We start from the raw sequence: 57,671 nt of genomic DNA on the forward strand, positions 1-57,671 counted from the left end.
CGCGAGCTGGGTTCAGAACGTCGTGAGACAGTTCGGTCCCTATCCGGCGCGGGCGGAGGATATTTGAGAGGAGCTGTCCTTAGTACGAGAGGACCGGGATGGACGGACCGCTGGTGTACCAGTTGCATTACCAAGTGCAGAGCTGGGTAGCCAAGTCCGGAAAGGATAAACGCTGAAGGCATCTAAGCGTGAAGCCAACCTCAAGATAAGATATCCCACTCCCCTGAGGAGTTAAGACCCCTTGAAGACTACGAGGTTGATAGGCACCGAGTGTAAGTGTGGTAACACATTCAGCTGAGGTGTACTAATAGGTCGAGGGCTTATTCAAGAGAGATGAAAAGGTTGCTTTTTGAGCATCTTAAGTATGATACTTGTAGATGTAAATGTTTGTATGAGGTTTTGAGGGTACATAGTAACTTCATAAGTAGGGGCTTGGTCAAATGGTATGATAGGGGTCTCCAAAACCTTTGGTGGGAGTTCGATTCTCTCAGCCCCTGTTTTTAATAGTAATGCTTAAGTAACAATTTGTTATTTAAAGCATTTTTTTTTGCTATAAAATATTTTTTTTTTTGAATAAAAATGAACCTTTTATATTTTTATGAAAATATTATAGTGAATGCATTTATAAAATGTCCTAGGGTATAAGTTAATGAACAATATTGAATACTATATAAGTGAATATGGTAAAGATATTTTTTCTTTTTGTGTTTATTTGACCAGAAATAAGGATGAAGCAGAAGATCTGTATCAGCAGACATTTCTGGTAGCAATTGAAAAGAATGATATTGATGATGGAAATAATCCTAAATCATATCTTATAACAATTGCAGCAAATATATGGAATAACAAGAAAAGAAAGAGATTATGGCGAAAGAATAAAGCTGACATAGTTCTTTTTAATGATGATGATTTAACTAATCTTCAAAGTGATAAAGAATCTTTAGAACAGTTAGTGGAAAGGAATGATGAGATTCAACATTTACGAAAGGCTGTATATGATCTACCCGATAAAATGAGGATAGTAGTATTAATGCATTACATGGAAAATATGTCTTTAGAACAAATATCTAATTCATTGGATATACCTATAGGGACAGTTAAAAGTAGGTTGCATCATGCAAAAAATGAAATTAGAGAAAGGATGACATATGAAGGATATTAAAAAAATCACTGACAATGAATTTGACGAGTTTATGCATATGTCATTAGCTCCACATCTTAAACCGGATGACAAACTGAATTCACAGATCATAGAACAGGCAAACAAAAAGAAAGATAATAAATCAAAAGTAAAAAAAAGTAATATAAATTTCTTTTTAAGAGCCGCGATTGTATTTATAGCATTTATGGTTATTGGATCAACCGGTGTTTACGCTGCCAAAAAGCTTGGTAAAAATAAAGAAACAGTGGTTAAAGACAATCATATTATTTCCGGAAATAATGTAAATGATTACGATAGAACCGATTTGCCTGATAATGACCATGAGACTTTAGTTTCAAAAAATTATGACAGAGTTTACGGTGGAGAAAATGATAATTGGATCTTTATGGATGAAACATTACTGAATAATGTATATAGAACAAAGACATATACTTATGATGATTATCTAAAAGCTCTTTATGACTCTGGATTTGAAAATTGGTTTAATTTCGATATTAAACCGATTGAAAATTATTGTTGCTACAGTATTACCGTGGATGAAAAGTTTGATACTGAAGAAAGGATGTTGGATGTAAGCTTTTATTATCATGATGGAGTAGTTTCATTTAATCAGAATTTGAGACCGGCAACACATGATCCGGATGGATTATTTATGGTTCAGGTAGATAATCCGGAAAATACGAGGGTATATAATACCGAAAATGAAACATTTACATTAGTTGACAGTGTCAATTCGAAAGATGGATTAAAAGATACATATGTAAATATCAACTATGAAGATTATTATGGCTATATAATTTTTTACAATCTCAGTGAAGATGAAATCCATGAAGTTTTAGATAATGTAGAACTAAAAAGTAAAACGGAAGACAAAAAGTAAGATAACAGATAAAAATTCAGATGGAAAAAATATAGATGGAAAACAAAAATTCAGACTGAAGATATATTGTTATAATAAAAAAGTGATTTGATTAAGTAAAAGTATTTAAGGGGAAAAGATAATGACAAAATTCAAAAGTAAAAAGTTATTTATAATCTGTCTATCGGCACTTTTATCACTAACTTCTTGTGGCAAAAAAGAAGATAGCAGTGATAAGGCTAATTCAAACGATAAAGGTGTTGTAAGTGAAGTGGCAGACAATAATCATGATTCTTCATTTGAAAGTGCTAATAAGGATGAAGATAAGAAAAATGATAAGTCTGAAAAGGATGTAAATTATAATAAAAAAGCTATAAATACAAAAAAGAATAATAATAGTAATCAGAATAATCAGAATAATAAGAATAATAAGAGCATTCAGGATACTAAGAATTATCAGGATAACAAGAATAATCAGGATACTAAGAATAATCAGGATAACAAGAATAATCAGGGTATCAAGGATAATTCTCGTGTTGATTCCGGTAATAAGTACACTGTCTCAGGTAGTGATAATTACTCAAATTATGCAAAGAATGATCGTGTAAATAGTAACGATGGCATTGGCAACACTAACAATAATGATAGTGAAAAATTAAATAATAATGATACGAGTTCTGTTAATAATAGAAATAATAATGCTAATAATTCCGGAAATGATAATAGAAAATATAACGGAAATGAAAACGCTAATGGTAATGCTGTTGAAGATAATAAAGTAAAAAATAAAGATAATAAGAATACACAGAATAGCCAGAGTAATAAGAGCGACAAGAACGACAAGAACGGTAAGAGTGCCAAGAGCGGTAAGAATGACAAGAACGGTAAGAACGACAAGAATGGCAAGAATGGCCAGAATAAATCCGGAGATAAGAGTGGAGGTTTTGAAAAGGCGGTAGAATACGAGAAAATCGAATTGAGTGGAGATCCGTCAGATGTATTTGTGGTAGATAAGCACTCGTATTATGAAGATGATAAATTTTATATTATTTATCAGAAGGGTACGACTGTTTACGGGGATTCTGCTGAAAAAGTCCGTAAAGTAATGGCTACTAACGAGAGTAATTATGGTATGAAATATGAAAAAACTCCATTTACCTGTGGGCTTGATTGGAGTTATACAGACTTTGATGGAGCATTTGATGATTTTAATACAAATAATGACAAATTTGAAATAGTTGTAACAAAGGATGTTGATGATACTGTTCAGAGTGGATTTGAGAATGGCGTAATGATTTATGACTACGATCTTGGTGACAATTTAGCTACACTTGTACATGAACTGGGACATACACTAAGATTATCTCATAGTAATCAGTTAAGCAGCGTTTTAGAAGAAGGTTTTGCAGTTGATTGTGAATATACATACATGGAGAAGACAGGTGAATTTGATCCGACCATAATATGTTTTCTTGATATTCCCGATTTTGAAGTACTATATGATGATTCTGTAATAGAAGAAGATCCGATAAAGGCTTTCAAAGATGCAGCAAATTGTGAAGCAGTTGATCAATTTAATTATCAATATGGTTTCAGATTGTCGGTATTCCTGAGAACTGAGTATGGAAATGATATTTTTAAGAAAATTTCCAATGTAGCAGCAGATTATGTAAGTATTTCTCCGAAAGAAGATGTGACTATAGAAATAATAAAGAAAGCAGCCGGTAGTGATGTGTTTGATAAGTTCGCAAAGTGGATGAAAGATGGAGGCTGGACGGCGTTTTCCAATGAACTTCTAACTCATTTTAGTGAGGAAGAGATATATGGAGAAGGTGGCAAAAGCGGCAAAAGCGGATATACTTCGCCGACTCATGTTGGTACTGAATATTTATCGCCAAGTGAAGGAGATAAATGGAGCAGTGCTGTAGTCAAAACGTATAGCGATGATTCAAAACAAATAAACAAATACTATGATGATTACAATTCGGGAATTTTGGATTTTGGAATCGAAGATATTTTCAGTCGCGATTATGAAGACGTAAGTAATATTTGTATATGTGAATTACAAACTAAAAGCGCTGAATCATTTACAGATGAAGAGGAAGAAAAAAATGATGTTTACAGGTGGCTTAGTTTTGATGTTCAGCATGGTAATGGATCTTTCTTTGTACAAATTTATTCAGAGAAGGACATAGATATTGAGGATTTCAAGTATTACGATGAAGAAGCTGAAATTACCGAACGAGATTATTCAAATGGAAATATAAACTTTACTGTAGTAACAGAGAAGAAAATCCTGGAGGATAATGAGGAGAGCGTAAATACTTGGGTTGTATTTGAAAATCAAAATTGTGTCGTGAAAATAAATATGTATTATCTTTCTGATGATGAAATAAATGAATTGCTCGACAATATCGTCGCAAAATAGAAGTCAGCAGTACCGGTATGGAGATAAAACAGTCTAGTCAAAACTGCCGTCAGATAGTATTCAGTAGTGTTGTTGCATAATGACAAGTGGTGGTATGATGGTAGAACAGTCTAGTCAAAACTACCGTCAGACAGTATTCAGTAGTGTTGTTGCATAATGACAATTGGTGGTATGATGGTAAAATAGTCTGGGAATAACTGTTGTAGAGCAGTAGTCGGCAGTATCAATATACGACGATGGAAGGCGGATGGCGGCATAAAAGGAGATTTGTGTGGCTGTCAAGAGTGTGTCATTTTAAGCAAATGATTTATATTTTATACCGGATAAAGAAAAGAATAATACCGGAGAAAGTCCCAAATAACATGATAAAGTGAGAATAATAATCACGTTTTTGCTATAATAAGTGGTCAGCTGTTATATTTTTTAATATATTGCGTGCTGACCACTTTGATTTTTATAGAGGATGATAATATGATCAATAACAATAAAGAAGTAAATGGTTCTGTAAAAAATAAAAAGATTAAAGCCGTTATTTCCGATATGGATGGAACTCTGCTTGATACAGAGAGAATATATCAGAAATACTGGAAGATGGCTGCAGATGATCTTGGATATAATATTTCTGCTGAACAGCTTCTGGATATTAGAAGTCTCGGACATAGTTTTTCGAAGGAAAAATTCTTCGAATTCACAGGTGATCCTGAAGCTTCTGAAAAGATAAGGACAAGACGAAGAGAATTGATGGATCCTTATATGAAGACCATTGATGTTCCTTTAAAACCACATGTAAAGGAAGCATTAGCAAAGCTTAAAGAAGAAGGATTCTATCTTGCTATAGCTACTGCAACAACTAATCTTGAAATCCTTGAGTATTATCTTGAATCAACAGGAATTAAATGTTATTTTGATGAGATCATTTCTGCGGTAATGGTAAAAGAAGGAAAGCCTTCGCCTGACATTTATCTTTATGCATGTGAGCAGTTAGGTATCGATCCTAAAGACGGTTTTGCGGTTGAAGATTCGCCAAATGGTGTTATTTCTGCATCAAGAGCAGGACTTAGGGTTATTATGGTTCCGGACATTACTGAGCCGGATGAAAGTCTCAAAAAATACTATGAATATAGGGCTGATGATCTTTATAAAGCAGCTGAGTATATCATCAAAGCATCGGAGTAAAATTCTGTAATTATTAACATTTATACGGAATATTTAGTAAATGTTATAAATTTCGTATTGCATTTTTTCAAAAAAAAGATTATTTTATATTATGTTTGCTGATGCAAACCAATTAAATAGGGTTTTCAGTGCCCATGGACAGACAAATGAAGATGGTATTTTTGTTTGATCAAATGTTGTTGCATGGGTTAAAAGGGAAACAGGTGTGAATCCTGTACGATCTCGTCACTGTATTGGAGGAGTGTGAGATATAGCGGTCGTTGAATCGCAGTTACTAAATTATGGTTACTGAATCAGAGATACTGAATTGCAAACATTGAAATGTAATCAATAGTGGTTACTGAATCAGAGGTAATGAATTATAGTAGCTGAATCGAAATCATTGAATCGCAGTCACTGATAAGGATAGGGTCCGGTATTGATCGGATATATTCTGTTGGGAAGATTATCTTACGTGATGATAACTAAGCCAGGAAACCTGCTGATAACTTGGTACAGAAGATAGTATAATCTTCAGATCACGAGGAATTGGTCGTACTGTTTATTTCTTCCGAAATTTCATAGTTCGGAGGTTGTTTTTTTGCGGACTTCTTGTCTGCTTCTATTAATAAGCATTTTTCCAATCCTTTATCTGAAATTATATATATACCTCAAAAAGAGGATTTTTAGGAGGAATTTAAAAATGAGAAAGAAGATTCTTATGGCTGCATTATCTGTTTTAACAGTATGTGCATTAGCTTCATGTGGTAAGAAGGACGATGAGAAGAAAACAGACGCTCCTACAACTACTGCTGCAACAACAGAGGCTGTAACAACAGAAGCTGTTACAACAACAGCTCTTACAACAGCTACAGCTACTGAAGCAACAACAGAAGAGGCCGAAGAAGAGAACTACAATACAGGTGATGCTTCTCTCGATAATCCAAGAAATGCAGATGAAATCGGTGAGAAGGAAATTCTCGTAGTAAGTTTTGGTACAAGCTACAATGATTCAAGACGTTTAACAATCGGTGCTATCGAAGAATCAATCGAAAAGGCATATCCTGATTACAGCGTAAGACGTGCATTTACAAGTGATATCATCATTGAGCATGTTAAGAAGCGTGACAATGAAGTAATCGATAGCCTTGATGAAGCACTTGAGAGAGCTGTAAAGAATGGCGTTAAGGAACTTATCATTCAGCCTACACACCTTATGTATGGTTTTGAGTATGATGAAATCGAGAAGAAGATTGCTAACTACAGCGACAAGTTCGATAAGGTAACAATTGGTGCTACTCTTCTTGGAGAAGATGAGAACTTTGAGAAGGTTGCTCAGATCCTTGTTGATGAAATGTCTAAGTATGATGATGGTGAGACAGCTATCTGCTTCATGGGTCATGGTACTGAGCATGAATCAAATGCTGTATATACAAAGATGCAGGAAACATTCAAGAATCTTGGTTATGAGAACTACTATGTAGGTACAGTTGAAGCTACACCTTCATTCCAGGATGTTATTGATACAGTTAAGGCTACAGGTAAGTATAAGAAGGTTGTTCTTAGACCACTTATGGTTGTTGCCGGTGATCATGCAAATAATGACATGGCAGGTGAAGAAGAGGATTCATGGAAATCACTCTTCGTTAAAGAAGGATTTGAAGTTGAAACAGTTATCTCAGGACTTGGCGAGATTCCTGCAATCCAGGATATCTATGTTGGTGCTGTTCAGGATAGCATAGAGAAATAATTGAGTATTTGCTGAATATTTATAGAATATAAAACCTGTAAATTGACCAATCGGATTATTTTGTCCGGTTGGTCAAATAATATATACAGAAAAATATGAAATTTAAAATGTTTGTTTTTATAATTTTATATTAAAAACACATGGGAAATAGCTGAAAATGATAATTTATAAAATCAGACAATAAATTCAATTTATGAATTTAAATATTTTGGAAGTTAGGAATATAGTTATGACAAAATTTAAGAAGTTATCAAGTAGAATATTAATCTCAGCATTTGCATTAATGATGCTTACCGGATGTGGCAAGAAGAAGGATGAGAAGACAACTGCTGAGGCTACTACAGCAGCAACAACAGCAGTTGTAACAGAAGCGACTACAGAAGTTGCAACAGTTGCTTCAACTACAGAGGCAGCTAAAGCAAGCAAGAATGATGCAGATGGTAAAGTTGCTGATAAGTCAGAGATGACTGAAGTTGAAGAAGTTATCGATAATAACATGACTCCGATCAAGGCAGATGCGCTTAATGATGGTGAGTATGATATCAATGCTCTTTCAAGTTCATCAATGTTCAAAATTGAAGAAGCTAAACTTGTTGTAGCTGATGGAAAGCTCACAGTTACTATGGTTATGGGTGGAAAGGGATATCTCTATATTTATCCGGGAACACCTGAAGAAGCAGCTGCAGCAAATGAAAGTGATTATATTTCATTTGAAGAAAATGAAGATGGAAAGCATACTTTTACATTTGAAATCGATGCTTTAGACAGCGAAGTAAAATGCGCTGCATATAGTAAGAAGAAAGAAAAATGGTATGACAGAAGCCTTTGCTTTACTGCAGGTAATCTTCCTGTAAGTGCATTTAAGGAAGGAACAATCAATACAGCAGAAAAGCTTGGTCTTGCTGATGGAGAGTATACAGCTGAAGTTTCATTTGCAGGCGGAAGCGGAAAAGCTAAGGTTGATTCTCCTGTTAAGTTAAAGGTTGAAAATGGCGTAGTAACAGCTACTCTCGTTTGGAGCAGCAGCAATTACGACTATATGATCGTAGACGGAGAGAAGATCGATACAGAGATAGTAGATGATAGATCAACATTTGTAATCCCTGTAGCAGCATTTGATCATAGAATTGCAGTTAAGGCTGATACAACAGCTATGAGCAAGCCATATGAAATTGATTACTCTCTTAAATTTGACTCATCATCTATTGAAGAAGTAAAATAGAGTTGAATCGGAGAAACAGTCATATAGTATTTTATAGAACATATTTTAGAATATAATAGTGAGGTGCGGATATGAAATCAGTAAGGAGATATCGGATAGGTATATTATTTATAATGATTTTCATGTCCGTATCTTTTTTTGGATGTGGAAAGAAGAAAAGTGCCCCGAAGAGCGGCACAGATGTAACAAGCGAAAAAGAGAAGGTAAGTTCTCTGTATGGTCATGATTTTATTGCGCATAAAGAATTAAAGTATGCGGAAGAATATAAGATTGATTATTATGACAACGGTTTGACTTATATTCAAATCGGTGAAGATAAAATATTATTGTTCGATGAAGGCGTTGAAATGCCAAAGGAAGATATGTCCGGATATATCATTTTGCAAAAGCCGCTAAATAATATATATATGGCATCCTCATCGTCTATGGATTACTTTTTATACCTGAATGAGATTGATAAAATTTCTATGACAAGTACCAAAGAGGAAGACTGGTCTGTTGAGGAGATAAAGGATCTTGTCAAAAATGAAGAAATAGCCTATGTCGGCAAATACAGTGCGCCGGATTATGAATATCTTCTGGATGACGGATGTTCACTGGCGGTTGAAAATACAATGATAAATCATGCGCCTGCTGCAAAGGAGAAGATTGAGCAGCTGGGAATTCCTGTAATAGTGGACAGGTCCAGTCTTGAAAATGAACCGATGGGACGTTTGGAATGGATCAAGCTTTACGGAATCCTTATGGATAAAGAGGATGAGGCGGACAGCTTCTTTGATGAACAGGTAGCAAAACTTAATGAAATAGATAATAAGATTAAAAATGATTTAGAAAATAACAGCGAATTTGCGGATAAGAAAATATCTGCTGCATGTTTTTATATAAATGCATCGGGAATTCCGGCGGTAAGAAATCCGGAGGATTATATGACGAAACTTGTGAAGACTGCAGGATTTGATTATTCATTTGAAAGTCTTACTGACAACTCGAATAAAACATTTACGAACCTTCAGATGGAAGAGTTTTATGCCGGCGCTATTGATACGGATGTACTTATTTACAGTGCGAGCTTCGCGACACCGCCAAAGGATATGAATGAATTGATCGGGATGGATAAACTCCTGGCAGATCTTAACGCGGTTAAAAATAAAAATGTATGGTGTTATAATATAGATATATTTCAACGACCTACAAAAATGGCTGAAATCGTGGAAGAATTTTATGAGATCTATAAGTATACAGCATTCGGAACTGAAGAGCCGAAGACAAAGTATTTTTATAGATTGAAGTAGATGATTATATTTGGAAATATACTAGTCACATAGATAAATAATAGTGAAACAATATTGATCACAGATATGATCGATGTATGGAAATATACTAGTCACATAGATAAATAATAGTGAAACAACATTGATCACAGAGATGATCGATGTATGGAAATATACTAGTCACATAGATAAATGATTGTGAAACAGTATTGATAATAATATTGTATTAGGAAACGATAGGGAAGAAATAATGCATAACGAAAAGGTGGATCAGTTTGAAGTAAATAAAAAGATGAAGCTGAGATCGGCAGTATGCTTTATTAGTATGCTTGTTTTATTTGTTGTGCTTTTTATGATTTCTATCAAGGCAGGAAGCATAAAGATAAGCTGGAATGATATTATAAATGCATTTAGCGATTCAAAGACAGTTAAGGGCAAAATCGTAATGGATATAAGATTTCCGAGAGTGCTTGCAGCTACTCTGCTTGGTGGCGCTTTGGGAATTTCAGGTTTCATGCTTCAGAATTTTTTCAATAATCCGATAGCCGGACCATTTGTTCTCGGAATATCTTCCGGAGCAAAACTTGCTGTAGCGATTGTGATGATTATATTTATCGGAAATGGTAGTTCGGTTAATTCTTATTATATGATCGGAGCGGCATTTATCGGAGCGCTGCTTTCGATGTTCTTTATACTGCTTGTGTCAAGAAAGACCAGAAACTCAGCAATACTTATAGTGTGCGGAGTTATGATCGGATATATTTGTTCGGCGATAACAGAGCTTCTTATTAATTTTGCAGCGGATTCGGACATCGTAAATCTGCACAGCTGGTCTATGGGAAGTTTTTCCGGAATTAGCTGGGATAATATAAAAATTATTTCAATAGTTGTAATTCTTGGATTTGTTGCAGGATTTCTTATGACTAAACCAATGGAGGCATATACATTTGGAGAAGATTATGCCAGAAGTATGGGAGTAAATATAAAGCATTTCAGAATGATGATGATCATTATTTCAAGTGTTTTGTCAGCATCAGTAACGGCTTTTGCAGGACCTATTTCATTTTTAGGTGTTGCTGTTCCTCATTTGATGAGAGGCGTTTTCAAGACTGCAAAACCACGCGTGATGATACCGGCATGTTTCTTGGGGGGAGCGCTTTTCTGTTTATTTTCGGATCTGATGGCCAGGATGCTTTTTGCACCGACTGAAATATCGGTAAGTACCATAACTTCGATACTTGGTGCTCCGGTGGTCATTATAATTATGATAACAAGGAAGAGGAGGGCATAAAATGGAAAATGTACTTACAACGAATATGCTCTCTGTAGGATATAAACATAAAGAGATAGTCAGCAAGATAAATATAGAAGTTAAAAAGGGCGAGATAGTAACGATGATAGGGCCTAACGGAACCGGTAAATCCACTATTTTACGGACCCTTGCCGGACTTCAAAAGTCACTTTCCGGAACTGTAAATATATGCGGTAAAGACATAAATGATTATAGGGAGACGGAGCTTGCACAGCACGTTTCTATCCTTATGACTGATAGGGTCGAACCTGAACTTATGACGGGATATGATATAGTATGCAGTGGAAGATATCCATATACGGGCAGGCTCGGAATACTTTCCGACAAAGACAGGCAGGTAGTTGAAGAGGTTATGGAACTCGTTAATATTTCGAATCTTAAGGATAGCTTCTTCAGAGAACTCTCGGATGGGCAAAAACAAAGGTTTATGCTTGCAAGAGCTATTTGCCAGGAACCGGATATTCTTATAATGGATGAGCCGATGACATTCCTTGATATTAAATATAAAAGGGAACTTGCAGAAATCATTTTAAGACTGAAGGAAGAAAAGAAAATATCTATCATAATGTCGCTTCACGAATTGCATCTTATCAAGAAATTCACTGATAAGGTTGTGTGTATTAAGGATGGTGGAGTAGATAAGATAGGTGCCATCAATGAGATTCTAAATGATGAATATATCGATTATCTTTTTGATATAGAAAAGTAATTTATAATCCGGATAAATAATTGGAATGAGAGATATATTTGTACCGACCACAAAAGTTAGAACTGAAATCTAACATTTGGAGGTCGGTTTTTTATTGGGGATAATGTATGAAATTGATAAGTAGATTAGTAACAGTTATGGGAAATAGATAATGGAGTGATTTGAAAGAATGACAGGGGGAGTGATAATGAAAAAAGTAAAATATTCGAAAATAAGCGAAAATAATTGCGCGTAATACCGCGAAATGTGTTGACAAAAGTCTTGTGTTGGTTTATTTTAACTTTATGAACGAAAGTATACGAAACATTTTGAGCGCAATAGCATATAAAATAACATTTAAAAGTATATGTAAAAAACAAAAAACATAAAACATAAAACATAAAACATAAAAGTCTAATTGATAAGATAATTTATATAATCGGAGGATATTTATGGATATCGAAAAGAAACTTGTGGATGAACTTGGTAAAAATATTATTGAAGCAACTAATGAAGAGATTTACAGAGCTCTTGTAAGTGTTGTGAATAAAGCGGCAATTGATAAAGAAGAACGTAACGGCAAAAAGAAGTTGTATTATATATCTGCGGAATTCCTTATCGGTAAGCTTCTGTCCAATAATCTTATAAATCTTGGTTTATTTGATGAGGTGCATGAGTTACTTGAAAAGAACGGAAAGAACCTTGGGGATATTGAAGAACTTGATGCTGAGCCAAGTCTCGGAAATGGAGGACTCGGAAGACTTGCATCATGTTTCCTCGACAGTATCGCAACACTTGGGCTTAATGGTGATGGAGTAGGACTTAATTATCATATGGGTCTTTTCAAGCAGACATTTAAAGATCGTCTCCAGTCAGAGATTCCTGATAAGTGGATAGATAAGGATACATTTCTTATCAAAACAGATGTTAGTTATCCGGTATCGATGGGCGGGAAGATGTACAATTCTGTTATGTATGACCTTCTTGTTACAGGTTATGAGAATAGAACTAACAGACTCCATCTTTTTGATCTTGAAACAATAGACAGCAGCATCATAAAGAATGGTATTGATTTCGATAAGGAAGCAGTTGATAAGAATCTTACTTTATTTTTATATCCGGACGACTCTGATGAGGCAGGAAGAAAACTGAGGATTTATCAGCAGTATTTCATGGTTTGTAATGCTGCACATCTTATACTTGATGAGGCGGTTTCGAAGGGGTCGGATTTATATAACCTGGACGAATATGTTGTTATTCAGATAAATGATACGCATCCGACTATGGTAATTCCTGAGCTCATAAGACAGCTTATGGAGAGAGGTCTTAGCATCGATGATGCTATTGAGATTACAAATAAATGCTGTGCATATACAAATCATACTATTCTCGCTGAGGCACTTGAGAAGTGGCCGATTGGATATCTTAAGTCCATAGTTCCTCAGATTGTACCTATCATTGAAGTCCTCGATGATAGAATCAGAAGAAAATATGAGGATGAGTCCATTGCAATCATAGATAGAAATGATTTTGTTTCTATGGCAGCAATTGATATCAATTATGGTTATTCAGTAAATGGTGTTGCAGGGCTCCATACAGAGATACTTAAAAATACAGAGTTAAATAATTTTTATAAGATCTATCCTGAAAAGTTCAATAATAAGACAAATGGAATCACTTTTAGAAGATGGCTCATGTCATGCAATCCATCTCTTACTAAGTATCTGGAAGAGCTTATCGGTGAGGGATTTATCAAAGATTCATTTTTACTGAAAAAACTTGAAGAATACAAAGATGATAAGAATGTGCTTAATAAGTTAAGTGAGATTAAAATGCAGAATAAACAGGCATTTTGTGATTATATTGAAAAGACAAGGGGAATCATTCTTGATAAGGATACAATATTTGACGTTCAGAGTAAGAGACTTCATGAGTATAAAAGGCAGCAGCTCAACCTTTTATGGGCTATAAGAAGATATCTTGATATTAAAGCAGGAATCATTCCTGAGGAACGAGTAACGGTTATATTTGGCGCAAAAGCAGCGCCTGCCTATACTATCGCAAAAGATATAATTCATGCGATTCTTTCTCTTATGCAGCTTATTGAAAATGATGAGGACGTCAAGAAGTATCTGAGAGTTATCATGCTTGATAATTATAATGTTGATGTTGCTGAGAAGCTTATTCCGGCATGCGATATTTCTGAACAAATATCTCTTGCAAGTAAAGAAGCAAGTGGAACCGGAAATATGAAATACATGCTCAACGGTGCAGTTACACTTGGAACTATGGATGGTGCAAATGTAGAGATTTTTGAAAATGTAGGCGAAGAAAATATTTACATTTTTGGATTGTCAAGTGATGAAGTTATTGCTAAATATAAAAACGGCAGCTATGATCCAAAATATTACTATGACAATAATGCCGAGATAAAACGTGCAGTTGATTTCCTTGTAAGTAAAGAAATGATCGGATTATCAGGTAAGGATCATGATGAGTCATTGGAGAGATTATATAATGAATTTCTGAACAAAGATTACTTTATGACCTTCCCGGATTTTGATGAATATTGTAAAGTAAGAAATAAAGCTCATAGTGATTATAAAAATCAGGATGAGTGGAGCAGAAAATGTCTTCTTAATATTGCAAATGCAGGATATTTTTCATCAGATAGAACTATTGAGGAATACAATAGAGATATATGGAAACTTCAGTAAAATAAAAAATGATCAAAGCATATTATCACCTTCCGGGGTTATTTGAATTTTATAATCTTTATAGTGATTTTTTGCCAATTTATAGGGAACATAGAGAGTATTTCTATGACTGGTGCGAGATTGGTTCTATTTATGGTGCTCCTGCCGATTGTATATGGGGCGGAGGACGAATAGGATTTGGCGATGAAGACTATAGTAAAGTAATAAAACTTATGGAACAATATGATATATCCGCAAGACTTACTTTCAGTAACTCATTGATAGAAGAGGAACATCTTTCTGACAGAAAATGTAATGAATTATGCAGAGCATTTGAAAGCAGCGGTAAAGTTCAAAATGGAATTATCATCCATTCGGATATATTGCTCGATTACATTAAAAAGAGTTATCCCAAGTATTATTTTGTATCATCTACAACGAAGGTTATTACTGATACGGAAGAACTTGATGAAGAGTTGGAGAGAGATGATTTTAGATTTGTTGTTCCGGATTTTAGAATGAATAAAAGATTTGATTGGCTTGATAATCTTTCTGATGAGAAGAAGGACAAAGTGGAATTCTTATGCAATGAATGCTGCTGGTTTGACTGCTATGACAGAAAAAATTGCTATATAAATGTCAGCAGAAAAAGTCTTGAAGCAGAATGCGAGGATCATGTATGCGTTTCTCCGAATGCGAAGGAAGGTTACAGATTCTCAAAGGCTATGAAAAATCCGGGATTTATAGGAAACAACGATATACTCTCTACATACATTCCGAAAGGGTTCAGCCAGTTCAAGATAGAAGGACGTAGTCTGGGCAGTGCCGTGATCCTTGAAATGCTGTTATATTATATGACAAAACCTGAATATTATCTTACTGTAAGAGAAGAAATTTATCTCGACAGTATGCTGGATTTATTTTAAAGAATCAAAACCGTACGAAATGAAAAATCGTGCGGTTTTTTATAAATATATACTTTGAATAAATTGATTATATGTGCTAAATTATTTATATGGGGATATAGGAATACTATCATTTTGGAGAGGATGATAGTGCTGTTATTTTAAGCGGGGTGGCAATATGGATTATAAGAAATTTGCTGATACTGTATCGGCTATGACGTGTATCATCTCTATAGAAAAAAAGCCTAATGGTAAGTATGGTGAGATACGTATAGTTGATGGGAATAAGGCATATATTGATTCTATCGAGAATAAATCGGATGATACACCGGATATGCTTACAGATAAGTTCATTCCGAATAGTTTATATGAAAGATATTTGCCAAAAGATTTGAACTTTGAATTTGCTGTTTATAAAGCAGCGGTTCTTAAAGAGCCTGTTCATACATATATTCATCCGGAAAGATATGAATTCTGGTTAAATATTTTTTTTATGCCACTGGAGTCGGAAGATGAGAATATAGGTTACTGCTCATATACAATGACACTCAGTAAAGAAGCTGACTCCATGAATATGACGGATCTTTCTCAGGATACTTTGGCGACAGTCCTTAATACATGCATAAAGCTTAGAAATAACGACGAATTCAAGCCTTCTATGGATGAGGTTATTAAGGATATACGTAAGGTATGTGAGGCGAATCATTGTATAATCCTTCTTCTCGATCATACAGAAAGAAAATGTTCTGTTCTTTGTGAAGATATGGTAGAAGATGTTGGCTTGAAATTAATGACTCATTGGTTGGAGAACTCCGACTTCTATGATATAGCATCAACATGGGAAAATGTTATCAATGGTAGTACCGGTCTTATAATTCAAAGTGAAGCAGACATGGATCTTGTTCGAGAAAAAAGCCCTGTATGGTATGATTCATTGAAAGAGGCAGGCGTTGAAAGCCTGGTTATCTTCCCACTCAGATATAATGATGAGCTCATGGGATATATATGGGCAACGAACTTTAATACGGTAAATACATCTAAGATAAAAGATGTTCTTGAACTGACTACATTTTTCATAGCTTCTGAGATTGCTAATTTCAAGCTTTTGAAAAAACTTAAAGTTCTCAGTTCGAAGGATATGCTTACAGGCGTGTATAACAGAAATGAGATGAATAACCGCGTAATGGCGCTTTATTCTGAAGAGACAGACAATCCTAAGCCGATAGGAGTTGTATTTGCAGATCTAAATGGATTGAAAAGGGTCAATGATCAAGCCGGGCATAGAGCTGGCGACCTCATGCTGAAAAATGCAGCAATGGTACTTCAAAATGCATTCGTGGATAATGAAGTATATCGTGCAGGTGGTGATGAGTTCCTGATTCTGATACCTGACGGCAACATCGAAGAGATAAAAAGCAGAGTAAGTCTCATGAAAAAACTGGCGAATAATTACGATAATGTCAGTTTTGCTGTTGGATATTGTGTTGATGAAGACAGTAGAAATGTTCGTCAGGCGATGAAGTTAGCCGATGAATTGATGTATAAAGATAAAGAAGAATTTTATAAATTACATCCTGAAAAGAGAAGAGTGTAATTTATAGAAGAAGGCTAATTGATAAATTTGTATGATATTTCGAAGCTGATGTGGGCATGTTATTATTACATCAGCTTCAAAGTATGTTTGGATATAAAGATAAGGGGTATAAAAATGTCCAGAGAAGATAGTTTAGATAATACACTCAATATCGATACATCATTACTTATGGATGAGATAAAGGAAAATGAAAGATATTTTTTCGGCAGTACGGATTATGTTACACAGGATATAATCTTAGATATGCTTGATATAAGTGAAAATGATGTGTTCGTCGATATTGGATGCGGCCTTGGTAAAGTAATCTATTATGTGAATCATAAAGTCGGATGTAAGACAATAGGCGTTGAAGGAGATGATAGAATCTTCCGAAAGCTTAAGGAGAATCATTCCGGATATAAGAAAAAGAACTCCGGTAAATCCGGCGGGAATGTTCTAGTACTCGGAAGTACCGGTGCAGAGGTCAATATCCTCAATAGGAAGATTGAAGATATTGATAGCATATATGATGAGATACTGAAGAATCATGTGTTTGAGGATAAGGATTCGCTGTATTTCTATTTCTTTAATCCGTTTTCAGTTGAGGTGCTTAAGTCATTTGTGGCGAAACTGGTAGAGGAAGCAGGAATGAACAGATTTGGAAGTAAGAAGATAGAACTGGTCTTTTATTATCTGACTCCTGAGTATCAGATGGCTCTCAGAGAATTTCCTTTGAAGCTTGAACAGATTTCAAAGCTGAATGATTACTATAAAGATGAATTTGAGAAATGCTGTATTTACAGTTTGAGATAGGACTATGAGGATAATAAAGAGAATTATTGTTTATTTGATCATATTAATAATTATGGGTGGGGTGATCCTTCTGAGTGGATCCGATCTTTTCGGAAAGAAGGAAAAGCCGGAAAAGCCACATACCACGGAAGTTAATGTGACTGAAGCTACGACTGTAGTAGATAAGGCGGTTGTTACAGAAACCCCGTCAACGGAAAGTCAGGATATAGTTGCATCAGGATCGGATGCGGAAAATACTCCTGACGGAATCAGTAAAATGATGGAGATGGGTACGGAAGAAACGACTGAAGAGATAGCGGTCTTTGATTATAAAGAAGTTCCTGCTTATTCAGGTATGCCTTATGTTACTGTAAATGATAATGAGCCATTTTTCACTGAAGAAGAGATGAAGACAGAAAATACATTTCTTGAATTCAGTGAACTTGATTCTCTCGGAAGAGTCGGCGTGGCCTCAAGTTGTCTCAATAAAACTATGATGCCTACAGAACCACGAGGCGAGATTGGAGATATTAAACCGAGTGGCTGGCATACCATTAAGTATGAAGGATATATAGCAGACAGATATCTTTATAACCGCTGTCATCTTATCGGATATCAGCTTTGTGGAGATAATTCCGATATAAGAAACTTTATGACAGGAACCAGATCTTTCAATGTCGATGGTATGGAGCCTTTTGAAAATCAGGTTGCGGAATTCATCAAGAATACAAATTATAATGTTCTATACAGAGTCACACCTGTTTTCGAAGATAATAATCTTGTTGCTTCCGGAGTTTTGTTGGAAGCCGTATCTCTTGAGAGTGGTATCAAACCAAAGAAGGAAAGAGAACTTTGCTTCTCGGTTTTTGTATATAATGTTCAGGAGAATATTGAGATTGATTATGCAACAGGTGACAGTAAGGTTATCAATTCGCATATCAGTAAGACAAATCATGACTGTGACTATATAGTTAATAAAAAATCCAAGAAATTCCATAAGCCGGATTGTGATAGTGTAAAGGATATGGAAGATAGAAATAAAACATATTTTACAGGAGACAGAGAGAAGCTTATAGAAGAAGGATATAAGCCGTGCAAAAGATGTGATCCGTAAGTATGTGCAAAAAAGAAGGATGATACCGAGTAGGATCGGAATCATCCTTTTTAAATGCGATAAAATTTATTTCATTAATTCGAGTATTTCTTTACAGATATCGTCAATTGATCTGTTATCGACAGTTACTGTAAAATCTGCAGCGGCTGTATATCTGGGACGTCTGTCATCCATAAGTTTTGTTATGTATGGAATATTCATATTTCCGTTGAGAAGTGGTCTGTCTGTGCAGTTCTTTACTCTGTTGTAGATTGTTTCCGGAGTGGCAGAGAGAAGAATTATCTTGCCGCTTTCTTTCATCAGATCAACATTTTTCTGACGAAGAATTGCACCGCCTCCGCATGATACAGCTTTATTTGATTCTTCGGAAATGAGATAAAGAAGTTCTGATTCTACATCACGGAAATATTCCTCACCCTTTGTTGCGAAGATATCATTGATGGACATTCCTTCTTTATCTACTATTGAAGCATCCATTTCTATAACTTCCATTCCTGTAAGTTCATGGAGTCTTGAGCATACAGCGCTTTTTCCTGAACCCATGAATCCTATAAGATAAATATTTTTCATAATGAACCTGCCTTTATTTAGAAATATAATTCTTTGATAGTATCTGTCGGCATTTCTTTGCCTGTCCAGAGTCTAAAGCTTTCAGCTCCCTGATAAAGCAACATATACATGCCGTTGAATGTAGAACATCCGGCTTCTTTAGCAAGACGGAGAAGTTTTGTTTCAGCCGGCTCATATATTACATCTGATACTACTAAAGATGGCTTAATGATTGATGAATCTTTGAAATATTCATCCTTAATGATGCAGGCATCAACTTTAGGTGACATTCCGACAGATGTACCGTTTACAAGGATGTCAGCTTCAGAAAGAGCTGTCTTAAATAATGACTCATCATCGAAATCATAAAGAGAAACCTTGCAAGATGTTTTATTGTTGATCTGGTCAACTATTCCCTCGGCACGAGAGAAGAACTGATCTCTGATACTGAAAACTTTGATCTCAGCAACTTTATCAAGTGCAGCCTGAACGAGGATAGCACTGGCAACGCCGCCTGCTCCGAGAAGAACCATTTTCTTTCCCGTGAGATCATGACCTGCATCTTTTGCAGCGCGCATGAATCCAACACCGTCAGTAGTATATCCTGTGAATACACCATTATCATTAACTACTGTATTTACGGCTCCTGATATTTCAGAACCAATATCGAGCTTATCGCAAAGTTCGCACATGAGATTTTTATTTGGCATTGTAAGATTAAAACCGCGTACACCGAGTGTTCTCAGTCCTTCTATTGCAGTCTTAAGTCCGTCTGTATCAACCTCGAAACAAAGGTATCTATAATCTAAATCCAAAAGCTCGAAAGCTTTATTGTGCATAAGTGGTGATTTGCTGTGTTTAACAGGTTTTCCGAGGAGACCTGTAAGAAGTGTTGTACCGGTTAATTCTTTCATAATGTTGCCTTTCTTATAAAAATAATATATATTTTCTGTATGAATTTTAACAATTAATCATTTCATTTACAATAAAAAAATACATTGGTTTTATATTATAAAATATGATTCGTAGAGAGGATAAAGATATGTCGTTAAGAGTTATACTCGCGTCGCAGTCACCCAGAAGACAGGAACTTTTAAAGAAGATATTTCAGTATTTCGAGGTGATGCCATCTAATGCGGATGAGAATATAGAAGTGCTTCCGCCGGCGGAATATGTTGAAAAGCTATCAAAGATAAAAGCTTTGGAAGTATATGAAAGACTTATGGATGAAGATGAAATGGTTCCTGAAGTTACAGGGATGAAAAGGCTTTCAAAATTATTTAAAGGAAGCGGTTATGCAAGTACCGAAGATATGCTTGTTATCGGAGCGGATACGATAGTTGTGAGAGACGGCGAGATACTCGGTAAACCAAAGGATGAGGAAGATGCATTTGCCATCCTTAAAACTCTTCAGGGAAGAGGTCATGAAGTATATACGGGAGTTACACTTATTCATAATGAAGAAACAATAAGTTTCAGTGTTAAGACTGATGTACATATTGTGCCGATGTCTGATGAAGAGATAAATGAATATATTAAGACGAAGGACCCTATGGATAAGGCTGGAGCATATGGGATACAGACTGTATTTACCAAGTTTGTATCGGGGATTGAAGGGGATTACAATAATGTTGTCGGACTACCCGTATCAGCAATCTACAGTAGGTTAAAAGACATGAAAATAGTATGATATAGACGGGTTACAGTATTCTTAATTTTTTAAATATAGCTTTACAAATTATGTTAATTATTATAAAGTGAAATTTATCTGTTTTGGGAGTGGAGTTTATGAAGAAGGATTTAGTTCTTATAACAGGGGCCACCAGTGGTATAGGTCTTGAGTTGACTAAGATATTTGCAAAGAAAAGATGCAATCTTATTCTTGTTGCGAGAGACCGGAAAAAACTCGATCATTTGAGAAGAAAGCTCAGAAGTTTCTATGATATAGAAGTTGATTTTATTGTCAAAGACTTGACAGATGACGATTCAGCGGAGTATATATATCAGAAAGTAAAAAACAGTGGTAAAACTGTGGATGTTCTGGTTAACAATGCCGGATTCGGTGATTACGGAAAGTTCCTTGATGCATCTCTTGAAAAGCAGAACAAGATGATCAAGTGTAATATCCTTGCTTTAACTGAGCTTACTTATTATTTTGCGAAAGACATGAAGAATAAAGGCAGAGGAAGGATTCTCAATACTGCCTCAATCGGTTCATTTATGCCGGGACCGCTTATGTCTGTTTATTATGCAACTAAGGCATATGTTTTATCATTTACGGAAGCTCTTGCAGAAGAGTTTAAAGGAACAGGTATTAAAGTATCTGCTTTATGCCCGGGACCAACTGATACAGGATTCTGGAAGGTTGCTAACGGCGAAGCGGTAACTACTATCAATAAATTAAAGAACAAAAGCCCGAAGGATGTTGCCAAATACGGTTACAGGAAGATGAAGCAAGGAAGAGTCATTATCCTTCCGGGATTTTTCACAAGAATGGCACCGCTTTTCATCAGATTGGCGCCACGTAAGGTAGTAAGAAAGATAGTTTATAAAGTTCAAAAAATGAAATAAGAGGTATAGGAGAAAATGCAAAAAATACTTATTGTTATTGACATGCAAAATGACTTTATCAAAGGTACACTTGGATCTCCTGATGCAGTAGCTATTGTACCTAATGTAAAGAAGAGAATAGAAAAAGCACTTTTAAAGGGAGAAAGAGTTCTTTTTACAAGAGATACTCATCATGAGGAATATCTTGAGACACAAGAAGGAAAGAATCTTCCAATCACACATTGTATAGAAGGAACTTATGGATGGCAGATATCAGACGAGCTCCAGGAATTTGTTGAGCCGGGAGATGTTAATGTCATCAATAAACCTACATTTGGTAGTAGAACACTTGCAGAATATCTTGCATCTAAGAATGAATTTGAGAGGTTTGAAGAGATAACTCTTATAGGACTTTGTACAGATATCTGTGTTATTTCAAATGCAATGACTATCAAGTCATTCCTTACAGAAGTTCCGGTTAAGGTTGAAGCTGATTGCTGCGCAGGTGCAACACGTGAAGGGCATGAAACAGCGCTTAAGGCAATGGCAGCCTGTCAGATAGAAATTCTGTAAATATATATTTTTTCAAAGGGGATTTTTTTAAATGAGAAAGAAACTTTTAGTCGTAGGACTCGCAGTATCAATGTTAGCTGCAATGACAGCATGTGGAAAGGATAAAGAAACTTCAAGTAAGCCTGTTGCATCAGGTGATTCTTCAGAAGCGACCATAAGTCTTTTCGGAGATAAGACTGAGGAAGCTTCATCTTCAGAGGCAACTTCAGCTAGCACTGCAGAAGCAACAACAGAAAATAAAGATGCTTCTAGCGAAACAGGAAGTACAGAAGCAACTACACAGGCCGGAGATAGCGGAAATACAGCAGAAGCATCCGGATTTGATATCGGTGCAGTTGATGGACAGAAGTATGTAAATAAGGCATTTGGTTTTGCAGCAGAGTTTCCTGATGACTGGACATTATATGACAAAGAAAGAATTGCTAAAGAAAATAGCATAACAGCAGAAGAAGTTACAAATGAGAAATTCCTTGAGAAGATGAAATCATTTGGTCAGCCTAAGATGTTTGGTGCTGATAACTCACTCTCAGGAAAGTTCAATACAGTACTTATGCTTTCAGCTGAACGTAAGGCTTATTTTGGAAATTTCGATGGACCATCTAAAGAGTTCTATGAGCCACAGGTAACTCAGTTTGAGCAGACATATAAAAATATGGGATATACTGATGTTGCAGTTAATATCAAGGATGCAAAGTTTATCGGACAGGATGTTATTGCTATTGATATCGATTGTACTTATGCAGGTCAGACAATGTTCCAGAGAATATTCACTTACGGTGACGGAGATTATGTTCTTATGATTGCTGTTGCAGGTAAGGACGAAGCAGAAGTTAACGATATTCTTGGATATTTCTCAGCATATCAGGGACAGTAACATGGTTTTCAGAAAATGGGAAAACCTTCCTTCATGGATGAAAACTCCTGAAGTAAAGGTGTATTATGACAAGTTAAAAAAGAAAAAGAAAGCATTATATATTAAAAGAGCTTTCGATATATTCTTATCAGCTATGTTAATTCTTATTACTTTTCCTGTTTTCATAGTTATCTCTTTGATGATCTTCTTGGATTCAGGAGGTAAGATCATTTTTCGACAGAAGAGAGTTACTGCTTATGGTAAAGTCTTCAGAATCCATAAATTCAGAACTATGAAAAGAGGTTCTGAGTCGGAAGGAAGCATCATAGCTAAGGAGGAAGATGAGAGGATTACAAGAGTCGGAAAGAAGCTTCGCAAATACAGATTGGATGAGCTTCCACAGCTCTTTGATGTATTTCTTGGAGATATGTCATTTGTGGGACCAAGACCTCAATCAGTTGAATTTGTAAAGCATTTTGATAAAGCCAGCAGAGCGGTATTCCTTATGCCGGCCGGAATTACTTCAGAAACTACTCTTAATTTCCTGAATGAAAGTGAGATGCTTAAAGGCGCTGAAGATATTGATGATGCATACATAAAGGAAATCCTTCCTGTTAAAATGAATATGCAGCTTGAAGAAATCAGTAAGTTCAGTATGATAAATGATCTTAAAACAATGATTCATACTTTAAAGAGATAAAGTTCGTAAAAGAATATAATTGCTCCCGGGTTAATTCCCGGGAGTAATTTTATGCCTGAATATCATTTAGTAAATATTAATATTTTCCGGTAAATACTAATGAATTTTCGGTGTATATATAACGTTTTAAAGTATATAATATATTTATCATTTTTATTCTGAGAGAAGATAAAGGAATGGCTATGAAAGATAATTCGAAGATTATAAAGAATCCAATACTTGATATGGATTATCCGGATCCGGATGTTATCCGTGTAGATGATACATATTACATGGTTACAACAACTATGCATTTTATGCCCGGATGCGATATACTTAGATCATATGACCTTATAAACTGGGAGCATTTGACATATGTTTATGACAGGCTCGACAGCACGGAGGCAGAGAGGCTTGAAGGCGATAAAAATGCATTTGGAAAAGGCATGTGGGCAGCGAGCATCAGATATCATGAAGGATTATTTTATATAGTATTTGTAGCGAATGATACACAGAAAACATATTTATACAGATCAGGCAGTATTGAAGGACCATGGCAGAAGAGTAATATAGAAGGATTTTACCATGATGCATCCCTTCTTTTTGATGAAGGCAGAACTTATATTGTTTACGGAAATACAGATGTCTATTTGACTGAATTAAATGACGAGCTCACCGCACCTAAAAAGGGAGGTCTCCATAGACTAATTGTCAGTGATAAAGGCAATCCGAATCTTGGCTACGAAGGATCACATTTATATAAAATAGATGGGCGTTATTATCTGTTCCTTATCCATTCTGCAAGAGACAGATGGATGAGAAATGAAGCCTGCTTTATCAGTGACTCCTTAACGGGAGAGTTTACCGGAGGAGATGTGCTTTCGGATGATATGGGATTTCTTCAGAGCGGAGCGGCTCAGGGTGGAATCGTTGATGACGGAAATGGAAAATACTATTCAATTGTATTCCAGGACAGCGGCGCCATAGGAAGAGTTCCGGTGGTGGTACCTGTAGAGATTAAAGACGGAAATGTCAAATTTGGTATAGACGGAAAGGTTCCGAAGGATTTATCTGTTTGTGAACCTTTAAATATCAAAAATAAGAATAATGATTCTTGTGAAAAGGAATGCTCAGAGCTTTACGGCAGCGATGATTTTAAAGAATGTTATCTGGATGAATACAAGAAAATTAATCTCTGCGCAATAAATGAAACTATTGAGAGTTCCGGAGTGATTAAAGAAAATGAGAAGAATTCCGGCGTAATATGTGGAACGAATGGTGAAGCCGGCGTGACTACAGCGTATAATAAAAGAAAATTCGGAACATTTGGATTTAAGAGCTTTTGGCAGTTTAGTCATGAACCGGATCTCAGCTTTGTTGATGTAGATACTGATAATGGGATTCTCAGTATTGAAACAGGCAAAACGTCTTCCAATATATTTGAAGCGAAGAATGTTCTTACTCAGAGGATGAAAAGACCTCACTGCGAAGCGGAAGTAACCATTGACGGTTCTGATCTTAAGAATGGGGACTCAGCAGGACTTACTGTTTATCAGGGAGATTTCGCCTGGGTTGGAATAACCAAAAAAGAAGGAAAATTATATGCTGTGATGAGAAATATGTGCAGTGATGAAGATACCTGGATACTTACAAAGAATCCGGGAGAAGAGCATTTCTCTGAAATGATCGAAGGGAATACTCTTAGAGTTAAACTGTGCGCTGATTTTCCTTATCCATTTAGTTCTGAAGCTAATAATGACAAAGCTGATAATGACAAAGCTGATATTGCAACCTGTAGCATATTTAGAAACGGCAAGTGGGAGAAGGTTGGTATTTCACATCAGATGAAATTCAGACTCGACCACTTTACAGGAGCAAGATTCGGACTCTTTGTATATTCTTCAAAGGAAGCAGGAGGAAGAGCAGGATTCAGTGATTTTAAATATGTGACCGATGATCATAATTCATAGATTTTACTTATGATTTCTATATAAAATGATGAAGGAAAATCGTCACTTATTAATTGATAAAAATCGGATGTTATGATAAAATGGAAACTAGATAATAAAATCAAGTTTCCATTTTTTATATGTATTATTTTGAAAGGTTTGGTGATCCGTTTGGGTAGTAAGGATAATAAAGATCACAGCGATATTTATAAGACAGTTCTTAAGCTTTTTTCTGAGAAAGGTATCAAGTTTACGATGGATGATATAGCCAGAGAGCTGAGGATCAGTAAGAAAACTATTTATGTAAGTTTCAAGGATAAGGAGACATTATTTATAGCAACTGTTGATCATCTTTTTGATTCGATCAAAGAAGAAGAGAAAAAAATAGTTGAAGATGACAGTCTCAGTACGATAGAGAAACTTGAGAAGGTTCTGGGTGTTCTTCCGGACAATTACAAGGATATTAATCTTGAATGGTTATATGTTCTCAAAGATAAATATCCAAGTATTTATAAAAGAGTTGAGAAGAGACTTGAGAATGGTTGGGAGATAACCATAAGTCTTATTGAGAAAGCTATGGAAGAGGGAGTTATAAGACAGGTTCCGATACCTTTATTTAAAACGATGTTTGAATCAACCCTCGAGAGATTTTTCCAGGAAGATATACTTATCAAAAATAAGATAACTTATACAAAAGCACTTACAAATGTAATAGAAATACTTCTTTATGGTGTAGTCAGAGAACAGGCTTAAGAAGAGGAGGGAATGAAATGGCAAGAATCTACATTAATGATGAGTGGGGATTTACCGAAGAATTTTCGGACGAGTTGAATTTCAGTAATTGTAATAAGTCTTTAAAGGCAGTAAGGATTCCGCATACAGTTAAGGAACTTCCGTTTAATTATTTGGATGAGAAAACTTATCAGATGGTAAGCGGTTACAGAAGAGTTATAGAAGCTCCGAAGGATTGGGAAGGAAAGACGGTTCTTCTTACTTTTGAAGCGGTAGGACATGTTGCAGAAGTTTTCCTGAACGGCAAGAAGCTTGCAATCCATAGATGCGGTTATACTGCATTTACCGTTGATATTTCTGATGAGATAGTTATCGGTGTTAAGAATATTCTCGTTGTTAAATGCGACAGCAGGGAAAGCGTAAATGTTCCACCGTTTGGATTTGTTATCGATTATCTTACATACGGCGGTATCTACAGAGATGTATATATCGAAGTGAAAGATAAGACATATATAAATGATATTTTCGCAAAGCCATTCATTCCTGAAGATGTTGTGCTTCCGGGTGAAAGTGGCGGAAAAGTTAAAATGAATACGAAGCTCAGAGACTTTAGTTTTGATGGTAAGGTTCAGGCAGATATTAATTTATCCCGGTTTGTTGAAGGTGATAAATTAAAGCTTTCACTTTATGACGAGGGAACTTTGGTTTCTGAAGGTACAGTAGACATTACAAGCGAAAATCAGAAGACAGAATTGGAAGCTAAAGGCATTAAACTTTGGGACGTGACAATGCCGAAACTTTATACATTTAAAGCTTCTATTCAAAGAGGGGAAGATACGATCGATGAAAAGGAAGTAAGGATAGGCTTCAGAAAATCTGAATTCAGAAAAGAGGGTTACTTCCTTAACGGTCGTAAGCTTAAGATAAGAGGACTTAATCGTCATCAGTCATTTCCTTATGTTGGTTATGCGGCGCCAAAGTCAATGCAGGAAAATGATGCAAATATTATGAAGTACGAGCTGGGACTTAATGCAGTCAGAACATCACATTATCCGCAGTCACAGTATTTCATAGATAAATGCGATGAGATAGGACTCATGGTATTTACGGAGATTCCGGGATGGCAGCATATCGGTGACGACGACTGGAAGGCTCAGGCAGTTATGAATGTAGAGGAAATGGTTTCTCAGTACAGAAATCATCCGTCAATAATTCTCTGGGGTGTCAGAATCAATGAATCTCAGGATAATGACGAGCTTTATATCAAGACAAATGAAGTAGCCAGAAGACTTGATCCGACAAGACCTACAGGCGGTGTAAGAAATTTCAAGAAGAGTCATCTTTTCGAGGACGTATATACATACAATGATTTCAGTCATATAGGTACAAATGACGGAGTTGATAAGAAGAGTAACATTACTTCAGAACCTGATAAGCCTTACATGGTCTCAGAATATAATGGACACATGTTCCCAACTAAGTGTTTCGACAATGAAGAGCTTCGTCTTGAACATGCCATGAGACATGCGAGAGTGCTTGAAAAGGTAAGTGAATATAGCGATATTTGCGGAAGCTTCGGATGGTGTATGTTTGATTACAATACTCATAAAGATTTCGGAAGCGGCGATAGGATCTGCTATCACGGTGTAATGGATATGTTCAGAAATCCTAAGATGGCAGCGGCTGTTTACAGCATGCATCAGAAGAAGATTCCTGTACTTGAAGTTGCATCGTCAATGGATATCGGTGAGCATCCGGGAGGAAGAAGAGGGGACGTCTATATCTTCACAAATGCCGACAGCGTAAAGATGTATAAGAATGATATTTTCATCAAAGAGTACACACATGATGATCAAGTATTTTCTCATATGAAGATAACACCGATCCTTATTGATGATTACGTGGGAGATCAGCTTATTGAAAATGAAGGCTTCACGAAGAAACAGGCAGATGATGTTAAGAAGCTTCTGAATTACATCGGTCGTTACGGACTTGAAGAACTTTCGGTTGGTATGAAGGCTAAAATGGCTAAGATTATGGCCTTATATCATATGAAATACGATGATGCTGTTCAGCTCTTCGGGAAATATATAGGGAACTGGGGCGGAGAAGGAGCGATATTTAAGTTCGAAGCTATTTCCGGAGGAAAGGTTGTAAAGACTGTAGTTAAGAGTATTGTTGAGAGCATCCATATAGAAGCAGTTGTAGATCATACAGAACTTAAAGAAGAGAATTCTTATGATATGGCAGCTGTAAGGATTAGAGTAGTTGATCAGAATGATAACACTGTTCCTATCTTCATGCAGGGACTTCCGATGACGGTGGAAGGACCTATAGAGATAGTTGGGCCGAAGACAGCATATATGGCAGGCGGTCTTGGAGGAACATATATCAGAACAACAGGTAAGAAGGGAAAAGCTTCATTGACCATAAAGATGCCTGAAGGATATGAAGGAGAATATAAGATAGATTTCACGATTTAATATAAATAAAAAGTAAACTTGGGGAAATAATGTATTGACGGATATTATATCCGGGGAGGTGTGATATGAATCTTAATGTAAAAGAAAAGTTCGCCTATGCCCTCGGAGCTGTAGGAAAAGATATGGTCTACATGCTTTCGGCAAGTTACGTACTGTATTATTTTCAGGATATTCTGGGCGTAAATGCAATAGCGATGGGAGTGATACTTCTTGTTGCAAGAATATTTGATGCTTTCAATGATCCTATTATGGGAATCATTGTAGCCAAGACACATACAAAATGGGGAAAGTTCAGACCATGGCTTATGATAGGAACTCTTACCAATGCCGTGATACTTTTCCTGATGTTTGCGGCGCCGCCAAGCCTTGACGGAAAAGGGCTTGTGGCATATGCTGCAATAACATACATTTTATGGGGAGTGACATATACCATGATGGATATTCCGTACTGGTCTATGATCCCTGCATTTACCAAGACAGGTAAGGAAAGAGAAGGACTTACGACTCTCGCGCGTTCGGCAGCGGGAGTAGGTTCGGCTCTTGTAACAATCCTTACAATGGTGATCGTTCATGCCCTTGGAGGAGAAGGAAATGCCGGCGAGAGAACCGGTTTCAAATATTTCTCCCTGATCGTGGCAGTTATTTTCATAGTATTTATCATTATTACCTGTGTCAGCATAAAAGAAAAATCGACTATAGATATGGAGTCTCCGTCGGTGGGACAGATGTTCAAGGCGTTGATCCAGAATGATCAGGCCATGACTATAGTTATCGTGATCGTTCTCATAAACTGCGCAGTATATACAACATCAAATCTGGTTCTTTATTTCTTCAAATATGATTTTGGTGGTGAAGGCTGGTACAATAGCTATACGTTATTCAATACATTCGGCGGGGCAATTCAGATACTTTCGATGATGGTATTATATCCGCTTTTCAGAAATGGTTTTAAATTCTCAAACATAAAGATTTTTTATATGTGCGTCATCAGCGCAATAATAGGATACGCAGTACTTCTTGGAATCACATTTACATCTATGTCAAATGTTGTGATCCTTTTCATTCCGGGATTCTTTATATTCGCAGCAAATGGAGTGCTTCAGGTTCTCACAACCGTCTTCCTTGCAAATACAGTTGACTACGGTGAAATGAAGAACAACCGACGTGATGAGTCGGTTATATTCTCAATGCAGACATTTGTTGTAAAGCTTGCATCAGGTATAGCTGCATTTATCGCTTCAATCTCGCTTTCAATCTTCAGTCTCAGCAGCAAGTCGGTTGAAGAAGCTGACAAGGCTATAGACTTTTCGCTTGATGTTGCAAAATCATCCCAAAACGGACTTCGTATGGTAATGACACTTATACCGATAGTCGGACTTTTCATAAGTATATTCTGGTTCAAGAAAAAGTTTATCCTTGATGAGGATGAACTTGATAAGATCCAGACTGAACTGTCCGGCAGGTCAGACAACAACTATGCGAGCACTGATTTGAACGAAAACAAATAAGAAAAATAATTGAGACTGAAATACGTACTAAAAATATAAACAGAGACTAAAATACAGAATAAAAATGTAGGCTAAAAATTCATAAAAAAATCAACACGGAGGGTATTATGATAATAGTTAAAGATAATTATTTTCATCTATCAACGGACAAAACTTCATACGTTTTTATGATAAATGAAGCAGGCCTTCCGGAGCATATTTATTATGGTAAAAAGATAGGACGGAAGGACGGTAGTCTAAATGTAACAGCTTTAAGAGAAAGGATTGGCTTTGTTCCGGGAAATACTGTTAATTACAGCCCGGAGCATGAGAGACTTTCTCTTGAAGCGTATTCTTCCGAATATTCAGCTTTGGGACATGGTGATATAAGAGAACCTTCCATCATAATAGTTCATCCGAATGGAAGCGTAACATCGGATTTTATATTTGAGTCCCATGAAGTTTTGGACGAGCTGTCGGAGGATATAGAGAAGTCAAAGCTTCCTCATTCATATGATGAAAATGGAAGCTATGAACATCTGAAGATCATTTTGAAAGACAGAGTATATGAAGAAAAATTGGAACTGCATTACTTTGTATACCCAAATGAAGACGTGATAACCAAAAGTGTGATGCTGAAAAATGAAGGCGACGCAGAAATCAGAGTTGAAAGACTCATGTCCGGTTGTATGGAATTTCCCTTTACTTCATTTAAGGTTACATCATTTAGAGGAAGATGGGCTCATGAGATGAACCGCTGTGACAATATCATCACAGGCGGGAAAATGGTTTTATCTTCGAGTCAGGGAAGTTCGGGAAGTCGCTGCAATCCATTTTTTATCATGTCTGATATGCCTGTGACCGAAAATACAGGAAGAGCATATGGATTTAATCTTGTCTATAGCGGAGACCATTACAGCGCTTTGGAGACAAGTGCTTATGGTAAGACAAGGCTTGTAAGCGGTATAAATCCCGACAGCTTTTCATATATACTGGGAGCAGGTGAAATGATCGCAGCACCGGAGGCTGTTTTATCCTACTCGGAGGAAGGCTATAACGGACTGAGCCGGAATATGCATCATTTCATAAGAAAGCATATAGTACGCGGATACTGGAGAGACAGGGAAAGACCGATACTTCTTAACAGCTGGGAAGCAGCTTATTTTGATATAAATGAATCGAAACTTCTTAAGCTTGCTAAGGTTGGCAAGGAATGCGGTATGGAACTTTTTGTCATGGATGACGGATGGTTTGGAAGAAGAGATGATGATAAAAGTTCCCTTGGTGACTGGTATGAGAATAAGAAGAAGCTTCCGAACGGTCTGAAAGGCCTGGTTGAGAAAATTAATAAAATGGGAATGAAATTCGGTATATGGGTTGAGCCGGAAATGGTCAGTGTCGACAGCGACCTTTACAGGGAGCATCCTGAATATACTATGGAAATTCAGGGACAGATGCATTCCGAAGGACGTAATCAAAGAGTGCTTAATCTTGCTGATCCGAAGGTTATCGATTACCTTTATGAGAAACTTGAAGCAGTATTTTCGTCAGCAAATATCGAATATGTAAAATGGGATATGAACAGAGTTTTCTCTGATGTTTATGCCGGAAATCTTCCTGCTGAGAATCAGGGGGAAGTATCATACCGATATATGCTCGGACTTTATGAACTTCTGGACAGACTCACGAAAGCATTTCCTGAGATACTTTTCGAGGGCTGCGCTTCAGGCGGAAATCGTTTCGATCTTGGCATGCTTTGTTATTTCCCTCAGATCTGGGCTAGTGACAATACAGATGCAACCAGCAGGATCGATATCGAAAAAGGATATAGTTACGGATATCCGATGAATACGGTTTCTTCTCATGTTTCCGGTGTGCTGAATCATCAGACTTTAAGAGTAGTTCCGATTGAGACAAGATTTAATATAGCTGTTCTCGGTGTTCTCGGTTATGAATCAAACCTTCTTGATTTCTCGAAAGAAGATATAGAGAAGATCAAGAAGCAGGTTGCTTTATATAAAGAGTGGCGCGGCATGCTTATGTCCGGTGATTTTTACAGGACAGATCCTTACGAAAAAGACCAGGGCCTTATAAGAGAAGGACTTGCTGGATTTTACAGTGGAAATAATAACACGGACAGCTTCACCATTGTTTCTTCTGATAAAGAAAAAGCGGTAGCTGTGATTGTAAGAAGAATGGCTGTTGCAAATGACAGCGCACAAAAACTTTACGTGAACGGACTTGATGATGAAGCAGAATATCATTTATATAACATCAAGTACGATAATAATATAAAAGAGTTTGGGGATCTTATAAATACGGTCAGTCCTATTCATATAAAGCAGGACTCAATGATGCAGAACATTATTTCTAAGTTTGTGCATCTTAAAGGTGACGAAGAGGATGTGGTTCTTTCAGGGAGTGAAATGAAAAATGCGGGAGTCAGTCTTGCACCGTCATTCGGCGGCACAGGATATGAAGATGGAATGAGATTATTTTCTGACTATTCATCAAGATTATACTTTATAGAAAAGATATAAATGTGGTATAATCAAATGATGAATTCCGGAAAAGATATTTCCGAATTGACATAATTGAAAGTATAAAAGGGGTAGGATATGAAATATAAGAATTATATTTTCGATCTTTATGGAACTCTTATTGATGTTAAAACAGATGAACATTCTTTAGACCTTTGGAAGAAGATGGCTGATATCTATGCTTGCTACGGAGCTGTCTATAAGCCAAAGGATATGAAGCGTATCTTTACAAGATTCGAAGAAGAGGAGAGAGTAAAAGTTAAGAACAGAACCGGCTGTCTTGTTCCTGAGATTAAGATAGAGAAGGTTTTTATAAGACTTCTTGTGGAAGCTCAGGGCGATAATGTTCGTATTCCGAAGAATATTTCAACATGGGCTGAACTTATTTCCAATACATTCAGAACTCTTTCAAGAGAAGAGATAAGGCTTTTCCCTGATACAATTTCGACACTTAAGAAGCTTAGGGAAAAAGGATGCAAGGTTTATCTGTTATCCAATGCCCAGGCTGTATTTACAAGACCTGAGATAAGCCTCATGAAACTTGATGACTGCTTTGATAAGATTTATATCTCATCATATTACGGAGTAATGAAACCTGATAAGCGTTTCCTTAGAAGACTGATTAAGAGTGAAGGACTTGAGAAGTCGGAAACTGTTTATATAGGAAATGATATAGGTATTGATATGAAGACTGCTGAAGAGAATGATATCGATGCCATCCTTTTAAATAATTATGACATGTCCAAGAGAGAAATCAAAAAGCAGACAGAGAAGGCAGGGCTTGAGCATAAGTTTAAGACCATCGATTCAATCTATAAACTTATCTCTGTAACATCTCTTGTAAATATTTAAGTATGAAGATAGATATCTGTTGTGTAGGAAAGGTTAAAGAATCTTCCTTCCGTGAAATGATAAATGAATATACCAAAAGGCTTTCCAGATATGCAAATGTGAACATCAAGGAAGTTGCTGACGAGAAGACACCTGATAATGCTTCTTCTGCGGAAGAGGAGATCATTAAGAATAAAGAAGGTGCAAGACTACTGAATGTCTTAAAGGATGATTCTTATAAGATTATCCTTGCGATTGACGGCAAGAATCTTTCGAGTCCGGAACTTGCGGACAAGATTGATAAGATAGGACTCAGCGGAAAGAGCCATATTCAGTTTGTGATAGGCGGCTCTCTTGGACTTTCGGATGATGTCATTAAAAAAGCTGATATGAAATTATCATTCGGTAGAATGACATTTCCACATCAGCTTATGCGTGTGATACTTCTCGAACAGATATACAGAAGTTACCGTATAATCAGTAACGAACCGTATCACAAATAATTAACTCGCTAACGATTTGGCTTGTCTTTTGTATTTGCCGGGTGTAAGACCAACATACTGCTTAAATACCTTAACAAAATAGCTTTGGCTAGGGAATGCAAGTATGCTTGAAATATCAGTTATTGAATACTCAGAATAATCAATCATATTCTTAGCTGTTTCAATCTTTTTTCTGCTGATATATTCGCTTACTGACATATGCATCTCTTTCTTGAATAATCTTGAAAGATAACTGTTGCTGAGATTAACATCTGCAGCGATCTCTTCGAGAGTGATTCTCTCATGCATATGATCATAAATATAGTTTATACACTGAATGATATGGCGTGAATAAATTGCGTGGGTATTTTGCTCACGCATTTTTTTCGTATAATTGATCACCATCTTAGAATGTAAGTCTGAAATCTCTGAAAGAGTTTTACATTTGTCGGCCCTTTTGATATAAAGGTCGCTCAGTGTATAAGCTTGCTCATGTTCCAATCCGTTGTCTATGCAGTTGCGTGCCAGCATAGCAGCAGTGATTGCGAGATGGTATTTGAAGTTTTGGATATCATTATCTGAAAGAGTACCCAGACCTTCTTTCTCGCAAAAAGGAACTTGCAGGAACTTCTCAACCGCAATTATATCTCCACTTTTAACTGCGTTGTAGAATTCCATTTCAGGGTTGTACGGAGCGTGGAGCGTGTATTCCTCGCGCAGAACATATTCCCTGTAACTTAGTTCTTTTTCAAGTTCTCCCATATTAAATTTCACCGTGTCTTTCTAGTTACAATTAATGCTTAATAAGTTACAACAACATATTATCAAAAAAAACAAATACTTGGTATAGGAAATTATGAAAAAAATGTATATTTTCTGTGAAAAACGAGATTTATTGGTTTAATTTGACAAAAAGTAACACATTTACAAAATACTTTTATCGTGATAATGATTACAAATATATGGTAATGCCCCATGATTTATCTACAAATTGAAAAATATATGGATATATATTTTTTTACAGTATATAATAGGTTTGCGGGTAAAAAACTAGTATATGGAGGATAATTTAATGAGATTTGAGGGCTATAAGAGAGGCGTAAACTTTGGGGGATGGCTGTCTCAGTGTGATCATACTAAGAGAAGATATGATACATTTATTACTGAAGATGATTTCAAAAAAGTTGCATCAAGAAAGTTTGACCACGTAAGAATACCGGTTGATTACGAGCTTTTTGAAGATAATAATTTAAATATTGATGAGAGTCGTTTTTCATATATTGATTTTGCAGTTGATATGTGTAAGAAATATAACCTTAAAATGGTTCTTGACCTTCATCGTACACCGGGATACTCATTTGATCCGTTCCATGAGGAAAAGGGATTTTTCGAAGATGAAGATCTTCAGGAACATTTCTATAAAATATGGGAAACATTCGCAAAGCATTATGGTAAATACAGCGACATGCTGACATTTGAGCTTCTTAATGAAGTTACAAAGAAGGATTATTGTGAGAAATGGAACAATATTTCCACAGAATGTATCAAGAGGATAAGAGTTTATGCGCCTGATACATTTATACTTCTCGGAGGATATCATAATAACAGTCTTGAGGCTGTTCGTGATCTTGCAATGCCTTATGATGACAAGGTGGTATATAACTTCCATTGTTATGAGCCGCTGATCTTCACACATCAGGGTGCAACATGGATTGCTTCCATGAATCCGGATTTCAGATGTCATTATAAGATGCCATACAGCAAATATATCGAGTATAGCGAGAAAGAATTAAATCAGGCATATGCAAAACTTGATATCTACGATACAGATGCCATGCCGGATGAGAATTACTTTGAGGAACTTCTTAAAGATGCCATACTCGTTGCAAAGGAAAGAAATGTCAGCTTATATTGCGGAGAATACGGAGTTATCGATAAGGCTGACAGAGAAGATGCTCAGTTATGGTTCAATGATTTCCATGCGGTAATGGATAAACACGATATCGGAAGAGCTGTATGGAGCTATAAGCAGATGGATTTTGAAATAAGCGAAGATTTTTAAATATACAAAAAAATATCAAATATGCTAAAATACTCTCGGAGTCGTTTCCGGGGGTATTTTTTATACGGAAACTGCGCATCTGTCGAAAAGGGGCTCGGCAGGGACGCTTTTTAAAGTATTTATCGGAGTTTGTTTGACTTTTTAGTACAATGATACTAAAGTAATGTCGAAAGATTTTTATCATTAAGGAGATAACCAACATGCGTAAGACTAAGATAGTTTGTACGATAGGACCGGCAAGCGAATCGGAAGAGGTATTAAAAAAGCTTTGTAAGGCGGGAATGAATGTCGCAAGACTTAACTTTTCTCATGGCTCACATGAAGAACATAAGAGAAGAATCGACATGATCAAGAAGGTCAGAGAGGAACTTGATCTTCCTATTGCCATCATGCTCGATACAAAGGGACCTGAATACAGAATAGGAACTTTCAAAGAAGGAAAGACTGTTCTTAATGAAGGTGATGAATTTATATTCACAACAGAGCAGACAGAAGGAACTTTGAACAGGGTTTCGGTAAGCTACGAAGGACTTAATGAAGAACTGTCTGCCGGAGATACAATACTCCTGAATAATGGTCTTATGTCATTTGAGGTTACAGATATAAAGGGTAAGGATATTCATACTAAGGTTGTCATAGGAGGGGAACTGACAAACCGCAAGAGTATGAGCTTCCCGGGAAAACATATTAAACAGAAATATCTTTCAAAGCAGGATGAGGAAGATATCATTTTCGGTATCGAAAATGGAATTGATTTTATCGCATGTTCATTTGTATCTGTTAAGCAGGATCTTATGGATATTCATAAGATTCTTGATGATCATCATGCTGAAAATGTTGAGCTTATCGCAAAGATTGAGAATCAGTCAGGATTCGATAATATAGAAGAAATATGTGAAGCCTGCGACGGAATAATGGTTGCACGAGGCGATATGGGTGTTGAGATAGCATTTGAAAAGCTTCCTGCTATTCAGAAGAAGCTTATCACAAAGTGCCGTATGCTCGGTAAGAGAGTTATCACAGCTACTGAAATGCTTGAGTCAATGATCCATAATCCAAGACCGACAAGAGCTGAGGCATCAGACGTTGCCAATGCTGTTTATGACGGAACAAGCGCTGTTATGCTTTCAGGAGAAACTGCTGCAGGAAGCTATCCTGTGGAAGCGGTTATGGCTATGGCTAAGATCTGCGAGACAACAGAGCAGAATATCAATTATAAAAAGAGATTCTATAATGCTGATATTGAGATAAGAAATGATATCGATGCTATATCACATTCTACATGCGGTATGGCTATAGATATAAATGCAAAATGTATTGTTGCATGTACTCTTTCCGGAGTTACTGCACGTATGGTATCAAGATTCAGATCGCCGGTTGATATCATCGGAATGACAACAAATGAAGCTACTTGGAGAAAACTTGCACTTTCATGGGGAGTCACACCAAAGATATGTGAGACATTCCCATCGACAGAAGTACTTTTCTACGGTGCAAAGAAAGTAGCTACAAGTACATTTAACCTTGAAAAAGGTGACAAGATAGTAATTACCGGTGGTGTTTCCGGAGTATCGGGAAACACAAATCTTATAAAGATAGATGAGATATAATGGGTAAATTATTAATAAAATTATTTGTAAAAGATAAGGATGATACACAGAATCCTGAAGTGAGACGGCAATACGGTATGCTTGCCGGAGGATTTGGGATTTTCTGCAATATCATGCTTTCTATATTGAAGATAGTTATAGGAATTCTTTCAGGTGCATTTTCAATCGTAGGTGACGCAGTCAATAACATGTCTGATGCAGCTTCTTCCATAGTAACTTTGATTAGTTTCAAGTTATCGGGAAAACCTGCAGATAAAGAACATCCTTACGGACACGGAAGACTGGAATATATGTCGGGATTTATAGTAGCTGTACTTGTCCTGGCGATAGCATTGAATCTTCTGAAAGAATCGATAGTACATATAATCAAAGAGACGCCTATAAATGTAAGTGTTGTCACGATAATCATTTTATCATGCACCATACTTGTGAAATTTTATATGTCAGTCTTTTATATGTATATCAGCAGAAAAATCAATTCGACAGCCATGAGAGTTACGGCAGTTGATAGTAGATCTGACTGTATCTGTACAAGTGTGGCGCTTATTTCAGTTATCGTAATGCTTGTATTTAAGGTTAATATTGACGGATATGCCGGTGCGATAGTTGCTTTATTCGTAATCAAATCCGGAATAGAAGGTGCGAAGGATACAACGGCGCTGCTTCTGGGTGAAGGTCCGGGAGATGAACTTAAAGAGGGAATCAGGAGTATTGTTAAAGAATATCCTGATATTCATGAAGTTCATGATCTGAGAGTTCATGATTATGGTCCGGGAAGAACATTTGCTTCTATGCATGTGGAGGTCGATTCAAGGCTTGGAATCATTAAGTCCCATGAGTTGGTTGATACCATCGAGAGGCGTATTGTGAGAGAAGGCCTTGTGTCTGAATTCACTATACATGTTGATCCTGTAGATGAGGGTGACACCTTCACTATAAAAACAAAGGATAAAGTAAAGGAACTTCTTAAAGATATCTGCGAGGATCTGTCAATCCATGACTTTAAGATAGAAGGAAATGAAGAAAAGATTGATAAGATAATATTTGATCTTACAATTCCTTATGACTTCAGTATGACGGACGGTGAGATTGAGGAAAAAGTTAAAGATAAGATCAAGGATCTTCCGGGAAATCCCGAGCTGGATCTTTATATAGATAAATCATAAATACTATTAAAATAGACCGGGCATATTGAAAAAGTATTTATATTAACCGGTAGGCAAAAGAAGGGTGAGTATGGAACAGAATAACAGACCTAGAGCAAGAGAGAAAAGAGTGACCGACAACGGCAAAGGTGTCGGCAGAAAGGGCGAAGGACTCGGAACAGGACCGGTAGGTTCTTCGGACGTATATAGTAGAGAAGAAGGCAGCGGAGAAAGACATATAAGTAAAGGTGCTGCTATCGGAGGCGGTGGCGGTTTTCTCGCAGTTATAATCGCAATCCTCTTTTCATTATTTGGAGGTGGCGGCGGTGCCGGCGGTGGCGCCGGTGCAGGAAGTGCCGGAAGTAACCAGGGTGATAACCTTCAGATGGGAAATGGCCAGAGCGCCGTTTCAACTGATAACGGTGTCGGCAACACTACAGATTCAGGTCATAAACTTGATACAACAGTTGCGCCGGGGTCAAGAGAGAAGAGAACAAAGATCCTTGGTGAGAATAATGATAAGATAACATTCATGGTCTATATGTGTGGTACAGACCTTGAATCAAAGTATGGAATGTCAACAGCCGATCTTAATGAGATGGCTTCAGCTGATTTTGGCGACAATATCAATATCATTGTTTACACAGGTGGATGTAATAAATGGAAGACAAATGGTATCAGCAGCAAGGTTAATCAGATCTTCCAGGTTAAAAAGGGAAGCATGACTTGTCTTGTTGATGATGACGGCAATAAGGCTATGACCGATCCTGATACGCTTTCTCACTTTATTAAGTGGTGTGCCGAGAATTATCCTGCAAACAGATATGAACTTATCATGTGGGATCACGGCGGAGGATCTGTCAGTGGTTACGGTTATGATGAGAAGAACCAGAAGAGCGGATCAATGACCCTCAGTGGTATCAACAAAGCTCTTAAAGACGGTGGCGTAACATTTGATATGATCGGATTCGATGCTTGTCTTATGGCTACTGCAGAGACAGCACTTATGCTTGATCCATATGCTGACTATCTTATAGCTTCAGAGGAAACAGAGCCGGGTATCGGATGGTTCTACACCAACTGGCTTACAAAGCTTGGAGCCAACACATCTATGCCGACTATAGAACTCGGAAAACTTATCATTGATGATTATACAAGTGCATGTGCAAAGAGTTGCAGAGGACAGGCAACAACACTTTCCCTTATCGACCTTGCGGAATTTGCTCATACAGTACCAACTGAGATTGGAAGTTTCTCTAAATCAGTAAGCTCTCTTATAACAGCAAAAGAGTATAAGAAAGTTTCAGATGCAAGAAATGGCACAAGAGAATTTGCAACACAGTCAAGAATAGACCAGGTAGACCTTGTTGATCTTGCAAATAAAATGGATACAGCTGAAGGCAAGAAACTTGCCGATACAATCAAGGGTGCGGTTAAGTACAACAGAACATCCCTCAATATGGTGAATGCTCACGGCGTATCAATTTATTTCCCTTATCAGAGAACATCATATGTTGATAAGGCCTGCAGCAATTATTCAGCAATCGGTATGAATGATGAATACAGTAAATGTATCCGTCAGTTCGCAAGTCTTGAAACAAGCGGACAGATTCAGGCCGGCGGTTCAACAAATGCAGCGGCTTCACTCTTCAATATGCTTGGAGGCGGTTCAGGCGGTGGCGGAGATGCGATATCTCAGCTTATTGGAAGTTTCCTCGGCGGTGGAAGAAGTAATATCATTGATGACCTTGATGAGAACAATACTGCATTCATGGATGAGAGCGGTATCTCAACAGATGATGCAGCGGATTATATTTCCAATAATTATTTCAATCCTGACAATCTCAAGTGGAATGATGACGGAAAGGTAGCAAAGATCAGTCTTCCTGATGATCAGTGGGATCTCGTTCATACAATTGAATTAAATATGTTCTATGATGACGGACAAGGATATCTTGATCTCGGACTTGATAATATTTATACATTTGATGATGACGGTGCCATGGTTGCAGAGACAGACCGTACATGGATATCTATCGACGGACAGCCTGTTGCATATTATCACCTCAGCACTGTAGAAGATGGTGACAAATATACTATCACAGGACGCGTTCCTGCACTTCTTAACGGGGAGAGAATAAATCTCATTCTTGTATTTGATAATGATAATCCTTACGGTTTCGTTGCAGGTTATCAGCAGGATTACAAGAACGGCGAGACAGATACAGTTGCTAAGATTGAGTCAGAACTTAAAGAAGGCGATAAGCTTACATTTATATGTGATTACTATACATATGACGGTAAGTACCAGGATACATATCCGATCGGTGATATAACAGTTTCTTCAAATATGCAGATCAGTAATACTGATGTTGGAGAAGGTAAAGTTAAATTAGCATACCTTTTCACAGATATATATAATCAGAAATATTGGACACCGACAATTGATCGTTAATTAAACAAAAAACATATATGCAAATCATTTGCAAAAGATTTCTTGACAGACAATTATTTGTCTGCTAGTATTTCATTTGCAATTGATTTGCATTTTTTGTGCAGTAAATAAATTGCATGGATTTACCGGAATTAATTACTATATTGTTTCGGTTTCATATTATATGGGATATAAAGAACTTAGAAATATGTTATAAATTTAGAAGTTATAATAAAGGGATTGTTATGAACGATAAAGTGATATGCACTGAAAATCAAAAAAGGAAATATCATACAAAATGCAAAGATTTGATAAAGCAGTTTATAAGTGAGCATAAAAGCGCCAGATTTTCTGTGGCTGACCTTTCCCAATATATAAAGGCTCAGGGGGCGGACATTAATATCACTACTATTTATCGTAATCTTGATAAACTTACTTCCGACGGAACTCTTATAAAGACTAAGAATCCGGGAAATGATTTCTGCTTTTACCAGTATGCGGGAGAAGAGAGCGAGTGTGTCGGACATCTGCATCTTCAGTGTAAAGTATGCGGACGCATCGTTCATTTGAGCGATAAATACATGTCGGATGTATATAATTATCTTAGAAAAGAAGTTGGATTTAAACTTGATTTCAGATCATCTGTTTTGGTAGGTGTATGTGATCATTGCAGGATCATTCCGGGAATTCCGGGGAAGGGCAAACATGAAGAAAATTAGTGATAAAAAAATGCTGATCTTAAAGATCGTAATACTTATACTTGCTGCGGCAGAAATCATTTTAAATGTAACAGCCTGCGGTAAGAAGAGCAAAGATTCAGGTAAAGTAGAGATAGTTTGCACTATATTTCCGGAATATGACTGGGCTAAAGAACTGGTCAAGGGAAAAGAGGATAAATTTAATGTAACTCTTCTTATGGGGAATGGTACCGATCTTCACAATTTCCAACCTACATCGGAAGATATAATGACCATTTCCGAGTGCGACGTATTCGTATATGTTGGAGGAGAGTCTGATACCTGGGTTAAGGATGCACTGAAAGAAGCTAAGAATAAGAATATGAAAGTAATTAAGCTTATGGATGTTCTTTCAGGAAGAGTCGCTGAAGAAGAAACTGTAGAAGGAATGCAGGGTGACCACGACGATGTGCATGGTGATGACGGTGACGATGATCACGACGATGCGCATGGTGATGACGGTGACGATGATCACGACGATGCGCATGATCACGACGATGCGCATGATCACGACGATGCGCATGATCACGACGATGCGCATGATCACGACGATGCGCATGGTGATGACGATCACGAAGAATATGATGAGCACGTATGGCTTTCTGTTCGCAATGCCAAAATTATAGTTGAAGCTCTTGCCAAAGAGATAAGCAGTGTTGATAAAGCAAAAGATGATGCTGATGCTATAAATGAGAATTTAAATGAATATTTAAAGAAGCTTGATGAACTTGACGGGAAATACAAAGAAGCTGTTGCAGCAGGAAATAAAAATACAGTTATCTTCGGCGACAGATTTCCTTTCAGATATCTTGTTGATGATTACAATTTAGATTATTATGCTGCATTTTCCGGATGCAGTGCTGAGACTGAAGCTTCATTTGAAACCATAACATTTCTTGCAAAAAAGGTTGATGAAACCGGCGTGAATGTTGTTCTTATGATAGACGGTTCCGATGAAAGCATCGCAAGAACCATAATTAACAGCACAAATAAAAAGGACGGGAAGATACTTGTAATGAATTCGATGCAGGCTGTTACTAAAAAAGATATTAATGCGGGCTCTACATACCTTGATATCATGACAGAGAATCTTGGTGTATTAACAGAGGCGCTCAAATAAATTAGTATTTCAAAAGATTATAAATCAGGATCGAGGGATAAAAATGGCATATATCACTTGCGAAAATCTTGCAGTCGGCTATGAGAAAAAGCCGGTTGTAGACAATATTAATTTCAAAGTTGAAAAAGGTGATTATCTTTGTATAGTAGGTGAAAATGGTGCAGGAAAGAGTACACTTATGAAGACTCTGCTTCATCTTGCATCGCCTGTATCAGGAGATATCATTTACGGAGATGATCTTAAACCATATGAGATAGGATACCTTCCGCAGCAGACTGTTGTGCAGAAGGATTTTCCTGCATCTGTATATGAGATAGTTCTTTCGGGTGCTCTTTCCAAATCAAAATGGAGACCATTTTACAGTAAGGAATTAAAAGCACTTGCCAAAGAAAATATGGAGAAGATGTCTATCTGGGATATGAGAAAAACATGCTACAGAAATCTTTCCGGAGGACAGCAGCAGAGAGTTCTTCTTGCCAGAGCACTTACGGCGACAACAAAGCTGCTCCTTCTTGATGAGCCTGTCAGCGGACTTGATCCTAAGGTTACTGCCGAGATGTATTCACTTATAAATGATCTCAACAAGGATGGTATAACAATCATAATGGTTTCTCATGATATCGATGCTGCCATTAAATATGCAGGAACTATTCTTCATGTTAACGGAGAGGATAGCTTCTTCGGAAGTAAAGAAGAATACATAAACAGTAAAGAATATAAATCACTTACGGGAGGAAAGTAAAATGGACATCGGTGCAAAATTACAGTTATATTTATCATATTCCTTCGTAAGATATGCAATCATAGTAGGAATACTTATAGCGCTTTGCTCGTCACTTCTCGGAGTTACTCTTGTGCTAAAGAGATATTCATTTATCGGTGACGGACTTTCGCATGTGGCTTTTGGTGCTATGGCGATAGCTTCTGTAATGAAGCTTTCAAATGTTAATTACCTGACACTTCCGGTTACTATCATTTCAGCAATATTACTCCTTAGACTTGGACAGAATACAAAGATCAAAGGCGACGCTGCTATAGCGATGCTTTCCGTTGCGTCACTCGCTATAGGATATATGCTGATGAATGTTTTCGCTTCAAAGGCAAATGTTTCCGGAGATGTCTGCAGTACGCTTTTCGGATCAATATCGATACTTACACTTCAGAGATCGGATGTTAATCTTTGTATAGTTCTTTCCATTGCCGTAATAATTATATTTATCATTTTCTATAACAGATTTTTTGCTGTTACATTTGATGAGAATTTTGCAAAGGCAACCGGAGTAAAGTCCAATACATACAACCTTTTAATCGCTGTGATTACAGCAGTTATCATAGTTCTCGGAATGAATCTTGTCGGTTCGCTTCTCATTTCGGCGCTTATCATATTCCCTGCACTTTCTGCCATGAGACTTGTAAGGAATTTCAAGGGCGTTGTTATATTCTCTATGATAATTTCCGTTGTATGTGCATTTATTGGAATTATTGTTTCAATGTTGTATAATACACCTGTTGGTTCGACAATCGTAATCACAGATATGGTTGCATTCTTTATCTGCTTCATCGCAGGAAAGATCGCAGGAATCGATTAAGTATTTTCAAAAATTGAAAGAAGGTTTTGAGTTTGAAAAATTTAAAAAAATATGTTTCTGTAACGCTTAGTATCATCGCTTGTTTATCACTTTGTTCATGTGGAAAAGCAGGAACAGATTCGCGACTTGGACAGGGGAATCAGGTCGAAAATGTTGTTAATGAGAAGATGAAAGAGGAAGATAAAGCTAAGACGGAAAATGCAGACGGAACAACTGCAACGACTGTGGTCGCAACTACAGAGGAAGCAACAGTTCCTCCGATGGCAGTAGTAACTACCGAACAGTCTTCTGAAACTACAGAGCAGAGTACAGCAACTACAGAAACTGCTTCAGGTGATAAGAAAAACGGAATGTGTGATATTCCTGAATTTACAGTTAAACCTGAAGATGTGGATTATGATAATGTGGATATAGACATTACTCAGATGGACAGTTCCATGGTTTATGCAACTGTTTATCACATGGTTTATAATCCTAAGGAATATGTTGGTAAGACAGTAAAGATAAACGGAAAATATTCTGTTGCATATTCAAATGATCCGGGCAATGACAATACATATCATTATTGTATAGTAAATGATGCTCAGGGGTGCTGCTCCCAGGGTATTGAATTTGTCTGCAATGACGGACATGATGTATATCCGGATGACTTCCCGGCAAATGAAGAAATGATCGAAGTTACAGGTGTATTTGAGATGTATAGAGAAGGTGACTACACATATATCCGTCTTAATTATGCACATATGAATCCTGATCCGGCATAATGTGCACATCAAATCACAATTCGGTAAAATATACACATTATAATTCGGATTCAGTATAACGATACACGTGTGAATCCTGATCCGGTATAACAAGTATCAGATAATATCAGAACTAAAAAACCGACCTTACGTAAATTGTAAAGGCCGGTTTTTTTGTGCCCGAAAAATGGTCATTTTCTCATAAGTTTAATTGAAATAAGATAGTTGTTATGGTAATATATCAATGATTTTATTTAAAAATATGAATTTAGATTTTTCGGAGGATAATTACAGTGAGTGACATGAATATTGTATGTTTGGATCTTGAAGGAGTACTTGTACCTGAGATATGGATTGCATTTGCAGAAGCAAGTGGAATTCCTGAACTTAAGAGAACAACAAGAGATGAACCTGATTACGATAAACTTATGAATTGGAGAATCGGAATCCTTAAGGAACATGGTCTTGGACTTAAGGAGATTCAGGATACTATTGAGAAGATAGATCCACTTCCGGGCGCAAAGGAGTTCCTCGACAGCCTTAAGGAACTTACACAGGTTATCATTATAAGTGATACCTTCACACAGTTTGCTAAGCCTCTTATGAAGAAGCTCGGATGGCCAACAATATTCTGCAATACTCTTGAAGTTGCGGATAATGGTGAGATCACAGGATTCAAGATGAGATGTGAGCAGTCAAAGCTTTCTACAGTTAAGGCTCTTCAGTCTGTTGGATTTACAACTATAGCAAGTGGTGACAGCCATAACGATCTTGGTATGATCAAGGCAAGTAAGGCAGGATTCTTATTCAGATCAACAGATGCTATCAAGTCAGAGTATCCTGAACTTCAGGCATTTGAAGAGTATGATGAGCTTCTTGATGCTATAAAGAAAGCTTTATAATTATTTGGGAGGAAATATGGCTGAAAAGATTTATACCATACCGGTCAATGATGCTTTTAACAGTGGGTGCGAGTGTCCGCTTTGCAAACTCTATACAGATCTTGAGAGAGAATCCATAGATTTCACTATGGGGCCAAGCTATATGGAGGATGATAACCGTGCAGTGACGGATAAGATGTGGTTTTGTCCGACTCACGTAAGGATGCTTTATGCTGAGAAGAATCGTCTCGGACTTGCCCTTATGATGAATACTCATACCAATAAGGTCATCAAAGATCTTAGAGAAGCAGTAAGTAAAGGGCATGGAACAAAGTCAGGACTTTTCAGTAAGGCCGGCAAATCAGCTGTAGGAACTTATATAGATAATCTTGAAGAAAGCTGTTTTATCTGTGACAGAATCAACAAGATTTTTCCGAGATATATAGATACTATTTTCCATATGTGGAAAAATGATAAAGACTTTATCCCTAAGTTTAAGGAAAGCAAGGGCTTTTGCACTTATCATTTCGGAATCCTTTATGACGAGGCTCCGAATAAACTTAAGGGTAAGCAGTTAGACGAATTTACGGATGCTCTTGTTAAGGTTTACTTCGATAATATCGAAAGAGTAAATGGCGATGTGAGCTGGTTTATCGATAAGTATGATTATCGGAATAATGATGCACCGTGGAAAAACTCAAAAGATGCACTTCCAAGAGGCATCATAAAGAGCAGTCATACAATTATAGAATAATAAGAGAATTATGCGGTGCCGATAAAAAGGCACCGTTGTCTCTATTTGAATAGAAAGAGAGAAAGTGAATTGTTAAATACAGATAAGATTAAGAATTATACCATAATTGAGAAAAAGGAACTTCCTGAGGTTTCGGGAACAGGATATCTTCTTAGGCATGATAAGACAAAAGCAAGAGTTATGCTTATTGATAATGCTGATGAGAATAAAGTTTTTTGTATTGGTTTCAGGACACCGCCTTCAAACAGTAAAGGTGTTCAGCATATCATAGAGCATACTGTTCTTTGCGGATCGAAGAAATATCCGGTAAAGGATCCCTTTGCTGAACTTTGCAAAAGTTCGCTTAATACATTTCTTAATGCGATGACATATCCTGATAAGACTGTTTACCCTGTTGCAAGCTGCAATGATAAGGATTTCCAGAATCTTATGGATGTCTATCTTGACGCTGTATTTAATCCTGATATTTATGATATTCCTGAGATATTTAAGCAGGAAGGATGGCATTATGAGATGGAGAGTTTAGATTCTCCGCTTACTATCAATGGTGTTGTTTATAACGAAATGAAGGGATCATTCTCTTCAGCGGATGCTATAGTTGAGCAGTCAATAGAGAAGTCTCTCTATCCGGATAGCATTTATTCCCTTGTTTCAGGAGGGCTTCCTGAGGACATTCCGTCTTTAACAAGAGAAGAATATCTCGACTGTCATAGCAAGTATTATCATCCTTCAAACAGTTATATTTACCTTTACGGTGATATGGACTTTAATGAGAAGCTTGATTATATCGATAAAGAATACCTTGCAGGATATGATTATCTTGAAGTTGATTCCGAGATAAAAGAGCAGAAGGCTTTCGATGCTCCGAAGGAATATACTTCATTTTATTCTCTTTCAGAAGATGAAGATTTAGAAGACAATACATATCTCACATACAATACTGTGATCGGTAAGAGTACCGATATAACTCTTAATACTGCATTTGATGTACTTTGCTATACACTTCTTGATGCGCCGGGAGCACCTCTCAAGAAGGCTATAGTTGACGCGGGAATCTGTGCGGAAGTTGAGAGTAATTACGAAGATGAGATCATGCAGCCGGAATTCTCTATAGTTGCAAGAAATTCGGATGAAAAATATAAAGATAAATTCATTTCAATAATAAATGATACCCTCGAAGAGATTATCTCAAAGGGACTTGATAAGAAGGCTCTTACAGCTGCGATAAATCATTTTGATTTCAGACATAAGGAAGCAAATTACGGACGTTATCCAAAGGGACTTATGCTTATCCTCGATGCATTCGGAAGCTGGCTTTATGATGAGAGTGAAGCATTTACAAGATTTTCTCTCAACGGTGTATTTGACGTGCTTCGTTCCCATGTAGATGATGGATATTTTGAAGATATAATCAGGAAATATATCCTTGAAAATAATCATAAGTCATACGGTGTGACAAAGCCTGCTTATAATCTCGGAAGAGAAAGCGAAGAGAAGCTGAGAGAAAAACTCGAAGCTATCAGAAGCAAGATGACTGATGAAGAAAAGCAGAAGGTTGTCGAAGATACTATAAATCTTAAAGCTTATCAGGAAGAGCCGTCATCTGAAGAAGATCTTATGAAGATTCCTGTTCTCACTATCGAGGATATCAAGAAAGAGGCAAGAAAGCCTAAGAACCGTGAGACTTTTGTGGACGGTGTTAAGACTATCCATCATGATATTTTTACAAATGGAATTTCATATGTGAATCTTAACTTTGATGCGAATGACCTTGTGGATGAAGAGATATATGCAATGTCTCTTTTATGCGAAATCCTTAAATTCGTTGATACGGATCTTCATACATCAAGAGAACTTTCCGGAGAGATCGATCTTGAAACAGGTGGAATCGGTTTCGGCGTAGGAGTATTTGCAAAGGAAAATGGTGAGCCGTATTCTTATTTCTTCGGTAAGTTTAAGAGTTTTGATGATAAACTGAAAGAAGGATTTGCTCTTCTTAAAGAGATACTTTTCAGTTCGCATATCACTGACAGAAAGAGACTTAAGGAGATAGTAGCTGAGACAAAGTCCAATATAAGACTTGACCTTGTTGAATCAGGACAGATCACTTCAACTCTCAGAGCTGCTTCTTATATTTCTAAGACAAATTATATTAAAGAAAAGCAGGAAGGAATCGATTTCTACAGATTCCTTGATGATATAGATAAAGATTTTGATAACAGATATGAAGGCCTTGCAAAGCTTCTTAAAGGTACACTCAAGAAGCTTCTCAGAAAGGATGCTCTGACTGTTTCATTTACATCGGATAAGAAACCGGAAGATGTACTCAGCGGACTTTTGGGAGATATCTATAAAGACTTCTCTGATGAGAAGGTAGGTAACACTCCTGAGATTAAGCTTTCAGTGAAAAATGAAGGCTTCACTGCAGCTTCGGATGTACAGTATGTTGCATCAGTGGGAGATTACAAGAAGGAAGGCCTTGCATATAATGGTGCACTTAATGTGCTCAGAATCATTTTCGGATATGATTATCTTTGGATAAGAGTAAGAGTTAAAGGCGGAGCTTACGGATGTTCCGGAAGTTTCAGCAGAAGCGGAATCGCCAGTATGTATTCTTACAGAGATCCAAATCTTAAAGAAACAATTGATATATTTAATGATGCATATAAATATGTTCAGGAATTTGATGTATCTGACAGAGAGATGACAAAGTATGTTATCGGAACCATCGGAAGTATGGATACGCCATTTACACCACAGTCTGAAGCTTCATTTTCATTTGCATGTTACCTTATGGGTATCACTGATGAGCAGCTTCAGAGAGAAAGAGATGAAGTTATAAATGCAGACCAGAGTGTTATCAGAAGCCTTGCTCCTTATGTAAAGGTTATTGCCGACAGTAATGTTATCTGTGCGGTTGGAAATGAAGATAAGATAAAGTTGGCAGCTGATATATTTGGAAAAGTGGAGAATATTTATGCAGGAAGATAAGAAATTCAGATCAGGATTTGTAGCAATAATCGGTCGTCCTAACGTTGGTAAATCAACACTTATGAATTGCATTATCGGACAGAAGATAGCGATAATGAGTTCGAAGGCTCAGACCACAAGAAAGAGAATTGAGACTGTATATACAAATGACGAAGGACAGATTGTTTTCCTTGATACACCGGGAATGAACAGATCAAGAAATAAGCTTGGCGATTTTATGGTAAATGAAGTTTCAAGTGCATTTTCGGATGCTGATGTTGTTATGTGGATCATTGAACCGGGAGACAGGATCAGTGCCGGGGAACAGGAGATTGCCGAGAAGCTTGCCGGTGTTAAAAAACCTGTGATCCTTGTTATCAACAAGGTGGATGTAAATACAGATGAGGAAGTATTTAAGACTATAGATATCTATAAAGATGTTCTTGATTTTACGGATATCGTTCCTGTTTCGGCTCTCCGCGAGAAGAACAGAGAAGAACTTATAAATGTAATTATCAAAAATCTTCCTGAAGGACCTATGTACTATGATGAAGATACAGTTACAGAAGAGACAGAAAGGGATATCTGTGCTGAACTCATCAGAGAGCAGGCACTTCAAAAACTTGATAAAGAGATACCCCACGGAATAGCTGTCGAGATAGATACAATGAAAGTAAGACCTGACGGAAGGATTACTGATGTAGAAGCAACTATCATCTGTGAGAGAGACAGTCATAAGGGAATCATCATCGGTAAAGGCGGCGCCATGCTTAAGCGTATAGGAACGGGCGCAAGAATCGAGATGGAGAAACTCCTGATGACTAAAGTTAATCTCAAACTTTTTGTCAAAGTAAGACGTGACTGGAGAGACAATCAGAATATGCTGAGAAACTTCGGTTACAGCGATAAAAGATAGTTAAGGGCCTTTTTTGACGGGGCATAAATATTCCGGGAGAATGATATGGATCAGGAGATAACAGAAAAAGGCATAGTTCTAAATGCGAGTCCTTTTGGCGAATATGGCAAAAGGCTCGTTATACTTACAGGCAGAGAGGGAAGGATAACTGTATTTGCCAACAATATAAGAAGGCAGACCTCGAGACTTACTGCAGCAGGACAGAGCTTCGTTATGGGGGAATTCAAACTTCGCCCGGGCAGGGACAGCTATACACTTCTTTCTGCTGAGATAGAAGAAAGCTTTATCGAATTATCTTATGATATCGACAAAATGTGTTATGCATCATATTTCTGTGAATTTACGTCATATTATACGAGGGAAGGGCTGGCAGCGGTTGACGAGTTGAACCTTTTATATCTTGCATTTAAATCCCTCTTACGAGAAGAGATATCCGACAGGACAGTGAGACTAATATTTGAATTAAAACTCATGGATATAGAAGGAGAAGTCCCTGAAGTGGAAAGTATGGAAGGACTCAAAGAAGACGAACGTTATGTTCTTGCTACTATACTTTCTGCATCCATTGGAAGTGTATTTTCATTTGACCTTGCGGAAGACCTTCTGGAAAGACTTGAGAAGATCAGCCAAAGACTGATCAAAAAAAATGTAGACAGAGAATTTAGATCCCTGGAAATACTAAGAAATGTTATTTGGACATAAAAAAACCGCCGTATGAACGGCGATTTTTTTAAACTATGAAAATTATGAAAACTATGAAAAGAAGAATTGTTTTTCTCTTTCGATGTACTTATAGTACTATTTAAATATGAACTAAGTGTGACATTCAATAAAATTATTTGTAAATAATAAGTTGCAAAAAATATTTATAATTATCATAGATGAAGGAGGAGTTTTATATGAAATTACCGCAGATTATCAATAGTTTACTTGAAACAGACCTCTATAAATTCAGTATGGGAATGACTATTTATCATCAATTTCCTTCCTACAGAACAACATGGACTTTCAAATGCAGGAATACTGATGTGCATTTTACAGAGGAAATGGTTGAAGAGATAAGAGAGCAGATAAAGGCATATTGCGATATTAAATTCACAGAAGAAGAACTTAATTATCTGAAGAAAATTAAATGGCTGAAGGAAGACTATGTAGATTTCCTCAGACTGTGGCATCCGAGATTTGAGGACTTCGAGATAAATGATGATGCGGAGTGCGGACTTTCAATAGAAGCAAAGGGAACCTGGGTTAATTCCTCAATGTACGAAATCCCAACTCTTGCCATCGTAAATGAAGTATATTTCAGAATGGCTTATGATTATGATGAACTTATGGATTCATTTAAGGAAAAGCTTTCTGAAAAATGCAGAAGGATAAGCGAGAACAGCGTTCATCTCGGAACCTTCTCAGAGTTCGGATTACGAAGACGTCTTTCAGGGGAAGCACAGGAACTTGCGGTTAAAAAGATAAATGAAGCAGTTAAGGGCTCCGGTTCATCATTCATCGGAACAAGCAATGTATATCTTGCGAAGAAATATAACCTCACTCCTGTAGGAACAATGGCTCATGAATATATCATGTGCGTTGGACAGGGTGATAATAAGCATAATGCCGCATATTCAAACTGGTATGCACTTAATGCATGGATCAGAGAATATTCCGTACTTAATGGAATAGCACTTACGGATACAGTAACAACAGATATTTTCCTTCGCGATTTTCAGCTTACATTTGCAACTATGTTCAATGGCGTTCGTCACGATTCGGGAGATCCGTACGAATGGGGCGAGAAGATGATAAAGCATTATGAATCATTAGGAATCGATCCTAAGACAAAGTCACTTCTTTTCTCAGACAGTCTGGACTTCGATAAGGCTTCAGCGCTGTATGATCATTTCAGTGACAGAATAAAAGTTGCATTCGGAATAGGAACATATATTTCAAATGATACTAAAGTCAAAGCACTCAATATAGTAATGAAGACAACAGAATGTAACGGTCATCCTGTTGCCAAGATCTCAGATACTCCGGGCAAGGGAATGTGCAAAGATCCTTCATATGTTGACTATCTAACAAGGACTCTGGACTGGAGACTTAATCATGAGTGATCAGTTAAAATAAAAAAGTTATTGAACGTTAACCGACTCTCCTGTATAATATGACACGTTATTGTATTTATATGAATTACAGGAGGAAAAAAATGAAAAAGCAGAAGAAACTTTTATGTGCTGTTATTGCATTAGCTATTGTACTTACAAGCATAATTGTTCCAAGCACAGCAAAGGCAAAGACAAGAGACGACTACATCAAGCAGTCGCCAACAGGTAACGTTAGAGTTGATGACGTAAAGGTCGGTAATAATGCTTATGATCTTGATGCATTCAGAAAGTACAGCCTCAGCGGTAAGCTTTCAGCAAAGAATGGTGTTAAGAGAGTAGATATCGTACTTTACAAAGGGGACTCATCACATCCTTTCGTTTCAAACGGATTTGAATTTGCAAGAGCTACTCAGAAAGAAGTAAGAATCGAAAATCAGCCGGGAATGGTAAACTGCATCAAGTTTGAGTCTCTTGATCCGGGTGATTACAAACTTATTATATCTGTATCAGATGCGCAGTATGATCGTGCTTATATCATCAAGTATCTTACAATAAAGAAAAATGCAAACGCATATGTACTCAGATTATATAAGAGCGTTCTCGGAAGAAATCCTGACCAGGGTGGATTCGACGGATGGACAAGCCTTCTTAAGAACCGCAGCATGTCAGCTTCTCAGGTTGCAAGAGGATTCTACGGATCGCCTGAATATAGAGAAAAGGCAAGAAGAGAGAACATCTCAAATGATCAGTTCATCAGAAGTCTTTACAACGGTCTTTTCGGAAGAGATCCCGATCCTGTAGGATATCAGGGATGGATGGGTGTTCTTAGATATAACAGCAGAGATTATGTCATGGAACAGTTCTTCAAGTCAGAAGAATTTATAAAGATGTGTAGTGAATACGGAATGCTCAGATAGTCCTATTTCTACCATATTTCAAATAAAGAATAATGTGCCCTCATCACGGGAGCAAATATTGATATATGTCCGGGATTCCGGATACATATCCGATTGCTTCATGTGGTGAGGGTATTTCTTTTGAAAAAAAATAATATTAGAGTTGAACTTTTTTGCACAAAAATGTAAAATACTTCAAGAGTTTTTAGTGCTTGAATAGTTAAAAACGTGATTGAAGGGAGAACTATATGGAAAAGTCAATGGAGAAGATCGTTGCCCTTGCCAAGTCAAGAGGATTTGTATATCCGGGATCTGACATCTACGGAGGCCTTGCAAATACATGGGATTACGGCAACATCGGTGTTGAACTCAAGAATAATATCAAGAAGGCATGGTGGAAGAAATTCATTCAGGAAAATCCTTACAACGTAGGAGTTGATTGTGCGATTCTCATGAATCCACAGGTATGGGTTGCTTCAGGTCATCTTGGAAGTTTCTCAGATCCACTTATGGATTGTAAAGAATGTCATGAAAGATTCAGAGCAGATAAGGTAATAGAAGATTTTGCTCTTGAGAATAATATAACACTTGAATCTTCTGTTGACGGCTGGTCAAATGAAGAGATGGAGAAGTTTATCGAAGATCACAACATCCCATGTCCTGCATGCGGAAAACACAGCTTCACATCTATCAGACAGTTTAATCTTATGTTCAAAACCTTCCAGGGTGTTACAGAAGATGCAAAGAATACTGTATATCTCAGACCTGAGACAGCACAGGGTATCTTCGTAAACTTCAAGAATGTTCAGAGAACATCACGTAAGAAGGTTCCTTTCGGTATAGGACAGATCGGTAAATCATTCAGAAATGAGATCACACCGGGTAACTTTACATTCAGAACAAGAGAATTTGAGCAGATGGAGCTTGAGTTCTTCTGTAAGCCGGGAACACAGACAGAGTGGTTCAATTATTGGAGAAGTTTCTGTTATGAGTGGCTTCTCAGCCTTGGAATCAAGGAAGAGAATCTTCGTCTCAGAGATCATGATCCTGAAGAGCTTTCATTCTACTCAGATCATACAACAGATATTGAATACGCATTCCCATTCACAGACTGGGGTGAACTTTGGGGTATTGCCTCAAGAACAGATTACGATCTTACTCAGCATCAGAATACATCAGGCGAGCCAATGGATTATTTCGATGATGAAACACATGAGAAGTATATCCCATACGTAGTTGAGCCTTCACTTGGTGCTGACAGAGTTACACTTGCTTTCCTTTGCGAAGCATATGATGAAGAAGTTCTCGATGCAGAGAAGAATGATGTAAGAACAGTACTTCATTTCCATCCTGCTATCGCTCCTATCAAAGTTGGTGTGCTTCCACTTTCTAAGAAGCTTGCTGAAGGAGCAGAGAAAGTATTTGCAGATCTTAGCAAGTACTGGAATTGTGAATATGATGACAGAGGTGCTATCGGTAAGAGATATCGTCGTCAGGATGAGATCGGAACACCTTTCTGTGTAACATATGACTTTGATTCGGAAGAAGACGGAACTGTAACTGTTCGTGATAGAGATACCATGGAGCAGGAGAGAGTTAAGATCGAAGATCTTAAAGCTTATTTCGAAGCAAAGATGGAGTTTTAGTAAATTTCACTAAATGTAACATGAGTTAAAAAAATAAATATATTTGTTTCAAAATAGTTAAGTTTATGTTATAATTCACGTTATGAGCGCGAAAGACTGCTAATCATACATTTAAACGGGATTTTCATTTGGGATTTTCTTTTCGAAGATTGTTGGAAGGTTTTAAGAAAATGTATGTTTTAACAGTCATTTCGTTGACTATAAAAACATAATAATTATCTTTAGGAGGTAGTAAACACAATGGCAAGAAAATGGGTCTACATGTTCAGCGAAGGCGATATGAGCATGCGTAATCTTCTTGGCGGTAAGGGTGCAAACCTTGCAGAAATGACAAGTATCGGACTTCCTGTTCCACAGGGATTCACAATCACAACAGAGGCTTGTACTCAGTATTATGAGGATGGACGTAAGATTAATGATGAGATAATGGCACAGGCTATGGATGGCGTAGCTAAGATGGAAGAGATCAATGGTAAGAAGTTTGGTGATCTCAACAATCCACTCCTCGTTTCAGTACGTTCAGGTGCTAGAGCTTCAATGCCAGGTATGATGGATACAATCCTTAACCTTGGACTTAATGATGAAGTTGTTGCAGCTATGATCAAGGGTAACCCTGATCCTGCTTTTGAGCGTTTCGTATATGATTCATATAGACGTTTTATTCAGATGTTCTCTGATGTAGTTATGGAAGTTGGTAAGAAGTATTTTGAACAGCTTATCGACAAGATGAAAGAAGAAAAGGGCGTTCAGTTTGACGTTGATCTTACAGCTGAAGATCTTAAGAACCTTGCTGAGCAGTTCAAGGCTGAGTACAAGAAGCAGTTAGGTGAAGATTTCCCTTCAGATCCTGTTACACAGCTTAAGCTCGCTATCGAAGCTGTATTTAGATCATGGGATAACCCACGTGCAAACGTATATCGTCGTGATAATGATATCCCTTATTCATGGGGTACAGCTGTAAACGTAATGCCTATGGTATTCGGTAACCTTAACAACGAATCCGGTACAGGTGTTGCATTTACAAGAGATCCTGCAACAGGTGAGAACAAGCTCATGGGTGAGTTCCTCATCAACGCACAGGGCGAGGACGTAGTTGCCGGTGTTCGTACACCAATGCCAATCGCTCAGATGGAGAAGGAATTCCCAGAAGCTTACGCTGAGTTCCTTAAGGTTTGTGATACACTTGAGAATCACTACCATGATATGCAGGATATGGAATTCACAGTTGAGAATAAGAAGCTTTTCATGCTTCAGTGTAGAAATGGTAAGAGAACAGCTCCAGCTGCTCTTAAGATCGCTTGTGACCTTGTTGATGAAGGACATAAGACACCTGAAGAAGCAGTAGCTATGATCGATCCACGTAACCTTGATACACTTCTTCACCCACAGTTTGATGCTAAGGCACTTAAGGCTGCTACACCACTTGGTAAGGGA

General features: G+C 37.1%; 47 protein-coding genes, 1 tRNA gene, 1 rRNA gene and 1 riboswitch (1 of these 50 running past the window's edge). Of the genes, 46 read left to right on the forward strand and 3 right to left on the reverse strand.

The genetic code is table 11. The annotated features are described in order from the left end of the window. The 16 genes from B5D25_RS10710 to B5D25_RS10785 form a co-directional block, all read left to right on the forward strand. Positions 1-328 (forward strand): 23S ribosomal RNA (locus B5D25_RS10710); the annotation flags it as partial. Between the two features lie 98 nt (positions 329-426). Then, positions 427-497, forward strand: a tRNA-Trp gene (locus B5D25_RS10715). 152 nt (positions 498-649) lie between these two features. Beyond that, complete coding sequence (locus B5D25_RS10720; protein ID WP_078787963.1) at positions 650-1,162, forward strand: RNA polymerase sigma factor; 513 nt, start codon at positions 650-652, stop codon at positions 1,160-1,162. Then, positions 1,149-2,042 carry a hypothetical protein gene (locus B5D25_RS10725; RefSeq protein ID WP_078787964.1) on the forward strand — a complete coding sequence of 298 codons (894 nt, stop codon included), beginning with the start codon at positions 1,149-1,151 and terminating at the stop codon, positions 2,040-2,042. The genes B5D25_RS10720 and B5D25_RS10725 overlap by 14 nt, the downstream gene beginning before the upstream one ends. Before the next feature lie 121 nt (positions 2,043-2,163). Continuing rightward, positions 2,164-4,449 carry a hypothetical protein gene (locus tag B5D25_RS10730; protein ID WP_078787965.1) on the forward strand — a complete coding sequence of 762 codons (2,286 nt, stop codon included), beginning with the start codon at positions 2,164-2,166 and terminating at the stop codon, positions 4,447-4,449. Positions 4,450-4,920: 471 nt separating this feature from the next. Further along, on the forward strand, positions 4,921-5,625 hold the full coding sequence (locus B5D25_RS10735) for an HAD family hydrolase (RefSeq protein ID WP_078787966.1): 705 nt from the start codon (positions 4,921-4,923) through the stop codon (positions 5,623-5,625). A gap of 161 nt (positions 5,626-5,786) precedes the next feature. Next, a riboswitch (cobalamin riboswitch) is annotated at positions 5,787-6,125 on the forward strand. Positions 6,126-6,307: 182 nt separating this feature from the next. Beyond that, entirely contained in the window at positions 6,308-7,354 is a 1,047-nt protein-coding gene (locus B5D25_RS10740) for a sirohydrochlorin cobaltochelatase (RefSeq protein ID WP_078787967.1), read from the forward strand. A gap of 229 nt (positions 7,355-7,583) precedes the next feature. Beyond that, positions 7,584-8,576, forward strand: a complete 993-nt coding sequence (locus tag B5D25_RS10745) for a hypothetical protein (protein ID WP_078787968.1) — start codon at positions 7,584-7,586, stop codon at positions 8,574-8,576. Positions 8,577-8,647: 71 nt separating this feature from the next. Continuing rightward, positions 8,648-9,868, forward strand: coding sequence for an ABC transporter substrate-binding protein (locus B5D25_RS10750; RefSeq protein WP_078787969.1), 1,221 nt, complete (start codon positions 8,648-8,650; stop codon positions 9,866-9,868). A gap of 229 nt (positions 9,869-10,097) precedes the next feature. Continuing rightward, positions 10,098-11,138, forward strand: a complete 1,041-nt coding sequence (locus tag B5D25_RS10755) for a FecCD family ABC transporter permease (RefSeq protein ID WP_078787970.1) — start codon at positions 10,098-10,100, stop codon at positions 11,136-11,138. Between the two features lies 1 nt (position 11,139). Then, entirely contained in the window at positions 11,140-11,868 is a 729-nt protein-coding gene (locus tag B5D25_RS10760; RefSeq protein ID WP_078787971.1) for an ABC transporter ATP-binding protein, read from the forward strand. 431 nt (positions 11,869-12,299) lie between these two features. Beyond that, a complete protein-coding gene (locus B5D25_RS10765; RefSeq protein WP_078787972.1) occupies positions 12,300-14,564 on the forward strand; it encodes a glycogen/starch/alpha-glucan phosphorylase in 2,265 nt (754 codons plus the stop codon). Between the two features lie 8 nt (positions 14,565-14,572). Then, positions 14,573-15,469: a hypothetical protein gene (locus B5D25_RS10770; protein WP_176755122.1), complete on the forward strand. Its 897-nt coding sequence runs from the start codon at positions 14,573-14,575 to the stop codon at positions 15,467-15,469. A gap of 157 nt (positions 15,470-15,626) precedes the next feature. Continuing rightward, positions 15,627-17,042, forward strand: coding sequence for a GGDEF domain-containing protein (locus tag B5D25_RS10775; RefSeq protein WP_078787973.1), 1,416 nt, complete (start codon positions 15,627-15,629; stop codon positions 17,040-17,042). Positions 17,043-17,156: 114 nt separating this feature from the next. After that, a complete protein-coding gene (locus tag B5D25_RS10780; protein WP_159444156.1) occupies positions 17,157-17,834 on the forward strand; it encodes a class I SAM-dependent methyltransferase in 678 nt (225 codons plus the stop codon). 4 nt (positions 17,835-17,838) lie between these two features. Beyond that, entirely contained in the window at positions 17,839-18,927 is a 1,089-nt protein-coding gene (locus B5D25_RS10785) for a DNA/RNA non-specific endonuclease (RefSeq protein ID WP_090168688.1), read from the forward strand. Between the two features lie 66 nt (positions 18,928-18,993). On the opposite strand, the gene B5D25_RS10790 is transcribed toward B5D25_RS10785, so the two are convergent. Both B5D25_RS10790 and aroE read right to left on the reverse strand, forming a co-directional pair. Next, complete coding sequence (locus B5D25_RS10790; RefSeq protein ID WP_078787975.1) at positions 18,994-19,497, reverse strand: shikimate kinase; 504 nt, start codon at positions 19,495-19,497, stop codon at positions 18,994-18,996. A 17-nt stretch (positions 19,498-19,514) separates the two neighbouring features. Beyond that, on the reverse strand, positions 19,515-20,390 hold the full coding sequence (gene aroE, locus B5D25_RS10795; protein WP_078787976.1) for a shikimate dehydrogenase: 876 nt from the start codon (positions 20,388-20,390) through the stop codon (positions 19,515-19,517). Positions 20,391-20,518: 128 nt separating this feature from the next. Here aroE and B5D25_RS10800 point away from each other — a divergent pair, with 128 nt between their 5' ends. The 12 genes from B5D25_RS10800 to rlmH all read left to right on the forward strand — a co-directional run bounded on the left by B5D25_RS10800 (position 20,519) and on the right by rlmH (position 34,656). Then, positions 20,519-21,166, forward strand: a complete 648-nt coding sequence (locus B5D25_RS10800; protein WP_078787977.1) for a Maf family protein — start codon at positions 20,519-20,521, stop codon at positions 21,164-21,166. 98 nt (positions 21,167-21,264) lie between these two features. Further along, a complete protein-coding gene (locus B5D25_RS10805) occupies positions 21,265-22,047 on the forward strand; it encodes an SDR family NAD(P)-dependent oxidoreductase (protein WP_078787978.1) in 783 nt (260 codons plus the stop codon). A 15-nt stretch (positions 22,048-22,062) separates the two neighbouring features. Next, on the forward strand, positions 22,063-22,599 hold the full coding sequence (locus B5D25_RS10810; RefSeq protein WP_078787979.1) for a cysteine hydrolase family protein: 537 nt from the start codon (positions 22,063-22,065) through the stop codon (positions 22,597-22,599). Between the two features lie 31 nt (positions 22,600-22,630). Continuing rightward, positions 22,631-23,473 carry a hypothetical protein gene (locus B5D25_RS10815; protein ID WP_078787980.1) on the forward strand — a complete coding sequence of 281 codons (843 nt, stop codon included), beginning with the start codon at positions 22,631-22,633 and terminating at the stop codon, positions 23,471-23,473. A gap of 1 nt (position 23,474) precedes the next feature. Continuing rightward, the gene (locus tag B5D25_RS10820; RefSeq protein ID WP_078787981.1) at positions 23,475-24,152 is read left to right on the forward strand and encodes a sugar transferase; all 678 of its coding nucleotides are present in this window, start codon (positions 23,475-23,477) and stop codon (positions 24,150-24,152) included. Positions 24,153-24,328: 176 nt separating this feature from the next. Next, positions 24,329-26,101 carry a family 43 glycosylhydrolase gene (locus B5D25_RS10825; RefSeq protein WP_159444157.1) on the forward strand — a complete coding sequence of 591 codons (1,773 nt, stop codon included), beginning with the start codon at positions 24,329-24,331 and terminating at the stop codon, positions 26,099-26,101. Positions 26,102-26,251: 150 nt separating this feature from the next. Continuing rightward, positions 26,252-26,833 (forward strand): TetR/AcrR family transcriptional regulator, encoded by a 582-nt coding sequence (locus B5D25_RS10830; protein WP_242870249.1) that lies wholly within the window; start codon positions 26,252-26,254, stop codon positions 26,831-26,833. Positions 26,834-26,850: 17 nt separating this feature from the next. Continuing rightward, positions 26,851-29,295: a glycoside hydrolase family 2 protein gene (locus tag B5D25_RS10835; RefSeq protein ID WP_078787983.1), complete on the forward strand. Its 2,445-nt coding sequence runs from the start codon at positions 26,851-26,853 to the stop codon at positions 29,293-29,295. A gap of 65 nt (positions 29,296-29,360) precedes the next feature. Next, entirely contained in the window at positions 29,361-30,803 is a 1,443-nt protein-coding gene (locus tag B5D25_RS10840) for a glycoside-pentoside-hexuronide (GPH):cation symporter (protein ID WP_078787984.1), read from the forward strand. Positions 30,804-30,910: 107 nt separating this feature from the next. Further along, positions 30,911-33,322, forward strand: a complete 2,412-nt coding sequence (locus tag B5D25_RS10845; protein WP_078787985.1) for an alpha-galactosidase — start codon at positions 30,911-30,913, stop codon at positions 33,320-33,322. A gap of 78 nt (positions 33,323-33,400) precedes the next feature. Continuing rightward, positions 33,401-34,174 carry an HAD family hydrolase gene (locus B5D25_RS10850; RefSeq protein ID WP_078787986.1) on the forward strand — a complete coding sequence of 258 codons (774 nt, stop codon included), beginning with the start codon at positions 33,401-33,403 and terminating at the stop codon, positions 34,172-34,174. Positions 34,175-34,176: 2 nt separating this feature from the next. Next, positions 34,177-34,656 (forward strand): 23S rRNA (pseudouridine(1915)-N(3))-methyltransferase RlmH, encoded by a 480-nt coding sequence (gene rlmH, locus B5D25_RS10855; protein WP_078787987.1) that lies wholly within the window; start codon positions 34,177-34,179, stop codon positions 34,654-34,656. Here rlmH and B5D25_RS10860 read toward each other — a convergent pair whose 3' ends face one another. Further along, complete coding sequence (locus tag B5D25_RS10860) at positions 34,657-35,397, reverse strand: AraC family transcriptional regulator (RefSeq protein ID WP_078787988.1); 741 nt, start codon at positions 35,395-35,397, stop codon at positions 34,657-34,659. 310 nt (positions 35,398-35,707) lie between these two features. Between B5D25_RS10860 and B5D25_RS10865 the strand changes: the two genes are divergently transcribed. From B5D25_RS10865 to ppdK, 18 genes are all read left to right on the forward strand, one after another. After that, entirely contained in the window at positions 35,708-36,697 is a 990-nt protein-coding gene (locus B5D25_RS10865) for a glycoside hydrolase family 5 protein (RefSeq protein WP_090168690.1), read from the forward strand. Between the two features lie 200 nt (positions 36,698-36,897). Next, positions 36,898-38,307 carry a pyruvate kinase gene (gene pyk / locus B5D25_RS10870; protein WP_078787990.1) on the forward strand — a complete coding sequence of 470 codons (1,410 nt, stop codon included), beginning with the start codon at positions 36,898-36,900 and terminating at the stop codon, positions 38,305-38,307. After that, positions 38,307-39,473, forward strand: a complete 1,167-nt coding sequence (locus B5D25_RS10875) for a cation diffusion facilitator family transporter (RefSeq protein ID WP_078787991.1) — start codon at positions 38,307-38,309, stop codon at positions 39,471-39,473. Before pyk ends, B5D25_RS10875 begins: the two co-directional genes overlap by 1 nt. A gap of 70 nt (positions 39,474-39,543) precedes the next feature. After that, complete coding sequence (locus tag B5D25_RS10880; protein WP_078787992.1) at positions 39,544-41,907, forward strand: clostripain-related cysteine peptidase; 2,364 nt, start codon at positions 39,544-39,546, stop codon at positions 41,905-41,907. Positions 41,908-42,131: 224 nt separating this feature from the next. Next, positions 42,132-42,605: a Fur family transcriptional regulator gene (locus B5D25_RS10885; protein WP_159444158.1), complete on the forward strand. Its 474-nt coding sequence runs from the start codon at positions 42,132-42,134 to the stop codon at positions 42,603-42,605. Further along, positions 42,592-43,743 carry a metal ABC transporter substrate-binding protein gene (locus tag B5D25_RS10890; RefSeq protein WP_200803239.1) on the forward strand — a complete coding sequence of 384 codons (1,152 nt, stop codon included), beginning with the start codon at positions 42,592-42,594 and terminating at the stop codon, positions 43,741-43,743. The genes B5D25_RS10885 and B5D25_RS10890 overlap by 14 nt, the downstream gene beginning before the upstream one ends. A 43-nt stretch (positions 43,744-43,786) precedes the next feature. Continuing rightward, complete coding sequence (locus B5D25_RS10895) at positions 43,787-44,485, forward strand: metal ABC transporter ATP-binding protein (protein WP_078787994.1); 699 nt, start codon at positions 43,787-43,789, stop codon at positions 44,483-44,485. A 1-nt stretch (position 44,486) separates the two neighbouring features. Next, complete coding sequence (locus B5D25_RS10900) at positions 44,487-45,332, forward strand: metal ABC transporter permease (protein WP_078787995.1); 846 nt, start codon at positions 44,487-44,489, stop codon at positions 45,330-45,332. A 32-nt stretch (positions 45,333-45,364) separates the two neighbouring features. After that, complete coding sequence (locus B5D25_RS10905) at positions 45,365-46,096, forward strand: hypothetical protein (protein ID WP_078787996.1); 732 nt, start codon at positions 45,365-45,367, stop codon at positions 46,094-46,096. 281 nt (positions 46,097-46,377) lie between these two features. After that, positions 46,378-46,977 carry a bifunctional phosphoserine phosphatase/homoserine phosphotransferase ThrH gene (gene thrH, locus B5D25_RS10910; RefSeq protein WP_078788009.1) on the forward strand — a complete coding sequence of 200 codons (600 nt, stop codon included), beginning with the start codon at positions 46,378-46,380 and terminating at the stop codon, positions 46,975-46,977. 16 nt (positions 46,978-46,993) lie between these two features. Next, complete coding sequence (locus tag B5D25_RS10915; RefSeq protein ID WP_078787997.1) at positions 46,994-47,710, forward strand: DUF6062 family protein; 717 nt, start codon at positions 46,994-46,996, stop codon at positions 47,708-47,710. A 69-nt stretch (positions 47,711-47,779) separates the two neighbouring features. Next, a complete protein-coding gene (locus B5D25_RS10920) occupies positions 47,780-50,701 on the forward strand; it encodes an insulinase family protein (RefSeq protein ID WP_078787998.1) in 2,922 nt (973 codons plus the stop codon). Continuing rightward, entirely contained in the window at positions 50,688-51,596 is a 909-nt protein-coding gene (era, locus tag B5D25_RS10925; protein WP_078787999.1) for a GTPase Era, read from the forward strand. The genes B5D25_RS10920 and era overlap by 14 nt, the downstream gene beginning before the upstream one ends. A 45-nt stretch (positions 51,597-51,641) precedes the next feature. After that, positions 51,642-52,298: a DNA repair protein RecO gene (gene recO, locus B5D25_RS10930; protein ID WP_078788000.1), complete on the forward strand. Its 657-nt coding sequence runs from the start codon at positions 51,642-51,644 to the stop codon at positions 52,296-52,298. Between the two features lie 197 nt (positions 52,299-52,495). Continuing rightward, positions 52,496-53,704 (forward strand): nicotinate phosphoribosyltransferase, encoded by a 1,209-nt coding sequence (pncB, locus tag B5D25_RS10935; RefSeq protein ID WP_078788001.1) that lies wholly within the window; start codon positions 52,496-52,498, stop codon positions 53,702-53,704. Positions 53,705-53,796: 92 nt separating this feature from the next. After that, a complete protein-coding gene (locus B5D25_RS10940) occupies positions 53,797-54,612 on the forward strand; it encodes a DUF4214 domain-containing protein (protein WP_159444159.1) in 816 nt (271 codons plus the stop codon). Between the two features lie 227 nt (positions 54,613-54,839). After that, positions 54,840-56,237: a glycine--tRNA ligase gene (locus B5D25_RS10945; protein ID WP_078788003.1), complete on the forward strand. Its 1,398-nt coding sequence runs from the start codon at positions 54,840-54,842 to the stop codon at positions 56,235-56,237. A gap of 240 nt (positions 56,238-56,477) precedes the next feature. Then, positions 56,478-57,671: the 5' portion of a pyruvate, phosphate dikinase gene (gene ppdK / locus B5D25_RS10950; protein ID WP_078788004.1), read on the forward strand. 1,446 nt of this gene lie beyond the right edge of the window; only the first 1,194 of its 2,640 coding nucleotides appear in the window; it begins with the start codon at positions 56,478-56,480; its stop codon lies beyond the right edge, outside the window.

Origin of the sequence: Eubacterium ruminantium, assembly GCF_900167085.1 — a bacterium.
GTDB classification, from domain to species: domain Bacteria; phylum Bacillota; class Clostridia; order Lachnospirales; family Lachnospiraceae; genus Eubacterium_Q; species Eubacterium_Q ruminantium.

What these genes read in the sequence shown, in the direction of transcription:
- B5D25_RS10720 (WP_078787963.1), top strand. Translation starts at nt 650, where the DNA reads ATGAACAATATTGAATACTATATAAGTGAATATGGTAAAGATATTTTT.
- B5D25_RS10725 (WP_078787964.1), top strand. Translation starts at nt 1,149, where the DNA reads ATGAAGGATATTAAAAAAATCACTGACAATGAATTTGACGAGTTTATG.
- B5D25_RS10730 (WP_078787965.1), top strand. Translation starts at nt 2,164, where the DNA reads ATGACAAAATTCAAAAGTAAAAAGTTATTTATAATCTGTCTATCGGCA.
- B5D25_RS10735 (WP_078787966.1), top strand. Translation starts at nt 4,921, where the DNA reads ATGATCAATAACAATAAAGAAGTAAATGGTTCTGTAAAAAATAAAAAG.
- B5D25_RS10740 (WP_078787967.1), top strand. Translation starts at nt 6,308, where the DNA reads ATGAGAAAGAAGATTCTTATGGCTGCATTATCTGTTTTAACAGTATGT.
- B5D25_RS10745 (WP_078787968.1), top strand. Translation starts at nt 7,584, where the DNA reads ATGACAAAATTTAAGAAGTTATCAAGTAGAATATTAATCTCAGCATTT.
- B5D25_RS10750 (WP_078787969.1), top strand. Translation starts at nt 8,648, where the DNA reads ATGAAATCAGTAAGGAGATATCGGATAGGTATATTATTTATAATGATT.
- B5D25_RS10755 (WP_078787970.1), top strand. Translation starts at nt 10,098, where the DNA reads ATGCATAACGAAAAGGTGGATCAGTTTGAAGTAAATAAAAAGATGAAG.
- B5D25_RS10760 (WP_078787971.1), top strand. Translation starts at nt 11,140, where the DNA reads ATGGAAAATGTACTTACAACGAATATGCTCTCTGTAGGATATAAACAT.
- B5D25_RS10765 (WP_078787972.1), top strand. Translation starts at nt 12,300, where the DNA reads ATGGATATCGAAAAGAAACTTGTGGATGAACTTGGTAAAAATATTATT.
- B5D25_RS10770 (WP_176755122.1), top strand. Translation starts at nt 14,573, where the DNA reads ATGATCAAAGCATATTATCACCTTCCGGGGTTATTTGAATTTTATAAT.
- B5D25_RS10775 (WP_078787973.1), top strand. Translation starts at nt 15,627, where the DNA reads ATGGATTATAAGAAATTTGCTGATACTGTATCGGCTATGACGTGTATC.
- B5D25_RS10780 (WP_159444156.1), top strand. Translation starts at nt 17,157, where the DNA reads ATGTCCAGAGAAGATAGTTTAGATAATACACTCAATATCGATACATCA.
- B5D25_RS10785 (WP_090168688.1), top strand. Translation starts at nt 17,839, where the DNA reads ATGAGGATAATAAAGAGAATTATTGTTTATTTGATCATATTAATAATT.
- B5D25_RS10790 (WP_078787975.1), bottom strand. Translation starts at nt 19,497, where the DNA reads ATGAAAAATATTTATCTTATAGGATTCATGGGTTCAGGAAAAAGCGCT.
- aroE (WP_078787976.1), bottom strand. Translation starts at nt 20,390, where the DNA reads ATGAAAGAATTAACCGGTACAACACTTCTTACAGGTCTCCTCGGAAAA.
- B5D25_RS10800 (WP_078787977.1), top strand. Translation starts at nt 20,519, where the DNA reads ATGTCGTTAAGAGTTATACTCGCGTCGCAGTCACCCAGAAGACAGGAA.
- B5D25_RS10805 (WP_078787978.1), top strand. Translation starts at nt 21,265, where the DNA reads ATGAAGAAGGATTTAGTTCTTATAACAGGGGCCACCAGTGGTATAGGT.
- B5D25_RS10810 (WP_078787979.1), top strand. Translation starts at nt 22,063, where the DNA reads ATGCAAAAAATACTTATTGTTATTGACATGCAAAATGACTTTATCAAA.
- B5D25_RS10815 (WP_078787980.1), top strand. Translation starts at nt 22,631, where the DNA reads ATGAGAAAGAAACTTTTAGTCGTAGGACTCGCAGTATCAATGTTAGCT.
- B5D25_RS10820 (WP_078787981.1), top strand. Translation starts at nt 23,475, where the DNA reads ATGGTTTTCAGAAAATGGGAAAACCTTCCTTCATGGATGAAAACTCCT.
- B5D25_RS10825 (WP_159444157.1), top strand. Translation starts at nt 24,329, where the DNA reads ATGGCTATGAAAGATAATTCGAAGATTATAAAGAATCCAATACTTGAT.
- B5D25_RS10835 (WP_078787983.1), top strand. Translation starts at nt 26,851, where the DNA reads ATGGCAAGAATCTACATTAATGATGAGTGGGGATTTACCGAAGAATTT.
- B5D25_RS10840 (WP_078787984.1), top strand. Translation starts at nt 29,361, where the DNA reads ATGAATCTTAATGTAAAAGAAAAGTTCGCCTATGCCCTCGGAGCTGTA.
- B5D25_RS10845 (WP_078787985.1), top strand. Translation starts at nt 30,911, where the DNA reads ATGATAATAGTTAAAGATAATTATTTTCATCTATCAACGGACAAAACT.
- B5D25_RS10850 (WP_078787986.1), top strand. Translation starts at nt 33,401, where the DNA reads ATGAAATATAAGAATTATATTTTCGATCTTTATGGAACTCTTATTGAT.
- rlmH (WP_078787987.1), top strand. Translation starts at nt 34,177, where the DNA reads ATGAAGATAGATATCTGTTGTGTAGGAAAGGTTAAAGAATCTTCCTTC.
- B5D25_RS10860 (WP_078787988.1), bottom strand. Translation starts at nt 35,397, where the DNA reads ATGGGAGAACTTGAAAAAGAACTAAGTTACAGGGAATATGTTCTGCGC.
- B5D25_RS10865 (WP_090168690.1), top strand. Translation starts at nt 35,708, where the DNA reads ATGAGATTTGAGGGCTATAAGAGAGGCGTAAACTTTGGGGGATGGCTG.
- pyk (WP_078787990.1), top strand. Translation starts at nt 36,898, where the DNA reads ATGCGTAAGACTAAGATAGTTTGTACGATAGGACCGGCAAGCGAATCG.
- B5D25_RS10875 (WP_078787991.1), top strand. Translation starts at nt 38,307, where the DNA reads ATGGGTAAATTATTAATAAAATTATTTGTAAAAGATAAGGATGATACA.
- B5D25_RS10880 (WP_078787992.1), top strand. Translation starts at nt 39,544, where the DNA reads ATGGAACAGAATAACAGACCTAGAGCAAGAGAGAAAAGAGTGACCGAC.
- B5D25_RS10885 (WP_159444158.1), top strand. Translation starts at nt 42,132, where the DNA reads ATGAACGATAAAGTGATATGCACTGAAAATCAAAAAAGGAAATATCAT.
- B5D25_RS10890 (WP_200803239.1), top strand. Translation starts at nt 42,592, where the DNA reads ATGAAGAAAATTAGTGATAAAAAAATGCTGATCTTAAAGATCGTAATA.
- B5D25_RS10895 (WP_078787994.1), top strand. Translation starts at nt 43,787, where the DNA reads ATGGCATATATCACTTGCGAAAATCTTGCAGTCGGCTATGAGAAAAAG.
- B5D25_RS10900 (WP_078787995.1), top strand. Translation starts at nt 44,487, where the DNA reads ATGGACATCGGTGCAAAATTACAGTTATATTTATCATATTCCTTCGTA.
- thrH (WP_078788009.1), top strand. Translation starts at nt 46,378, where the DNA reads ATGAATATTGTATGTTTGGATCTTGAAGGAGTACTTGTACCTGAGATA.
- B5D25_RS10915 (WP_078787997.1), top strand. Translation starts at nt 46,994, where the DNA reads ATGGCTGAAAAGATTTATACCATACCGGTCAATGATGCTTTTAACAGT.
- era (WP_078787999.1), top strand. Translation starts at nt 50,688, where the DNA reads ATGCAGGAAGATAAGAAATTCAGATCAGGATTTGTAGCAATAATCGGT.
- recO (WP_078788000.1), top strand. Translation starts at nt 51,642, where the DNA reads ATGGATCAGGAGATAACAGAAAAAGGCATAGTTCTAAATGCGAGTCCT.
- pncB (WP_078788001.1), top strand. Translation starts at nt 52,496, where the DNA reads ATGAAATTACCGCAGATTATCAATAGTTTACTTGAAACAGACCTCTAT.
- B5D25_RS10940 (WP_159444159.1), top strand. Translation starts at nt 53,797, where the DNA reads ATGAAAAAGCAGAAGAAACTTTTATGTGCTGTTATTGCATTAGCTATT.
- B5D25_RS10945 (WP_078788003.1), top strand. Translation starts at nt 54,840, where the DNA reads ATGGAAAAGTCAATGGAGAAGATCGTTGCCCTTGCCAAGTCAAGAGGA.